This is a genomic window from Streptomyces bauhiniae (genome assembly GCF_004784475.1).
Taxonomy (GTDB): Bacteria; Actinomycetota; Actinomycetes; order Streptomycetales; family Streptomycetaceae; genus Streptomyces; species Streptomyces seoulensis.
The window spans coordinates 1-54,990 of sequence record NZ_SRRT01000014.1 but is presented as its reverse complement, the minus strand read 5'-3'; the positions used below and the strand labels follow the sequence as shown (position 1 = coordinate 54,990).

The window sequence follows — 54,990 nt, the reverse complement described above, 5'->3', positions numbered from 1 at the left end:
TATCAGATCTTTTTCCGATCCGATTTCCTCGGTGCTTTCCAGGTTTTCGCTTTCGCGTTTCCCTTTCCGGCGGTTCCGACTCTATCAGATCCTTTCGGCGTCTGATTCCCAGTCAGAGGGGGTTGTCCTCCCGGCCCGCTGGGCCGTTCCGACGTCTCAAACCTTAGCGGATCATCCCCGGCAGTTCCTAATCGGGTCGCCGGCTCCCATTCGAATTGAATTCGGACGCGCCGAAAGCAATCCCAGGGGGATGGTCGTACTGGAGGTTGAGTGCCGCTGTTGCGGCGAGGTGCCGCCGCGGAACCGTTACGGCTCCGGGGCAGACCAAGAACTCTACGGATCGGCCATGGGGGTGTCAACCCGTCCTGTCAAGATTTTTTCGAGCGGGTGTTCCCCCGGCGGCACGACTGGGACCCCTCGACCGGTGTCGAGGGGCCCCAGTGCAGGTCAGCGCGTTGTGGATCAGACCTCGACGACGACCGGGAGGATCATCGGGCGCCGGCGGTAGGTGTCCGAGACCCACTTGCCGAGCGTCCGCCGGATGAGCTGCTGGAGCTGGTGGGGCTCCACCACGCCGTCCTGGGCGGACCGCTCCAGCGACTCCGTGATCTTCGGGAGGACCTCCGCGAAGGCACCGTCGTCGATGCCGGAGCCACGGGCCTGGATGTGCGGGCCACCGGTGATCTTGCCGGTGGACGCGTCCATCACCACGAAGACCGAGATGATGCCCTCGTCGCCGAGGATCTTGCGGTCCTTCAGCGCGGGCTCGCGCACATCGCCGACCGAGAGGCCGTCGACGTAGACGTAACCGGCCTGGACCTTGCCCGCGATCTTCGCCTTGCCCTCGACCAGGTCGACGACGACGCCGTCCTCGGCGATGACGATCCGGTCGTGCGGGACGCCGGTCGCGGCGCCCAGCTCGGCGTTGGCGCGCAGGTGGCGCCACTCGCCGTGGACCGGCATGAGGTTCTTCGGGCGGCAGATGTTGTAGAAGTACAGCAGCTCGCCCGCGGACGCGTGGCCCGAGACGTGCACCTTGGCGTTGCCCTTGTGCACGACGTTGGCGCCCCAGCGGGTCAGGCCGTTGATCACGCGGTAGACCGCGTTCTCGTTGCCCGGGATGAGGGACGAGGCCAGGATGACCGTGTCGCCCTCGACGATGCGGATCTGGTGGTCCCGGTTGGCCATGCGGGACAGGGCCGCCATCGGCTCGCCCTGGGAGCCCGTGCAGACCAGGACGACCTTGTCGGCCGGCAGGTCGTCGAGCTGCTTGACGTCGACGACCAGGCCCGGCGGGACCTTCAGGTAGCCGAGGTCGCGCGCGATGCCCATGTTGCGGACCATGGAGCGGCCGACGAAGGCGACCTTGCGGCCGTACTTCTGGGCGGTGTCCAGGATCTGCTGGATGCGGTGCACATGGCTGGCGAAGCTCGCCACGATGATGCGGCTGTGCGCGCCCTGGAAGACGTTGTCCAGCACGTTGGAGATGTCGCGCTCGGGCGGGACGAAGCCGGGTACCTCGGCGTTCGTGGAGTCCGAGAGGAGGAGGTCGATGCCCTCCTCGCTCAGGCGCGCGAAGGCGTGCAGGTCGGTGAGCCGGCCGTCCAGCGGGAGCTGGTCCATCTTGAAGTCGCCGGTGTGCACGACCATGCCGGCCGGGGTGCGGATGGCGACCGCGAGGGCGTCCGGGATGGAGTGGTTGACCGCGACGAACTCGAGGTCGAAGGGGCCGACCCGCTCACGGTCGCCCGCCTCCACCTCCAGGGTGTACGGGCGGATGCGGTGCTCCTGGAGCTTGGCCTCGATCAGCGCGAGGGTCAGCTTGGAGCCGATCAGCGGGATGTCGGGCTTCTCGCGCAGCAGGTAGGGGACCGCGCCGATGTGGTCCTCGTGGCCGTGCGTGAGGACGATGCCCTCGATGTCGTCGAGGCGGTCCCGGATGGACGAGAAGTCCGGCAGGATCAGGTCGATTCCGGGCTGCTCCTCCTCGGGGAAGAGCACGCCGCAGTCGACGATCAGCAGCCGGCCGTCGTACTCGAAGACCGTCATGTTCCGGCCGATCTCACCGAGACCGCCGAGGGGGGTGACGCGCAGGCCGCCCTTGGCGAGCGGCGGCGGCGGGGCCAGTTCAGGGTGCGGATGACTCAAAAGACTCTCCTGACCACACGCGCCACGTACCGGTGGGCACGTGGCGCGCGTGACGTTCAGTGCGTGCGGTTGTCATAAGGGGGGCGGGACGCCGGTGCGCCCGCTGTGCTGTTGTGTACTGCGGTTGTGTGGCTCGGATGGTGCTGAAGTCTGTTGTCAGAGCTGTACCCCGCCGGCCGCAAGATCGATCTTGAGCTGGGCGGTCTCCTCCGGGGAGCACTCGACCATGGGGGCGCGCAGCGGACCGGCGGGCAGGCCCAGCAGGGCGAGCGCGGCCTTGGTGGTCATGACGCCCTGGGTGCGGAAGACGCCGGTGTACACCGGGAGCAGCTTCTGGTGGATCTCGGCGGCCTTGACGACGTCGCCCGAGGTGTACGCGTCCACGAGGGCGCGCAGGTCGGGGGCGACGAGGTGGCCGACGACGGAGACGAAGCCGACGGCGCCGACGGAGAGCAGGGGGAGGTTCAGCATGTCGTCGCCGGAGTACCAGGCGAGGCCGGAGCGGGCGATGGCCCAGCTCGCGCGGCCGAGGTCGCCCTTGGCGTCCTTGTTGGCGACGATCCGGGGGTGCTCCGCGAGGCGGACCAGGGTCTCGGTGCTGATCGGGACGCCGCTGCGGCCGGGGATGTCGTAGAGCATCACCGGGAGGCCGGTGTTGTCGGCGACGGCCGTGAAGTGGCGGTACAGACCCTCCTGCGGGGGCTTGTTGTAGTACGGCGTGACGACCAGCAGGCCGTGTGCGCCGTCGCGTTCGGCCTGGCGGGCCAGTTCGAGGGTGTGGTGGGTGTCGTTGGTGCCGACTCCGGCCACGACGCGGGCGCGGTCGCCGACCGCTTCCACGACGGCTCGTACGAGGTCCGATTTCTCCGCGTCGCTGGTGGTGGGTGACTCGCCGGTGGTGCCATTGACGATCAGGCCGTCGTTGCCTGCGTCCACCAGGTGGGCGGCGAGCCGCTGCGCGCCGTCGAGGTCGAGTGCGCCGTCCGCCGTGAAGGGCGTGACCATGGCGGTGAGGACCCGCCCGAAGGGGGTCTGCGGAGTCGAGGTCGGAGCCATGGGTGACACGCTACTCGGTACTCGATCCATGGTCTGCCCGTGGGGTGTCGGGAAAGTCAGGACAAACGCCGGTCACACTCTGGCCAACAAGGAGCCCGGCACTGCCTGCTCGGGGGTTCAAGCAGTGCCGGGTCCGTTTGATCAGGCTAGATGAACTTCTCTAAATGCCGCAATACGGACACTTCGGGAGGCTGATCCGTACATCCGTTCCGCGCGGGGGAACAGGGTTACGGGGCGACGCGGCCGTTGGCGTTGAAGGCGGCGTAGGTGAGTGGCATCAGACGGGCCCACTCGGCCTCCATCTTCTCGCCCACCATCTCGATCTCCCGCTGCGGGAAGGACGGCACCTTGGCCAGCTCGTGCTGGGTGCGCAGGCCCAGGAAGTGCATCAGGGAGCGCGCGTTGCAGGTGGCGTACATCGAGGAGTACAGGCCGACCGGGAGGGCCGCGCGGGCGACCTCGCGGGCGACGCCCTCGGCGAGGAGCTTCTGGTAGGCGGCGTACGCCTGCTCGTAGGACTCCGTCAGGGTGTCGCGCACCGCGTCGTACTGGGCGGGGCTGCCCTCGACGAAGACGTACTTGCCCGGGCGGCCCTCCTGGACCAGCTTGCGGGAGGTGTCGGGGACGTAGAAGACCGGCTGCAGCTCCCGGTAGCGGCCCGATTCCTCGTTGTAGGACCAGCCGACGCGGTGCCGCATGAACTCGCGGAAGACGAAGATCGGGGCGCTGATGAGGAAGGTCATCGAGTTGTGCTCGAAGGGGCTGCCGTGCCGGTCCCGCACCAGGTAGTTGATGAGGCCCTTGGAGCGCTCGGGGTCCTTCTGGAGCTCGTCCAGGGACTGCTCGCCCAGGGTGGAGACACGGGCGGCGAAGAGGACGTCGCTGTCGGAGGCGCTGGATTTCACCAGCTCGACGGTGACGTCGCTACGGAGCGTGAGCGGCTCGGGGGTGGTCACAAAGGTCCTTCCATCACTTCTGCGGTTTGCAGCCACCATACGGGGCACGCGCACCGGTCAGAGCAACACCTCACCTCAAAAATCGCATCCAGCGGTTTTCCGGACATGGGCACCTTTTGGGTCACTCCGTCGTCTGAAGAGGTGAGGTCGGTAGACCCCCGGAAGGAGACCCACCCCAGATGTTCCGTCGTCGTGAGCCCGTACCCTTCGCCTTCGTCGCCGAGGCCGACAGGTTCCGCGGCAATGTCACTCCCCCGCCCCCCGAGCGCGCGTCCCGCGCGGAGCGGGCCGGGCGGTCGCTGCTCGTGCTGACGCTGGTCGCCGGGATAGTGGGCGCGCTCATAGTGGGCATGCCCGCGCTGTCCACTCCGCCCGCGCCGCCGGCCGGTCAGTCGCAGGCGGCGCCGGGTCACTGACCCTTGTGGCCTCCCACGGCTGGTGAGCCCCGCCACAGGCGGATAGCCTCACCGGGCACAAGCCCGTGCGAGGACCTTGCGAGGAACAGCCGTGCCCCTGCCCTTCCTTACGGCCGACCGCACTTTCGAGGCGGCCGACGACAGCTCGCTGCCCTATGACGACCGGGACCGCTGGCGGCGCCCGTACCGTCCCGGCCCGTGGCGGGTGGGCGGGGCGGCGCTGGGGCTGCTGTTCTCCTCGTTCGTGCTGTTCGGGGCCGTGCTCACCGCCCTGACCGGCACCACGACCTCAGCCGGGGTCACCTTCGTGCTCGCCGGGGCGATCGTCGTCGGCGCGCTGCGGGTGCTGCGCATGGGCGTCTGGGTCAGCCCGCGCGGCCTGCGCCAGGTCTACTTCCTCGTGACGCGCACGGTGCCCTGGGAGCGAGTGGTCTCACTGCGGACGGCACAGCAGCCGGTGCGCTGGCTGGGCCTGCCCCGCACGGTGCAAGGGCAGGCGCTGACGCTGGTCCGCAACGACCGCGCGCCCGACGACACTCCCCCGCTGCTGACCACGCACTCGCTGGACTTCCTGAACCGCCCCGCCGGCTTCGACCGGGCCTCGGACACGATCGAGGCATGGGCCGCGGAGTACCGGCGGGGCTGAGGGGTCAGGCCGGGAGGTGGCGGCCGTCGTGCAGGGCGATGGCGCGCTGCATCGTCCTGCGGGCGCGCGGGGTGTCGCGGGCGTCGTGGTAGGCGACGGCGAGCCGGAACCAGCTCCGCCAGTCGTCCGGGGCGGCCTCGGTCTCGGCCTTGCGCCGGGCGAACACCTCGTCGGCCGAGTCGCGGTCGATCCGGCCGTCCGGGGTGCGGCGCAGCTCGTCGACGGGCAGGCCGCCCTCGGCCTCCAGTTCGGCGGCGAGCTGGTTGGCCCGGCGGACGAACTGGGTGTTCTTCCAGAGGAACCAGACGCCGATGACCGGCAGGATCAGCACGGCCACGCCGAAGGTGACGGTGAGGAGCGTGCCGGACTGGATGAGCATCACGCCCCGGCTGCCGACCAGGACGAAGTAGAAGACCAGGACGGCGGCCGTGACGAGGTAAGTGATCTTCGCGCGCATGAGGTGGGGGTACTCAGCCCAGGTCCAGGAAGTGTTCGAGGCCGAAGGTGAGGCCCGGAGCGGACCCCACCCGGCGCACACCGAGCAGGATGCCCGGCATGAAGCTGCTGTGGTGCAGCGAGTCGTGGCGGAGGGTGAGGGTCTCACCCTCGCCGCCCAGCAGGACCTCCTGGTGGGCCAGGAGGCCGCGCAGCCGGACCGCGTGCACGGGCACCCCGTCCACGTCCGCGCCCCGGGCCCCGTCCAGCGCGGTGACCGTGGCGTCCGGGGCCTCGGCGGTGCCGGCCTTGCGGCGGGCCTCGGCGATGAGCTGGGCGGTGCGAGTGGCGGTGCCGGAGGGAGCGTCCACCTTGTTGGGGTGGTGCAGCTCGACGACCTCCACCGACTCGAAGTAAGGCGCGGCGATCTGCGCGAACTTCATGGTGAGGACGGCGCCGATGGAGAAGTTCGGGGCGATGAGCACGCCCGTCTCCGGGGACTGGTCGAGCCACCCCCTTAGCTGCGCGAGGCGTTCGTCGGTCCAGCCGGTGGTGCCGACGACCGCGTGGATGCCGTGGCGCACACAGAAGTCGAGGTTGCCCATGACCGAGGCCGGGGTGGTGAGGTCGACGGCGACCTGGGCGCCGGCGTCCACCAGCGTCTCCAGCTTGTCGCCCCGGCCGAGGGACGCGACCAGCTCCATGTCCTCGGCGGCCTCGACGGCCCGTACCGCCTCGGACCCGATACGGCCGCCTCCGCCGAGGACCGCCACGCGCAGCTTGCTCATCTCTTCGTTTCCTTACCGCAGTTGAGGGACCGGTGGTCAGGCGACCGCGTCGTCGAGCCGGGCGGCCTGCTTGTCCTTCAGCGGGCCTATGACCGACAGCGACGGGCGCTGTCCCAGGATGTCGCGGGCGACGGAACGGACCTCGTCCGGGGTCACCGCGGCGATCCGGGCCAGCATGTCGTCCACCGACATGTGGTCGCCCCAGCACAGCTCGCTCTTGCCGATACGGTTCATCAGCGCGCCGGTGTCCTCCAGGCCGAGGACGGTGCCGCCCTTCATCTGGCCGATGGCCCGGTTGACCTCGTCGTCGCTGAGGCCGTTCGCGGCGACCTGGTCCAGCTCGTCCCGGCAGATCTTCAGCACGTCGTGCACCTGGCTCGGGCGGCAGCCCGCGTACACCCCGAACAGGCCGCAGTCGGCGAAGGCCGAGGTGTAGGAGTACACGCTGTAGGCCAGGCCGCGCTTCTCCCGGACCTCCTGGAAGAGCCGGGAGGACATACCGCCACCGAGGGCGGTGTTGAGCACGCCCATGGCCCAGCGGCGGTCGTCGGTGCGGGCGAGGCCGGGCATGCCGAGGATGACATGGGCCTGCTCGGTCTTGCGGCCGACCAGTTCGACGCGGCCCGCGGTGCGGATGGTGCGGCTGCCCTCGCGCGGGGCGATGGGCTGGGCACCGTTGTCCCGCAGGGCGCCCGACTTCTCGAAGGCGGCGCGGACCTGGCGGACGACCGTGGCGTGGTCGATGTTGCCGGCGGCCGCGACCACGAGGTGGGTCGGGTCGTAGTGCTTCTTGTAGAAGCGGCGGATGCGGTCGGCGGTGAGGGCGTTGACGGTGTCGACCGTGCCGAGGACCGGGCGGCCGAGCGCGTTGTCGCCGAACATGGTGTGCGCGAACAGGTCGTGCACGCAGTCACCGGCGTCGTCCTCGGTCATGGCGATCTCTTCGAGGATGGCGCCGCGTTCGACGTCGACGTCCTCCTCGCGGATCAGCGAGCCGGTCAGCATGTCGCACACCACGTCGATGGCGAGCGGCAGGTCGGTGTCGAGCACGCGTGCGTAGTAGCACGTGTACTCCTTGGCCGTGAACGCGTTCATCTCGCCGCCGACGGCGTCGACCGCGGCGGAGATGTCGAGGGCGGAGCGCTTGTCGGTGCCCTTGAAGAGCAGGTGCTCCAGGTAGTGCGTGGCGCCGTTCAGCGCGGGGGTCTCGTCGCGGGAGCCGACGTGCGCCCAGATGCCGAAGGTGGCCGAGCGCACGGAGGGCAGCGTCTCGGTGACGATGCGCAGGCCGCCGGGGAGGGTGGTCCGGCGGACGGTGCCGATGCCGTCCCGGCCCTTGATGAGGGTTTGGGTACGGGCGACGGCCCGCGCCTCCGAGGAGGTGCGGGCCGTCGCCTTGAAGCTACGGGACGTCACTGGTCGGCGTCGTCCTTCTTGTCGTCCGAGCCGTCCTCGCCCTCGATCACGGGGATGAGGGAGAGCTTGCCGCGGGAGTCGATCTCGGCGATCTCGACCTGGACCTTCTGGCCCACACCGAGGACGTCCTCGACGTTCTCCACGCGCTTGCCGCCGGCGAGCTTGCGGATCTGCGAGATGTGCAGCAGACCGTCCTTGCCGGGGAGCAGGGAGACGAACGCGCCGAAGGTGGTGGTCTTCACGACCGTACCCAGGTAGCGCTCGCCGACCTCGGGCATCGTCGGGTTGGCGATGCCGTTGATCGTGGCGCGGGCGGCCTCGGCGGAGGGGCCGTCGGCGGCACCGATGTAGATGGTGCCGTCGTCCTCGATCGTGATCTCGGCGCCGGTGTCCTCCTGGATCTGGTTGATCATCTTGCCCTTCGGGCCGATGACCTCACCGATCTTGTCGACCGGGATCTTGACGGTGATGATCCGCGGGGCGTGCGGGGACATCTCGTCGGGCCGGTCGATGGCCTCCATCATCACGTCGAGGATGTGGAGACGGGCGTCACGGGCCTGCTTGAGGGCCGCGGCCAGGACGGACGCCGGGATGCCGTCCAGCTTGGTGTCGAGCTGGAGGGCGGTCACGAAGTCCTTGGTACCGGCGACCTTGAAGTCCATGTCGCCGAAGGCGTCCTCCGCACCGAGGATGTCGGTGAGGGTGACGTAGTGCGTCTCGCCGTCGGCCTGCTCGGAGATCAGGCCCATGGCGATACCGGCGACGGGGGCCTTGAGGGGCACACCGGCGTTCAGCATCGACATGGTGGAGGCGCAGACCGAGCCCATGGACGTCGAACCGTTGGAGCCGAGGGCCTCGGACACCTGGCGGATCGCGTAGGGGAACTCCTCGCGCGTCGGCAGCACCGGCACGAGGGCGCGCTCGGCGAGGGCGCCGTGGCCGATCTCGCGGCGCTTCGGGGAGCCGACGCGGCCGGTCTCGCCGACGGAGTACGGCGGGAAGTTGTAGTTGTGCATGTAGCGCTTGCGCGTCACCGGGGAGAGGGTGTCGAGCTGCTGCTCCATGCGGAGCATGTTCAGGGTGGTGATGCCCAGGATCTGGGTCTCGCCACGCTCGAACAGCGCCGAGCCGTGCACGCGCGGGATGGCCTCGACCTCGGCGGCGAGCGTACGGATGTCCGTGACGCCGCGGCCGTCGATGCGCTTCTTCTCCTTGATCACACGCTCGCGGACCAACTGCTTGGTCAGCGCGCGGTAAGCGGCGGAGATCTCCTTCTCGCGGCCCTCGAACTCCGGCAGGAGCTTCTCGGCGGCCAGACCCTTGACGCGGTCCAGCTCGGCCTCGCGCTCCTGCTTGCCGGCGATGGTGAGCGCCTGGGCCAGCTCGGGCTGCACGGCCTTCTTCAGGGCCTGGTACACGTCGTCCTGGTAGTCCAGGAAGATCGGGAACTCGCCCTCGGGCTTGGCGGCCTTGGAGGCGAGGTCGGCCTGCGCGCGGCACAGGACCTTGATGAAGGGCTTGGCGGCCTCGAGGCCGGCGGCCACGACCTCCTCGGTGGGCGCCTCGGCGCCGCCCTCGACCAGCTTGATCGTCTGGTCGGTGGCCTCGGCCTCGACCATCATGATCGCGACATCGCCGTCCTCCAGGACGCGGCCGGCGACCACCATGTCGAAGACGGCGTCCTCGAGCTCGGTGTGCGTCGGGAACGCGACCCACTGGCCGCGGATCAGCGCGACGCGGACGCCGCCGATCGGGCCGGAGAAGGGCAGGCCGGCGAGCTGCGTCGACGCGGACGCGGCGTTGATCGCCACGACGTCGTACAGGTGGTCCGGGTTGAGCGCCATGATCGTGGCGACGACCTGGATCTCGTTGCGCAGGCCCTTCTTGAAGGACGGGCGCAGCGGGCGGTCGATCAGGCGGCAGGTGAGGATCGCGTCCTCGGAGGGGCGGCCCTCGCGGCGGAAGAAGCTGCCGGGGATCTTGCCGGCGGCGTACATGCGCTCTTCGACGTCCACCGTGAGGGGGAAGAAGTCGAGCTGGTCCTTGGGGGCCTTGGAGGCGGTGGTGGCCGACATCACCATGGTGTCGTCGTCCAGGTACGCCACGGCGGAGCCGGCGGCCTGCTTGGCCAGGCGGCCCGTCTCGAAGCGGATGGTGCGGGTGCCGAAGGAACCGTTGTCGATGACGGCCTCGGCGTAGTGGGTCTCGTTCTCCACTAGCGTTCTCTCCTCGTCTTCGTCCCGCTCGCCCGTGTGGCGTGGGGACGGTGGTGGGAGAAGCGCTCCGTCTGGTGCGGGCCGGTCTTCGATCGAAGCACCCAGGGGCTCTCTTCCCCCCTGGGGGCCACTACCGAGGACCGGCGGCGGCGCGGTGCGCGTCTCCTCGTTCTGTGTCGTACGTGATGCGTTGTGCCAACACCCTACAAAGGGGGAGTGACAGTCCGCACGTTTCCGCACCTGCGGCGGGTACGGGCGGTGGGCCCGTACAGCACAAAAGGAGCGGTTCCCGACAGGCTCGGGAACCGCTCCCTCATGGCGACTTACTTGGCGCCGGCCGCACCGCGGCGGATGCCGAGGCGGTCGACCAGGGCGCGGAAGCGCTGGATGTCCTTCTTGGCCAGGTACTGCAGCAGGCGGCGGCGCTGGCCGACCAGGATCAGCAGACCACGGCGGGAGTGGTGGTCGTGCTTGTGGGCCTTGAGGTGCTCGGTCAGGTCGGAGATCCGGCGCGACAGCATGGCGACCTGGACCTCGGGGGAGCCGGTGTCGCCCTCCTTCTGGCCGAACTCGGCGATGATCTGCTTCTTCGTAGCGGCGTCGAGAGACACTCGTACTCCTCATGGTGGTTGCCACCGAGTGCCCCCGGTCTGAATCTCGGGGGAGCTTCCGTTACTCGGGAGGCGGGGACTCGCTGAGCGCGGCCTCCAGAGCGGTGCTCCGGGGGTGCGTACACGAACGGCCGTCACTCAGGGTACCAGGGCCGTCCGGGGCCTCTTCACGGCGCCTAACCCACCATCGCGCGTACGTCCGCGAGGACGCCGAGGGTGGCGAGGCACAGGGGGGCCAGGGCGAGCAGGACGGCGCCCTCGGCGAGGTCGAGGAAGCGGCCCCAGAAGGGGGACAGGCCCTTGCTGGGGACGATCAGGCCGATCGCGGTGATCAGTACCGCGCCCGCGGCGACGGCCGCCGTCAGCCAGGCGGTGCGCAGGTCGAGGGCGCCCCGGTCCTGGTGGAGCACGAAGTCGGTGAGGGCCGCGTGGGGCGGGTTCAGGGCGAGGCCGAGCAGCAGCAGCGCGACGGCGGCGAGGCCGGCGACCAGGACGCAGGAGACCTGGGCGGTGTAGCGGAACAGCCGCGCGCGGATCAGCATGGCGAGGCCGGTGGTGAGCGCGAGGAGCTGGCCCCAGACGTTGTCGCAGAACCCGAGGACGGCGGCGGAGGCGACGACCAGGGCCGCGGTGCCGCCGACCAGGCCGAGCAGCATCTCGTGGCCGCGCCGGGCCTGGGCGGCCACGAGGTCGGCGTCCAGCGGTTCGGCGTCGGCGCCCTGCGCGGCGTCCGGGTCGAAGGCGTCGTCGGTGGCGGAGTGCGGCGAGGCGTAGCCGATGGGCAGCCGGGCGAAGCGGGCTGAGAGGCCCGGCAGGAAGGCGACCAGGCCGATGGCGACGGGGGCGCACACGGCGGCGGTCGCGGTGGCGGAGGCGTCGGCGAGCAGCGCCACGAAGGTCGCGACGGTGCCGACGGTCGCCAGGAAGGAGGCGGCGACGAAGGGGGCGTCCCCGCCGGGCGTGAGCGCCACCAGGACGACCGAGGCGATGAGGACGGCCACGCAGCCGAGCATGAACTGGAGCTTGCCCGGACCCTGGGCCGCCGGTGCGCCGATGATCCCGGAGCCGGCGATCATCAGCAGCGGCAGCGCGCCGAGTCCCACGGCGACGGCCGCGCCCCGGTCGCCGTACACCCGCGCGCGGACTCCGGCGAAGGCGGTGAGGAGCACGCCGAGGCCGCCGGCGATGACGCCGGGCAGGCCGTGCATGTCGTGGCGGACCGGGTCGGCGTACCAGAGGACGAAGCCGGTCAGCAGGATCAGCAGGGCGCCGCCCGCGAGTCCGGCGACGCGCAGCAGGTCCTCGCTCCACAGGTGCCGGTCGCGGACGACGGCGGAGGCGACGGCGTCGGAGACGTCGTCGTAGACGGCGGGCGGCAGGGACTCGGCGAAGGGGCGCAGGCTGAGCACCTCGCCGTCCAGGACGCCCTCGTCGGCGAGGGTGCGGGCGCTGTCGAGCACGCGGCCGTCGCGGCGGACCAGGTGGTAGCCGGCCGGGGTGCCGACCTCCTGGGTCTGGCCGGTCAGCCGCAGTATCTCCGGGTAGATGTCGGCCACGGCGATGTCCACCGGAAGCGCCACGTCGATGCGGCTGTCGGGTGCCACGACCGTGACCCTGCTGAATCCCGTCGCCGCTGTCGTAGTCACCTTCACAGACCCCCTGTTCGCGGATGCGCACGCTGCGGGCGTCACCCTACCGGGGCCCGGTGTCAGTGGTGACCAGTAGGATCGCCGGCAAGCGGAGGACGACCGTCGCCACGGGGGTGCCGGTGATCAACCGATCGTCCGCGCAGGAGGATTGACGCTCCGGTGAGCCAGCTCGTCATCAAGCGCCCGCCTCGTGCGCTGCCGCCCGAAGTGTCCTCTGAAGAGGTGCAATTGGAGGCTCCTCCCGAGCTGCCGCGCGGGCAGCAGGAGGGCATGCTGATGCAGGTCCTGCCGACCCTCGGCATGGGCTCCTCCGTGGTGTTCTACTTCGCATCCCCGAACGCCCATCCGTTCATGCGGATCATGGGTGTGGTCATGCTCGTGTCCACGGCGGCGATGGTCGTCTCGCAGATCGTCCGGCACCGTCGCGGTACGCAAGGGCAAATGGCCGACGTCCGCCGTGACTACCTCCGCTACCTGGCCCAGACGCGGCGCACGGTACGCAAGACCGCCCTGCGTCAGCGGGACGCGCAGCTCTATCTGCACCCCGCCCCCGAGCAGTTGTGGTCGCTGGTCGCCGAGGGCAGCCGGGTGTGGGAGCGGCGGGTGGCGGACGAGGACTTCGGGCAGGTCCGGATCGGCCTGGGCCCGCAGCAGTTGGCCACTCCCCTGATGGCGCCCCAGACCGCGCCGGTCGACGAGCTGGAGCCGCTGTGCGCGGGCGCCATGCAGCGTTTCCTGTCGGTGCACGGCCAGTTGGACGGCCTCCCGGTGGCGCTGTCGCTGCGCGCCTTCTACCACGTGACGGTCTCCGGCGACCCGGAGCGCGCCCAGTCCGCCGCGCGCGCCCTGGTGGCGCAGGCGACGACCCTGCACTCCCCCGACGACCTCGTCGTGGCCGTGGTGGCCTCGCGGGGCGCGGCGGAGCGCTGGGACTGGACGAAGTGGCTGCCGCACTGCCAGTTGCCGGGCCAGTTCGACGGCGCGGGCACCCGCAGGCTGTTCAGCGACGACCTCGGTGAGCTGGAGCAGTTGCTGGCCGGGCGGCTGGAGGAGCGGCCCCGGTTCAGCCGGGGCGGGCAGCCGCTGCTGGACCAGCCGCACATCCTGGTGGTCCTCGACGGCGGCATCGTGCCGCCGTCGTCGGTGTTCGCGGCCGCCGAGGGCCTCCAGGGCGTGACCATCGTGGAGGTCGTCCCCGGCGAGCTGGACACCCCGCGCGGTGACCTATCCATCGTGGTGCGCCCGGAGCGGCTGCGGCTGGACTCCGGTGGCGACGTGGCCTTCGAGGGCACGCCCGACGGGCTGTCACTGCCCGGCGCCGAGGCGCTGGCCCGGCAGCTCGCCCCCTTGCGGATGGGCGGCGGGGACGACGACGAACCGCTGCTGTCCAACCTGGACTTCACCGATCTGCTCGGCCTCGGGGACGCCGCCTCGGTGGACGTGCGGCGCACCTGGCGGCCGCGCTCGATGTCGGAGCGGCTGCGGGTGCCGATCGGCGTCGGCGAGGACGGCCAGCCGGTGATGCTGGACCTGAAGGAGGCCGCGCAGGACGGCATGGGCCCGCACGGCCTGTGCGTGGGCGCGACCGGCTCCGGCAAGTCGGAGCTGCTGCGCACCCTGGTGCTGGGCCTCGCGGTCACGCACTCCTCGGAGACGCTGAACTTCGTCCTCGCGGACTTCAAGGGCGGCGCGACCTTCGCGGGCATGTCCCAGATGCCGCACGTCGCGGCCGTCATCACCAACCTCTCCGACGACCTCACCCTGGTCGACCGCATGGGCGACGCGATCCGGGGTGAACTCCAGCGCCGTCAGGAGCTGTTGCGGGCGGCGGGCAACTACGCCAACATCCACGACTACGAGAAGGCGCGCGCGGCCGGTGCCCCGCTGGAGCCGCTGGCCTCGCTCGTCCTGGTGATCGACGAGTTCAGCGAACTCCTCACCGCCAAGCCCGACTTCATCGACATGTTCATCCAGATCGGCCGCATCGGCCGCTCCCTGGGCGTGCATCTGCTGCTGGCCTCGCAGCGGTTGGAGGAGGGGCGGCTGCGCGGTCTGGACACGTATCTGTCGTACCGGGTCGGTCTGCGGACGTTCTCCGCGGCCGAGTCGCGGGCGGCGCTCGGGGTGCCGGACGCGTACCACCTGCCCTCGGTGCCCGGTTCCGGTTATCTGAAGTTCGGCACGGACGAGATGACGCGCTTCAAGGCGGCGTACGTCTCGGGCACGTACCGCGCGGGCGGCGCCGAGGTCACCCAGGGCAGCGCGCCGGTGGAGCGCCGTCCGGCGCGGTTCACGGCGCTTCCGGTGCCGATGGCGTACGCGGCGCCCGATCCGGCCGAGGAGCGGGCGCGGGCCGCGCGCGCGGAGGACGACGCGCTGGCGGACACGGTGCTGGACGTGGTCGTGCAGCGCCTCGACGGCCAGGGAGTGCCCGCGCACCAGGTGTGGCTGCCCCCGCTGGACGAGGCGCCCGCGCTGGACCACCTGCTGCCCGCGCTGTCGGTCTCGCCCGAGCGGGGTCTGCACGCGCCGGAGTACCCGCGCGCGGGCGCGCTGACCGTGCCGCTGGGCCTCATCGACAAGCCCTTCGAGCAGAAGCGCGAGGTGCTGTACCGGGACTTCTCCGGAGCGGCCGGCCACATGATGGTCGTCGGCGGCCCGCAGTCCGGAAAGTCGACGCTGCTGCGCTCGCTGGTCGCGTCGTTCGCGCTGACCCACACCCCGCTGGAGACACAGTTCTACTGCCTGGACTTCGGCGGTGGCGGCCTCTCCTCCCTGGCCGACCTCCCGCACGTGGGCGGGGTCGCGTCCCGGCTGGACCCGGAGCGGGTGCGCCGTACGGTCGCGGAGGTCGCGGGCATCCTCAACCGCCGCGAGCAGTTCTTCCGCACGAACGGCATCGACTCCGTGGCCACCTACCGCAGGCGCCGCGCGGCGGGCGAACTGCCGGGCGAGGCATGGGGGGACGTGTTCCTGGTCATCGACGGCTGGGGCAATTTCAAGACGGAGTACGAGGGCCTGGAGGGTGTCGTCAACGACATCGCGGGCCGGGGTCTGGGCTACGGCATCCATGTCGTCGTCTCCGCGTCGCGCTACATGGAGGTCCGCGCGGCCCTCAAGGACCAGATCCTCAGCCGGCTCGAACTGCGGCTGGGCGACCCGATGGACTCCGAGTTCGACCGCAAGGTCGCGGTGAACGTCCCGGCGGGCGTGCCCGGCCGGGGCCAGGTCGCTGAGAAGCTGCACTTCATGACCGCGCTCCCCCGCATCGACGGCTCCTCCTCGGCGGGCGATCTGTCCGAGGCGACGGCCGCGCTGGTGCAGCGGGTCAAGGCCGGCTGGGAGGGTCCCGCCGCCCCGACGGTGCGGCTGCTGCCGCGCAAGCTGCCGGCCGACCAGCTTCCCAAGGGCTTCGAGTTCCCGCAGGCGGGCATCGCGATCGGCATCGACGAGGCCAACCTGGAGCCGGTCTTCGTCGACCTGGACACCGACCCGTTCTTCCTGGTCTTCGGGGAGAGCGAGTCCGGCAAGACCAACCTGCTGCGGCTGATCGCCAAGCAGATCGCCGAGCGGTACACCCCGGCCGAGGCCCGCATCGTCGTCGGTGACTACCGGCGCACCATGCTGGAGGCGGTCGGGGAGGAACACCTGCTGGAGTACGCGCCGATGGCCTCGGCGATGCAGGTCCACATGGACGCGATCCGGCAGTTCATGGAGATGCGCGCGCCGAAGCCGGACATCACCCCGCAGCAGTTGCGCGACCGCAGTTGGTGGAGCGGGCCGCAGCTCTTCGTCATCATCGACGACTACGAGCTGGTGGCGACCAACTCCGGTAATCCGCTGAGTCAGTTGGTCGAGCATCTGCCGTTCGCGCGGGACGTGGGCGTGAAGTTCATCATCGCCCGCAGCCAGGCGGGTGCCTCGCGGGCCATGTACGAGTCGTTCATGCAGCGGGTGAAGGAGCTGGGCGCACAGGGCGTCGTTCTTTCGGGCGACCCCAGCGAGGGCGACATCCTCGGCACGGTACGGGCGCGTCCCATGCCGCCGGGGCGTGGCGTGTTCGTTTCCCGCAAGCGCGGAACGTCCCTTATTCAACTGGGGTTGCTTCCGCAACGCCATTAGAGTGATCGATGGAAACCACCCCCGTTCCTGCGTTCGAACGAGCGAAGGGGCGGGGATGACACGGGGAGAACGGGGAGGCGGCTGAGGTGAGTTCGGACGGGGGCGGCAAGGTTCCTGACACGGGGACCGACTTCGACACCCTGGCGGGGGTCAATCCGGCGATGGCGCTGGACATCCAGCACACCGCCATGAAGAGCTTCAAGAAGCGGGTCGACGCGCTGCTGGTCGAGCTGGACAAGTCGGAGGCGGCACCGGGCAAGGTCGGCGAGGACCGGCTGCCGCGGGCCCAGCTCGGGGCGTCCACCTTCAAGGAGGCGCAGTTCCTCCACGACTCGTACACCATCGTCCACGACGAGTTGGAGAACCTCTCCAAGGCCCTCAGCGCGCAGATAGAGAGCATGAGCCTCGCGGTCCACGCCTCCCGCGTGGGCTACGAGAACCTCGACGAGGACATCAAGGCGCGGATGCGGGCGGTGAACGCGGAGGCGGAGAAGTATTACGACGCGGCGCGGGATCCTTATGCGCGGGACGCGAAGGACTCGGCTGCGGCCGCTAAGGACGGAGAGCGGTTCAAGGAGGGATGGTCGTGAGCGAGCACGATGGGCAGTCTGAGCCCAAGCTCAGCACCACAAACTTCGAGTCCATGACGCACGAGCAGTTGGCGGCCATGCTGGACTCCGCGAGTCCGAGCTCCGCATCCCACCTCTCGAGCAAGCTCGGGAATGCGGCTTCGACAATCAGTCAGATCGGCGACGACCTGATGAAGTACGTCAAGGGCTTGGAATGGCAAGGCGAAGCCGGTGACGCCTTCCGGGACTGGGGTGGGCAGACCGCCAGTTCGACGCTGCGTCTTGGTGAGTACGCCCAGAGCGCATCCGACTTCATGGCCAGGGTGACGGTGGCTATCGGCGAGGCCAAGGCAGCGATGCCGGACACCTCGGAGTCGACTCAGGCGCGAACGGACCTGGCCACCGCGCACAAGACGATCAACGCCGCCAAACAGCCCGGTGCGCGGAATGACCCGGACGCCCGCAAGGCGGCTCAAACGGCGCAGACCGATGCGGCAGGAGCGGAACACCGTCTCGAATCGGCTCGTCAGGCCGCGATTCAGCAGATGCGGAAGCTCGCTCAGTCGTACGAATACGCCGCAGTGCAGGTGAACAGCGTGCCTCCGCCCACGTTCGCACCGCCGGCAGGAAGGGCAGCACCCGAAGAGTGGTGGCACTCGGACGACAAGGGATACCTGCCGGGCAGCGCCTCATACCCAAGTGGTGAACGCACCAGCGCTTCGGCTCACACTTCCGCGCAACGCACCCACAGCGTTGAGGCTCCCCCGTCCCATCGCGCCTCGGTCGCACCTGTCGTCGACGCCGTAGGCCACCCAAGCAGTCACCCGGGCAGCCGTCCCGAGCCTGTCTCCCTGGGCATCGACAGTGTCGACACCGTGCCGCGACCACAGACTTCGCCCGCACCGGCAACGGGCCCGACCGTACCGAACCGGGAAGTCTCCCTTCCCGGTCTGCCAGTTGGCGTGCCGCAGACCTTCGGGAGCGGGCGCGGCATCAACTCCGCCCTGTCGCCCCGCCTGCCTGGCGTCAGCCGCCTTCCGCAGGTGTCTGGCCTGGTCAACTCGTCCGGGAGCTTGCCCCGCATGCCCCGCGAACCGGGGATCATGGGAGGAAGGCCGGTCTCCAGCGCCGGTCGCTCCGCGAGTGGCATCCCGCGTGGAACGGTCATCGGTAACGAGAACGCCCAGGGCCGTACCCCGATGGGCCGGACCATGAGTCCGGGCTCGCCGGCCGGTGATGCTGCCCGCTCGGCCGGAGGACTTGGCCAGGGTCGCCGTCTTGCCTCCGAAACCGGCGGAGTCGTGGGGGGCCGCACTCAGCCGGGCCGCGCCGCAAGCCGACCCTTTACGAGTGGCGGCTCAGGGCTGGTCCGCCCCTCGGCCAAGGCGCCCCAGGAGGGATCCACCTCGCAGGTGGGTCGTACGAGCGCCTCAGGTCGCCCGGCCAACTCACGCAAGGGCGGGGAGGGCGGCGAGAAGCGGCCCGACTACCTGGTGGAAGACGAAGAGACCTGGACCAGGAACGACCGCCGGTCGCTCCCGCCGATCGTCGACTGAGGTCATGAAAGCTGAATCCCGAGGAAGGCACATGCACAGCAGAGGTCGACACAGCCTGCGGTTTTCATCCCTGGCGTCCGCCTTCCTCGGGCTGGCGCTCGTCACTGTCGCGGCCTCCCCGGCTCACGCACAGACCGTCCGGGCTCAGCAGTGGCATCTGGACGCGATGGACGCACCCGAGATGTGGAAGGTAAGCACGGGCGAGGGGATAACCGTTGCTGTCATCGACTCAGGGGTCGACGACTCCCTCGCGGACCTCAAGGGTCAGGTCCTCGACGGAAAGGACTTCTCCGAGCAGCACGGCGATGAACATACGGATATCGCGGGCCACGGCACCGACATGGCCGCACTCATAGCTGGGACAGGGAGACGAGGTCCGCAAAACGGATCGTATGGTCTGGCCCCAGGTGCCAAGATCCTGCCCATCCGGATGCGTTATTCCAGCGATCAGTTCGGTCAGGTGGACAGTCACAAGGAGTTCTCGCGAGCGCTGTCCGAATCCATTCGGTATGCCGCTGATTCCAAGGCGCAGATCATCAACATGTCCTTGGGCAGCGACAACTCTCCTGGTCGCCAGGACGTGGGAACCCCGGAGCTTGCCTCGGCAGTCAAGTACGCGCTCTCCAAGGGGAAGCTGCTCTTCGCGGCCGTCGGCAACAGCGGCAAGAAGGCCAATCGTCCTGAGTTCCCCGCATCCACGCCGGGCGTCGTGGGCGTCGCAGCCGCCGACAAAAGCGCCAAGGTCGGCGAATTCTCCCAATCTGGGCCAGAAGTCGACATGGTAGCTCCGGGCATCGACATGGTTCACGCATGCCTCGGAGGGTCCGAGATCTGCAAGTCTCAAGGCACCAGTGAGGCCACTGCCATCGCCTCGGCCTCCGCCGCCTTGATCTGGTCCAAGCACCGGGAATGGACCAACAACCAAGTACTTCGCGTCATGCTGAACACGCTTGGCAAGCCGGCAGACGGATCAAAGCGGAATGACCTCATCGGCTACGGCGGTATCCGTACGCGGGCCGCACTACTGGATCCCGGTGACCCCGGCCCGGCCGACGTCTACCCCCTCCCCGACCTGGCCGCAGCCGCCGCCAAGTCCCCCTCCTCCAAGGCGCCGAAACCCACGGCGCCCGCTAAGCAAGAGAAGGCGGCGCCGAAATCGAGTGAGGGCGGAAATGCCCATCTCTGGGCCGGCGTAGGCATAGCGGCCGCGCTGCTCATCGGTGCGGTGGTCGCCGTCGGTGTGCTGCGCTCCCGGCGCCGGACGCCCGTGGCACCGCCGCCGCCCGCCTATCCCCCGTACGTCCCCGCCCCGGCGGACCCACGCCACAGCACGGAGCACAACCCGTGAGCGAGCCGGTGTCAACAACCCCCTCGCTCATCCCGTCCGCGGAAAGAGAAGACGTCCATGTCGTTCGATGAGATGTGGGGCCACGCACGGACCACTGCTGCCGCCCGACAGCACAGCAGCACGCAGTTGAACCATGTCCCCGCAGATGCGGGCGGGGACGCCTCCGGGAAGAAGCTGGTTGTCACATCCAGCCTGCTCAACAATCGGGCCAAGAACGCGGACTCTGTACGCAGGGATTTCACCGAAGCGGACGATTCGGCCATGAAGGATACCCGCGAGGTGGGTCCATCCCTTAAGGGGTTCGCGTGCGGAGCATCTTTTTCCACTTTTATGGGGCGTTGGCGTGAGCAGATGAAATATGTTCAGGGGCTGCTCGAGAAAGATGTCGCAGGCTCTCTGCGCGCCAGTGCGCAAGATTATGCCGCGCGCGAGCAGAAAGAGAAGAATCGGCACGCCAGTGAGCGCGTGACTCTCCGATAGAAGGCTGGAATGGTGCTGGATTTCAAGACGCTCCTCGAGGCAGATCTCACGGAGCTGTCGGAAGTCGTGGCAAGCTGGAAGAAGGCTCCAGAGAAGTTCCGGCACTCTCGAGCTAGTTTCCGTAGCACCGTCGAAAAGGACCTCCAAGGGTCGGACTGGGACGGTGAGGCGGCCAGCGCAGCGGTTGAAAAGTTCGGATTCGTGGGCAAGCAAATGGACGCTGCTGCCGATGAGGCTGAAGACCTCTACAAGCTGCTGGACGATGCCTACGAGATTTTCACTTCCTCGCAGTCCAAGCTGCGGAGCATGAAGCACGACATCGAAGCGGACAAATACCTTTCCATCAAACCTGACGGAGAAGTATATTTCGACCCTCCGGAGGGAACCGAAAACGCTGCTTTTATCAACAAGGGGTACCAGGAGACCATCCATGCGTACCGAGCCAGCATCCGCAGCCACCTCTCGGCCGCACAAGAAGCTGACACGACCCTTGCTTGGGCGCTGAGCCAGGACCATAACGGGCGAGGGAAGGGATTTGACTCCTCGTCATACCACAGCATCGCCGATGCCAAGAAAGGACGAGAACAGGCAGATCGCGACCTCGAAGAACTAGAGAAGCTCACCGGCCGTAACAGCAAGCTGGCCCTGGCCGGCGCTAATGATCAACTTGACCCTGAAATGTTGCGCCGGGTCAACGCTCTCCTTCGCAGTCACGAAGGTGATCCCCAATTCGCTGAACGCTTTGCCACACATATGGGCGGGAAGGGGACGATTGAGCTATGGACTCGCATCGCTGATCGGCAACAATTCGGTGATGCACAAACGAAGGCGTCTGCCGAGATCCAAAAGTCCCTGGGATACACACTGGCTACAGCCTCGCACTCGCACAGCAAGGCGATGGACGAGTGGAAGAAGGAAGTTGTTTCACTTGGAGGCACTCAGGTCGAATATCCCGACCTGAAGAGCGTCACCCCCTACAAGGGGCCGTACGGGTTCCAGGTCATGAGTAGCCTCATGCGGTACGGAGACTACGACGCAAAGTTTCTGAACGACTACGGTCATGGAATCATTGATTTCGAGAAATCCCACAAGGGGGAGAAGCCTGCTGAACTTTGGCGAGCCGAGGGGGATGAGTTCCCGTACCTGAATTTTGGCTCCGGAAACGACTACGGCCAAGATCCGATGGCCGGATACATGGAGGCTCTGGGGCATAACCCGCAGGCATCCCAAGATTTCTTCTACTCCAAGGAGTGGGCTGCGGGAAAGAACGACGTTGATCCCGACCTCCAATATCTCCTCAAGGGTCGGGAGTGGTTCAACGCAAATTCCAGTGCTGATGGCGATCGCGGCTTTGGATATGACGAACTGGGCCATGCCCTCCAGTCCGCCACGCTCGGGGTGCCCTACGATCAAATGAACGGAGAAGTGAACAGGGACAATAAAACAGCCAACATCATGGAACAAGTCGTGACTACAGTCATGCAGGACCCTCATTACATCAAGGACCGGCCCGGTATGGGCGACAGCCTAGGAATCATGGGGTCGGCCTACATCGACGATCTCAACTGGTCTCTTTCCAACTTTGGCGATCAGTCTGAGTATCGCCCGCTCAGCGATGCTGCGTTCAATCATCGCGGGGAGGGACATCTGAATCTCACTCACCAGTCAGCGCTCAGCTTCCTCAGCACTCTTGGGCAGCACAAGGTCTCCTACGACATTCTTTCGTCGGCACAGCAAGAGTTCACCATCGGTGGCCTGAAGGCACATCCGCATCCGGGCAACGAACTGGCTGCTATTTTGGGGACTGGCGCCAAGGTGTCCGGTGCACTTGACCAAGCTCGGGTCACGGGAATCAACGACACGTTTACCGACAAGAGCGACGACTACAGTGATGCGCTCAGTGACGCAGCCGAGTGGAAGAAATACAGCGCGAGCCAATCCATCAACACAGGTGTTTCGCTTGCAACCCTCCCCTTGGAAACGGCTGGACGGGCCGTTTCCTTCGTTGTGCCGTCGCTGGTGGAAGGGATTGGGGGTGCTTTGGAAACACATGCGAGCGTGGCGATCGACCAGGAAGTGCGCCGCCAGGAGGACACGTACAACGACAACCTCGATCGGCAAGAGGTGCGAACAAAGCAAGACTTCACAGAGAAGGCGCAATACCGCGCTATGACGCCTCTCTCCGTGTACCTGAGCACGCATCCCGATTTGAAGAATTCAGACTGGTATCTCGCTACCAAGGACCGCATGGAGCAGGGGTACAACTTTGGGCTGGGCGAGGGCGACGAGACGGATACGGACTGACGCATGCCGAAGCGACACAGTACCCTCCCCCACAAAGTGCTTCTTGTCGCACTCGGGGGTGCGCTCTTCCCGCTTGCCGGGTGTAGCGGCAGTGCGGACGAGACGCCACGAGAAAATTACCTGACTTCCCATGAGGTTTGTGGGGGTCTATCCGACTCGGCGGCTAAGACTCTGAGGGCTGTCGCTGGAACCGACAGTTTCTCCAGCGAGCCCAAGCGGGGCAGTTCGGCTCTGCCCTCTGGCATCGCGGAAGAAGTCAAGAAGAGCAACGGCGAGAAGGAGCACCTATTGTGCTCCATTGAACCTGAGAAGGTGAAAAACAGGCAACGTATTGGTTTGTACGCCAGAGTACTTAACGCACTACCTGACGCGCCGGATGAGCGCCTCCGAGGAAACATGTCCTTCAAAGTCGGGTTGCGAGGCGAAGCGTCATCCTTGGGTGCCCAGTTGTACTTCGTGTGTGCTCAAGAGGGCGTGGGCCCGGACCGCGCGCCGGTCATCAAGACGGAGTTTCGCTATGCGCCGGCAAGCCGTGGTGAGGTCTCATACAAGGGGAACATGCAGTTGCTCAACGAGGTCTCCTACCGGCTTGCGAAGCAGCTTTCTTGCCAGCAGAGCTCAGACTTGAACATGAAACAAGTAACTGAATGAGCGCGGTTCCTGCAGTGGCCAGTAGCGCGACCTGAAGGCAGGACCGTTTTTCATGCCCAGGCAATTCACAGCAGCACATCTCGCCGCCGCGGCGGCACTGGCTCTGGTGGTCGCTGGCACCGCCGGCTACTTTCTGGCTCCTGACGGGACCGAGCAGAGGATCTCGGCGGACGGCACGTGTCCGGAGGTCGGTAGAGGCGTGGCCTCGCCCTTCTCTGCCGCCGTCTATCTGCCGTGCAAGCCCGTCGGTTCCAAGCTGACCGTCAAGCCCAACCTCAGTGTTGAAGTCACGAAGCTCGACCGAGGAGGCGACGCGGACACCAACCGGTCCGATGCCGCCCAGGTGGCCCGCGCGCTCGCCACCCATGCGCAGTCGGGAGCCCATTGCGAGGACGCGGAGCGCTTGGGGCCCGTCAAGTGGACGTAGAGTTGCGTGTCTTCCGCTCCGTAGCCCTGGCTGTCGCTCTGGCGGCGACGATCGCGTCATGCGGCGCCGGTGGCGAGGACGCGGGAGTCCGGGCCGACGAGGTGTGCGGACGGTTTGCCCGAACGCCTGCCGTGGCATCGGCGCTGGCGAAGCTGGCCGGTACCGAGCGCTTCAACGAAGACTTGTCCGAACCGAAGGAAGCGGTCGCGACACTGCGCGCCGCGGACGGCAAGTTCAGCCCTGACGACGACTGGGCGGAAGTACCCGAATGTCTTCTGAGGGCGCCCGAGGGCGGTGATCCGCTCGTCACTCTGTACTTCAGGGAGGCCCTGGTCATCCTGAAGCCGCAGCCCGAGTACTTCAAGGATTACACGTATTACCGGACCGGAGCCTCGGCGGCGTCCTTGCACCGGGTGGTCTCCATCTATTTCCGTTGCCGGATGACGAAGCCCGCGAAGAGCGTCATCATCAACGCGCGTCTGGAACGGGAGAGCAAGGTCAAGCTGTCGGGCAAGAGTGAGGTCGACGCCCAGATGCTGGTGGCGAACACTGCCGCGCTGAAGATGGCCCGGCAGCTCGGCTGCCAGGGGACCGATCTCTCCCCGAGTCCGCCACGAGCGGTCTCAGGGCTCTACGGTCCACGCTGAGCCTGCCTCTTTCGGGTGATACTCCGAAGGGGCGCCACGCGGCTTGCGTGGCGCCCCCTCAAAGACTCAAGCTCAGCCCATCAGCATCCGGAACCGGGCCGCGTTCCCCTGGTCCGTGTCCTGGTAGCCGACGACGGAGTCGTCGAGGAGCTTGGCGATGCGGGCGAGTTTGTGGGTCATCTGGTCCATCTGCTCGCTGCTGTCGCGCTGGATGTCGGCGTAGGCGATCTTCGCCTCGCCCTCCCAGGTCTCGGCGACGGCCTTCACGCGGCGCATGAGGGTCTCGAGCTGTTCGGACAGGTTCTTGGCCGTGTTGCGGACGTCGCTGGCGGCCTGGGTGACGGTGTCGTAATTGACTGCGGTGCGGTCTGCTGAGTGGGTCATGATGCGTTACTCCCTCGTGGATGCGGCGGAAATCAGGCGAGGTCCGTGATGCGGCTCTTGACCTCGTAGGAGTTGTCGACCTTGCGGATGTCGGAGATCCGCTCCTGCTCCTGGTCGGTGAAGCCGCCGACGCTCGCCCGCATCGCCTCCTCCAGGTCGACGAGGTCGTCCTGGAGCTTCTTGAGGTTCTTGTTCACACCCTGCTGGACGGTGTCGAACTCCTTGCCCGCCGCGCCCTTCCAGCCGGCCTGGATCATGTCGACGACCCGGTTGAGGGACGTCACGCGCTCGCTCACCGTGTGGTGGAAGTCCCGGATGTCGTTCGCGAGTCCGGTGAGCGCGTGTGCGCTGAGGTCAACGCCCGAAGCCATACGTTCTTGCCCTCCTCTTGCTGCGACGGTGACCTTCACCACCGCGACGGGTCCGCCGGAACCGATGTCCCGGCCCTCCTGGCGGGCAAGCCCTGCTGCGTGTTCACGCGCCGCGTGGCCGCAGCGTCGCACCGCCCCCGTGCGGTACCACAGTCGTGGCACCCGGAGCCACTCTAGTCATTCCGAGTGGCCCTTCCAACTGCAAAGTCAACATACGGGAGTTCCGGCTACGGGTACCGTGACGGCTACTGTCGGCACAGAGCGTTCAAACGTGGGAAAGGGGTCGCCTCGTCATGACGGAGACGGCTGAGGAGATGAAGGCGCGCAAGGATCGTGAGCGCGACGAGCTGTACGCCCTCGACATCTCCGGTGTCACCTGGCACTGCGCGCCCGGCGCCGAGGAGCACGAGGAGCGGGTAGAGATCGCCCATCTCCCCGACGGCGCCGTGGCCATGCGGTCCTCGCTCGAACCCGAGACCGTACTGCGCTACACCGCCGCCGAGTGGCACGCCTTCGTACTCGGCGCCCGCGACGGGGAGTTCGACCTGACGCCCACCGAGCGCAACGGCGGCCTCATCGCCATCGAGGAGGCCGAGAAGGAGCGGAACGCCGCTTCCGAGTAGGGGCCCAAGAAGAGCGAGAAGGCCGGGAGGGTTCCAGTGGGGCCCTCCCGGCCTTCTCGCGTCCTCTTCAGTGCTTCAGCGGGACCACGTTCTGGAAGGGCCGTCCCTCGGACTTGCCCGCCATGGTGCCCTTTTGGATGTCGAAGGCGACGACACGGTTGGCGGGCTCGTCGATCTCGTCGCTCTCCTTGGACATGACGTAGAGCCAGTCCCGGCCGACGACCAGGCCGGGGCACTTGTCGAGCACGCCGAAGAACGGACCACGACCGCCGCCGCTCCGCCCAGCAGGCGTCTGCGGTGTCTGGCCCGGGTCCGGTCCGCCGACCGGGCGGACCCGGTGCAGACGGACGGAGGCGGGCCGAAGCTCACGCTGCGGGGTCCTTTCGGCGGCGGCGCAGGTCGCGCGTGACGATGGCCGTGCCCGCGATGACGGCGACGAGGACGACGGCGATGCCGAGCGCGTAGGTCGCGTAGCGCCGGTCGCGCTCCTCGGGGGACTCGGCGAGCGAGAAGGGCGCCACGTCGGGCACGGGCGCCTTGGACAGGCCGGGGTCGGGCGTCGGGCTGGCCGGTGCGGCGGCGAGGTCGGAGTCCTGGACGGCGCGAACGGGGTCGACCACGCCCCAGCCGACGAAGTTGTCGTGGCCGTTGACCGAACGTTCGGCGGTCTGCTCGATGCGGGTGACGATCTGGGCCGGGCTCCAGTCGCGGTGCTTCTCCTTGAGGAGGGCCGCGACGCCCGCGACGAAGGGCGCGGAGAAGCTGGTGCCGTTGTCGGTGCACTGGCCGCCGCCGGGGACGGTGGACAGGATGTCCACGCCGGGCGCGGCCACGCCCACGAAGGAGCCCGCCTGGGAGAAGGGGGCGCGTTCGTTGTTGCGGTCCGAGGAGGCGACGGCGAGGACGCCGGGGAAGGCGGCCGGGTAGGTGTTCTTGACCTTGCCGTCCAGGCCGTCGTTGCCCGCGGAGGCGACCACCACGACCCCGTGCGCGAGGGCCCGGCGTACGGCCCCGGCGAGGGCTGAGGTGCCGGAGAGCGGCTTGGTGGTGTCCTGGGAGATGTTGATGACCCCGGCGCCCTTGGCCACGGCGTGGTCGATCGCCTTGGCCATCGAGTCGGAGTCGCCGCTGTTCTGCGCGTCGTTCTGCCGGATCGGGATGATGGTGGCGTTGGGGGCGAGCCCGACGAACCCGGTGCCCGCGCGGGGGCGGGCCGCGATGATCCCGGCGACCTTGGTGCCGTGGCCGACCTGGTCGTCGGTGGGGTCGGCGCCCTTGCCCTTGGTCAGGAAGTCGCGGCCGAGCCCCTTGTCGACGGCCGGGGTGAGCTGGGGGTTCTTGGTGTCGACGCCGGTGTCGATGACGGCCACCCGGACGCCCTTGCCCTTGTCGGTGCCGCGCCACAGCTCGTCCAGCAGCACGCGCTGGAGGGACCAGGGGGTGCCCTTGACGGTCTTGGCGGGGAAGGTGCATTCGCCGCTGCCGTCCAGGTGGAGGGCGGGCGCGGGCGGGGCGGTGCCGAGGGTGGTCAGCAGTACGGCGGCGGTCAGCAGGGTTGCCTTCGCGGGCAGCACTCCTACGGCGCTCCTCATCGTGTTGTCGTCGCGTGGGAGGTGCGCGCTCACGAACCCTGCGGCTGGCGGGCGCCGTTGGTGTCGAGGCGGGGTCCCTTGGCGAGCAGTTCGGACCAGTCGGCGGGCACCTTGGCGGGGCGGACGTTCTCGTAGCCGAGCTTGACCTGGGCCTCGCTGGGCTCGGGGGTGCCGTCGGAGGACTTCTTGGCCTGGGTGCCGATGTCGGAGGTGCGGCTGTCGCTGTCGCCGTTGTTCTGGACGGCGTAGCGCAGGCCGGTGTCGGTGACCAGGAAGAGGCCGCCCGCGGTGGTCGCGGTGCCCTGGCTCTGGGTGTAGAGCAGGCCGGTGCCGGGGGTGACGTAGGTGCTGGTGCCGTCGGCGGTGATCTCGGCGGGGTAGTCCTTGCCGGCCCAGGTGCTCAGGGTGGTGGTGTTGTCTCCGGAGACGTCGCGGAGCACGCTGCACACGGTGTCGCGCCCGGAGGCGGAGTCGACGGCGTTGACCTGACTCGCCCGCTGCTGGGGCCAGTTGGCGGGCTGCTCCGCGAACGGGGCGGGGTCGGCGGTGAAGTCCTGGAGGCCGACGGTGCGGGCCTGGCCGTTCATGTTGAGCTTGCCGGTCTGGGGCGAGGTGATGAGCAGCCAGGCGGTGAAGTCGCTGACGGGCTGCACCTTGCCGGGCAGCACGACGTAGTACTTGGTGCCCTCGCCGGTCTCGGTCCGCAGCACCATGCCGACCTTGTTCTCCTCGGGGGAGAGCTGGCCGGGCACACCGGCGGGGGCGCCGACGTTCGCGGGGAGCCGGGGGAAGCGGATGGGGGCGCCCTGGTGGAGGGTGGCGAGCCATTCCTTGGTGACCGTCTGGGGCTGCCGGGTGCCGACGAGGGCGTTGGTCAGCGGGTCGTTCCCGGTGCCGGTGAGGGCGTACGCGGTGCCGTGGGCGTCGACGAGGTAGCGGGCGCCGGTGCGGGTCTTGACGTAGAGGACGTCGCCGCCGGTGAGGCGGCCGGCGCCGTCCGTCCTGGGGGCGTCGCGCGCGGCGAGGACGAAGGTGGCCTGCTGGACCGTCTCGCCCTTGCCGCCGGGCTGTTCGCACACGGCCCAGCGCTTGGCGGTGCCCGCGTCGTCGGCGGCGGGGAGCCGGTCGGGGGCGTAGGGGATGCCGAGGATGGGGCCGCGCGACAGCTTGCCGGAGTCGAGGATCTTGTCGCTGACCTGGATGACCTGGTAGCCGGCGTCGTTCATCAGCAGGCGGGCGGAGGCGAGGTTGAGCACCGGGTGCAGGCGGGTGGTTTTGCCCGTCTTGAGGACGACGTACCGGGTGGTGGACTGCTTGCCGACGATGACGCGGGTGCCGGGCTCGTCCCAGCCGGAGGGGGCGCTGGGCTGGAACATGCCCCAGGCGCCGAACACGGCCAGCGTCAACGCGCCCGCGACCAGGGTCGGTACGACGGCACGCAGCGGCTTGGGGGCGCCCTCCTCGGTCCCGGACGGCGACGGCTGGAGGAAGGCCGCGAGGGTGCGCCTCTTCGCAAACGTGTAGGCGTTGAGTTCATCCCGCCGTGATGCCATAAGTGCCTGCTTCTCCCCGTTGTCGCAGTGGCGGGCACCGGTCCCGCGCCGCGATGTCAGACCGGCCCTCTACTATGCATGGTGGCCGCCGGTGCTGGTGGAGCGGGTAGGGTACCGGGGCCTTCGAGGGGCCCGAATGGGATGCCGGGACCTGTGAGTTGTGAGTGATACGGGGGGATTCGGTGATGGCTTCCGTTACGCGGTCGCGCTTGCGGGGCCGGGCGCGGGCCGAGGAGCCTCGCGCGCCCGAGCCGGAGCCGGGGGGCGCTCAGGCGGAGTCGGGGACTCCGCCCGCTTCCGGCGGAACCCACTTCCGTACGACGAGCGGGCAGGTCGGATCGTTTCGCCTGCAACGGCTCGTACTGCTGGAGCTGGCCGTCGCCGTCCTGGTCGTCGGCTGGGTGATCTCGCCGTTCGCGCTGATGCCCGCGGGACTGGTCGCGCTGGCGCTGGTGCTGCTCGCGGTGGTGCGCCGCCGGGGGCGCACACTGCCCGAATGGCTGATCACCGCACGGGCGTTGAGGGCGCGTCAACAGCGCGCCAGGAACACCCCCGTCCCGCCGGGCACCGAGCCCGCACTGGTGCCCGCGCTCGAGTGCGAGCCCGCGCTGCGGACCTACTCGTACGGGGGACGCGACCGGCGCCCGGTCGGCATGGTGGGTGACGGCACGTTCCTCACCGCCGTGCTCCAGGTGGAGGCCGACGCGACGGCACTGCGCGCCGACCGCAACCGCCAGCCGCTCCCCCTCGCCCTGGTGCGGGACGCCCTGGAGGTCGACGGCATCCGGCTGGAGTCCGCCCAGGTGGTGCTGCACACCCAGCCCGCGCCCGCACTGCACCTCCCCCAGCAGTCCGTGGCCGTCGCCAACTACCTGCCGCTGCAGGAGCAGACGGGCGCTCCGGCCGTCCGGATCACCTGGATCGCGCTGAAACTCGACCCCGAGCTGTGCGCGGAGGCCGTGGCCGCGCGCGGGGGCGGGCTCGCGGGGGCGCAGAAGTGCGTGGCGCGGGTCGCGGACCATCTGGCGAGCCGGCTGACGGGCGCGGGCATGCGGGCGACCATCCTCGACGAGGAGGAGCTGATCGGCGCGCTCGCCACCTCCGCCTCCGCCAACCCGCTGGTCACGGCCGAGGCCGGGCGCGGTGAGCGGCGCGAGCGGCGCACCGAGGAGTCCGGGCGCGGCTGGCGCTGCGACAACCGGCGGCACACCACGTACTGGATACGGCGCTGGCCCCGACTGGGCGGTGAACGGGGCGAGACGCTGCCGCAGTTCGTCGCGCTGGTGACGGCGACCCCGGCGCTGGCCACCACGTTCAGTCTCACCCTCGCGCGCGCGGAGCGGCAGGAGGTCGCACTGACCGGTCACCTGCGGGTGACGGGACGCAGCGACGACGAACTCGTGGCCGCGCGCCGCTCGCTGGAGGGCGCGGCCCGGCACGCCGGGGCGGGTCTCGCCCGGCTGGACCGTGAGCAACTGCCGGGCATGCTGGCCACGTTGCCGCTGGGAGGCGCGCGATGACGAGCACACAGGCGACGGAGGCGCCCGCGCGCGCGGGGTCGGGGCTGCGCCGGGCCGGGGAGCGGCTGCGGCAGGGCTTCGGGCTGCTCGGCCCCCGGCACGGCCGGCACCTGCTGCCCGCCGCCGAACTGGACGCGCTGGCGCTGCCCATCGGGGACGACGGCGTGGTGGCCGGCGTGGACACCGAGGGGCGCCCGGCCGTACTGGGCGTCAACCGGCCGACCCCGTACGACGTGGTGCTGATCGGCGGCCTGTGGACGGCGCAGGTGCTGGCGCTGCGCACGGCGGCCACGGGCGCGCGGGTCGCGGTGGAGACCGGCCGGCCGCAGGCGTGGATGCAGATGGTGCACGCCATGGGCGGCGGGCAGAACGGCCTCTCGGTGTACGAGGTGGGCCGGGTGCCTCCGCAGGGCGCGTCCGCGGGCACGCCGGTGCTGGTGGTGCGGGACTGCGGGATGCGGCCGCCGCGGGGGCGGGTGGCGGCGGGGCCCTGGCAGTCGGTGGTGACGCTGCTGCCGTATCTCTCCCCGGTCGCGCCCCGGTTGCTGCGCCAGGCGCGGCTCACCGGCATCCAGCGGGTCTCGCCGGACGAGGCGGCCGAGCTGGGGCGCACGATGGGGCTGTCGCGTACCGAGGTCGAGTCGCTGCCGGGGCTGCCCGACGGGGTCACCCTGTGGTGCACCGACCGGGACCGGCAGTACGTGCTGACGCAGCCCACCGACGCCGAGATCGGACTGCTGGGCAACCCGCGCCGGATGGACTGAACCGACCTTTTCCGTCCGCTTTGTTCGCGTTGTGAGCGTTCCGGGTGTGAACCGGGCCTGCCGGGGTGGGGCTCGTGGTGATTAGGCTGGGAGCGGGCGCGATGCCGAAACCTGTGGACGGGCGCCGTCCCTGGGGGGAGCACCGGTGGACCGGACCGTCGTACGGCCCGGTCGGCCCGGCACGCGATGAAAGTGCTCGACCACACCAGGAGGAACTGTGAGCAGCGATCGGGACGGTATGCGCGGGGGCTGGGCCACACCCGACGACGACCAGCCCGACGCGGAGTCGGCCGTCGAGAACACGGGCGAGTTCACGATCGACTACGCGCCGCCCGCCTGGTACACGCAGAACGCGTCAGCCTCCGGCGGTTCGGCGGGTGGGGGTACGCACGGTTCCGGTGAGCCTGCTCCGGTGCCGCCGTTCCCGTCGACGCCGCCCGGTGCGCCGTACGCCCCTTCCGCGCCCTCCGCTCCGCCCGCGCCGCCGGTCGGCAGTCCGGTGCCGGTGCCGCAGCTTCCGACGGGGTTCGAGGCGCAGGGGGCCGATGACGCGTCGGCGCCCGTGCCGGAACCCGAGCCGGAGAACGGGGACTTGGAGTCCGGGGCGACCATGCGCTTCTCCGCCGCCGCGCTGAAGCGGGAGATCGCGGAGCGGGAGGCGGCCGAGGACGCGGCGGACAGCGGCGAGGAGGACGCCGGGGGCGCGGCCGGTGCGGACGCGGCCGGTGCGGACGCGCAGGGTGCGGCCAGTGCGGACGCAGCCGGTGCGGACGCGGATGTTGCCGCTGCCCCCGCCGAGGACCGCGACGACGAGCCGAGCGCCACCGCTGAGACCGAGGACGAGGACGTCCCGGCCGAGGCGGAGTCCGCTCAGGACGAGCCCACCGAGGACGAGCCCGAGCAGGAGGCCGAGGCCCCGGAGGCCGACGCCGAGCGCGAGGACGCCCCGGCCACAGAGCCCGCCGCCGAGACCCCCGCCGCCTGGACTCCCCCGCCCGCCCCGCAGCAGGGCGTCCCCCCGTTGCCCCCGTCGTACCAGCCCGCCGCGCCCGCCCCGGCGGCACAGTGGCCCGCGCAGGCCGGTCCCATGCCGGGCCAGCCGCCGCACGCGCCCGCGCCCCCGCAGCAGCCGCCCGCCCCGCCGCAGCCCGCCCCGGCCGCGTGGGACCAGTCGGCCCCCAACCAGCCGACCCCGCCTCCCGGTTACGGCTTCCCGCCCCAGCAGCAGAACGCTCCCCAGCAGCCGCCCGCACCGGGCCACGGCTTCCCCGCACAGCCCAACCCCGCTGCGCCGCAGCCCGGTTACGGCTTCCCGCAACAGCAGCAGCCGACGGCACCCACCCCGCCGCCCGGCCCCGCCGCCCCGCGCCAGCAGACCGTCTCCCCGCAGCCCACGAACCCCCCTGCGGCGCCCGCTGGTTACGGCTTCCCACAGCCCCCGGCCGCCTCTACTCCACCCCCCGGCCACGGCTTCCCGCAGGGGCCCGAGGGGCAGCCCCCGACCGCCCCGGCCTCGCCGCCCGGCGTCGCCGCCCCGCGCCAGCAGACCGACGCCCCTCAGCCGCCCAACTCCGCTGCCTCCGCGCCCGGTTACGGCTTCCCGCAGCCCCCGACCGCCCCGGCCTCTCCCCCAGGCCCCACCTTCCCGCGCCAGCAGACCAACTCCCCCCAGCCGCCCAACACCGCTGCCTCCGCGCCCGGTTACGGCTTCCCCCAGCAGCCCCCCGCCGCCCCGGCCTCTCCCCCAGGCCCCACCTTCCCGCGCCAGCAGACCGACTCCCCCCAGCCGCCCAGCCCGCCCGCCGGTTACGGCTTCCCGCAGCCACCGGCCACCCCCACCCCGCCCCCCGGCTACGCCTTCCCCCAGCAGCAGACCGACTCCCCGCAGCCCAACTCCCCTGCACCGCAGCCCGGTTACGGCTTCCCGCAAGGCCCCGAGGGTCAGCCGCCCGTAGACCCCCGGGCCGGTGCCGCGTGGCCGCAGCCCGTGCAGCACGACCAGCGGCAGCCCACGCATCCCGGTGCCGCGCCGCTCGGTTACACCGCGGCCGTGGAGCTGTCCTCCGACCGTCTGCTGAACAACAAGCGGCAGAAGACGCGCAGCGGGCGTCCTGCGGCGGCCGCGTCCCGGTTCAAGCTGGGCGGCAAGAAGGAGGAGGCGGAGCGGCAGCGCAAGCTGGAGCTGATCCGTACCCCGGTGCTGTCCTGCTACCGGATAGCGGTGATCAGCCTCAAGGGCGGCGTCGGCAAGACGACCACGACGACCGCGCTGGGTTCCACCCTGGCCTCGGAGCGCCAGGACAAGATCCTCGCCATCGACGCCAACCCGGACGCGGGCACGCTGGGCCGCCGGGTGCGCCGGGAGACCGGCGCGACCATCCGTGACCTGGTGCAGGCGATCCCGCATCTGCACTCGTACATGGACATCCGCCGGTTCACCTCGCAGGCGCCGTCCGGCCTGGAGATCATCGCCAACGACGTGGACCCGGCCGTGTCGACCACGTTCAACGACGAGGACTACCGGCGCGCGATAGACGTGCTCGGCCGCCAGTACCCGGTCATCCTGACCGACTCCGGCACCGGTCTGCTCTACAGCGCGATGCGCGGGGTGCTGGACCTCGCCGACCAGCTCATCATCATCTCCACGCCCTCGGTGGACGGCGCGAGCAGCGCCAGCACCACGCTGGACTGGCTGTCCGCGCACGGCTACGCCGACCTGGTCTCCCGCTCGATCACGGTCATCTCCGGGGTCCGCGAGACCGGCAAGATGATCAAGGTCGACGACATAGTGTCGCACTTCGAGACGCGCTGCCGGGGCGTGGTCGTGGTGCCGTTCGACGAGCATCTGTCGGCCGGTGCCGAGGTCAACCTCGACATGATGCGCCCCAAGGTGCGCGAGGCGTACTTCACGCTCGCGGCGATGGTCGCCGAGGACTTCGTACGGCACCAGCAGGCGCACGGGCTGTGGACCAGGGACGGCAACCCGCCGCCGGTCGCCGCGCCGCCGATGCCGGGACAGCAGGCTCCCGGCCAGCCCTACCCGCCTCAGCAGCCCCAGCCGTTCGTGCCCGGCCAGCAGCAGTACCCGTACCCGCCGCAGCAACCGCAGCCGGGCCAGCCGTACCCCCCGCAGCCCGGCCCGCAGCAGTACCCGTATCCCGGCCCGCCCCAGGCGCCCCCGCAGCAGTAACCCCACCTAACGAAGGGCGGCCGGTGCTCAGCGCACCGGCCGCCCTTTCACATCGAGAAGCGCTACGCGTCCGCGGCCACGATCTCCCGGCACCGCTCCACGTCGGCGCCCATCTGCACCAGCAGGTCGTCCAGCGAGTCGAACTTCGCCTGGCCGCGCACATAGGCGAGGAACTCCACGGCGACGTGCATCCCGTACAGGTCGAGGCCGACGCGGTCGATGGCGTACGCCTCCACCGTTCGCTCGGTGCCGTCGAACTGCGGGTTGGTGCCGACCGAGATCGCGGCGGGCATCGTCTCGCCCTGGGCGTACAGGTACCCGGCGTAGACGCCGTCGGCGGGGATGGCGGTGTGCGGCAGGGTCTCCACGTTGGCGGTGGGGAAGCCGAGTTCGCGGCCGCGCTGGGCGCCCCGGACGACCACGCCCTCCACCCGGTGCGGGCGGCCCAGGATCTCGCGGGCCCCGGCGACATCGCCCTCGGCGATCAGGTTGCGGGTCAGGGTGGAGGAGAACGGCTTGCCGCCGCCCGCCGCGCCGGTGACGTACAGGTCGACGATCTCCACCTCGAAGTCGTAGACCCGGCCCTGCTCGGCGAGGAAGTCCACGGTGCCGGCCGCGCGGTGGCCGAAGCGGAAGTTCGGGCCCTCCACGACGGCCTTGGCGTGCAGCTTGTCGACCAGCACCTTGACGACGAAGTCGGCCGGGGAGAGCTGGGAGAACTCGGTGGTGAAGGGCAGCACGAGCACCGCGTCGACCCCGAGGTCCGCCATCAGTTCGCAGCGGCGCGGGTGCGGGGCGAGCAGCGGGGGGTGGCTGCCGGGCCGTACGACCTCGCTGGGGTGCGGGTCGAAGGTGACCACGACGGCCGGGACGCCCAGCTTGCGGGCGCGGTCGACGGCGTGCTCGATGATCAACTGGTGGCCGCGGTGGACCCCGTCGTAGGACCCGATGGTGACGACGCTGCGCCCCCAGTCCTGAGGGATGTCCTCCAAGCCACGCCAGCGCTGCACTGTGACCGCTCCTCGAACCCGTGTCCGTGTCTGACTCTTGTGCAGGTCCAAGAGTGCCATGCCGGGTCACCGGGCTCCGCATCGGTACGCCCCCTGTGACCGGGCGCACGCCGAAAACCCCTGTTCACGCGGGTACGGGCGTCCCGGCGCGCTCCTCGATCGCGCGCCGGACACCGGGGCCGACGACGGCGGCCCACTCCTCCGGCGCCTCCGCAAGCCAGCGGGCGAGCCGGGCGCCGAACCCGGGCAGCTCCCGGACCAGGCCGGTGAGCCGGTGCTCGCCGCCCCCGGCGGTACGGCCGAGGAGCCGGGCGGTGCGGTGGACGAGCCCGCGGGCCTCCGCCACGACCGGGTCCGCGCCGTCGCCGTCCAGGAGGGTGGCGGCCGCGCGCAGGACCGCGACCAGAACGTCCGGGTCCCGTTCGTGAGCGAGCAGCAGGTCCAGGAGTTCGCGGCGCAGCGGGGTGGTGGCCGGGGTGCCGGGGGCGACGAGGACGGCGGCCAGGGCGGCGCGGGGCGCCTCGAAGCCCTTGCCGAGCAACCCGGTGAGCAGCGGCAGCAGCTCGGTGCGGGCGGTGGGGCCGAGGCCGAGGCGGCGGTCGACGTACTCGGCGACGCACGGGGCGGCCTCCGCGCGGGGCGCGACCGTCTCCCGGACCAGGGCGGCGATACGGCGGGCGAGCGCCGGGTCGGTGACGTCGGCGAGGGCGCGCAGGGTGACGGCGGGGTCGGGGGCGGCGCGCAGCCGGGCGCGGAAGGCGTCGAGCACGGTGTCGGGGTGGGTGGCCAGGGCGGGGAGGAGCGCGCTGGGCGGCAGGCCGCGGTCGCCGGCCGTGAAGTGGCGCAGCGCCCGCGGGAGGTGCTGGTCGCGGCTGACCGGGTCGACGGTCAGCAGGGCGAGCGCGCCGCCGTGCAGGGCACGGTCGGCGGGGCGGGCCAGCAGGGCGTGGGCGGCGCGGCGCAGCAGGGTGTGGTCGGCGGAGGTGCCGGTGTGGGGCGCGGTGCGGCGGGCGAGGACCAGTGCGGTGGCCCGGCGGCCGGGGTCCTCGTCGCGGGCCCAGCGGTCGACGGCGCGGCAGGCGGCGGAGGGCTCGTCCTCGGCGAGGACGGCGAGGAGCTCGACGGCTCTGCGGTGGCCGCTGTCGATCAGGGCCTCGGTGAGGTGGTCGAGCGCGCCGTAGCGGTGGGTGTGCAGCAGGGCCTGGGCGGCGGTGGCCACGGTGGCGTGCGGGGTGGCGGGCAGCGGGCGCTCGTCCTCGAACCAGCGGGTGAGGTACGGCTGTCCGGCGGCCGGGTCGGCGGCGAGCAGCCGGGCCGCCGCGTCCAGGTACCGCTCCCCCGCCCCCTCGGCCACCGCCGGATCGGCCGGCACCAGCCGCCGCAGCAGGGCGAACCGCTCGGCGTCGGGCAGTGCGAGCGCGGTCCAGAAGGTGGGCCCGAACTCCCCGGGCACCGCCTGCCCCGCGCGCCGCCAGGCCACGAGCCGGTCGGCCAGGAAGCGCAGCTCCTCCCGATAGGGCAGCGCGTCCGGGGCGCGCAGCAGGGTCCGGGAGAGCAGCCGGGCGGCCCACCAGGAACCGGGGTCCAGATCGAGGGCGTCGGCCAGCTCCCGCAGCCGGAAGGCGAGTTGACGGGGTCCACGACGGCGTCCGAGGAGCAGCAGGGCCTGGACGACGGGCCCGATCCGGTGGTGCGGCACCGGCATCACCCCGGCCGGGCGCTCGGCGCGCGGGCGGTGGACCAGGACGTGCAGCGCCTCGTCCAGGTCGAGATGTGTGCCCTGCACCCAGTCCGCGAACTCCTCGTGCGCGAACCGGTATCCGCCCCCGGAACGGACCAGCAGCCCCTCGTCCAGCACGGCCGACGCCCACCCGGTGCCCCCGCCGAGCCGGGCCGGAGCACGCCCGTGCGGAAAGACGGCCGCGAAGCTCTCCCGGTCCAGCAGGCCCAGCCCGTGCCCGAGCGCCCGCCGGGCGGCCTCGTGCACCTGCCCGGCGACCCGGGTGGCGAGGCGCCGTACGGCACTGTCATCGAGCCCATTGGCGGCGGCGATGCGCTCGGCGACGCGGAGGCACGTCAGGTCGAGGTGGGCGGCGAAGACGTCGTGCCGGTCCAGCGGGCGCGGGGGCGGGTCGGCCGGGAGCACGGACAGCAGGCGGGGGGTGAGCGTAGGCCGGGTGTCGGCGTCGGTGAGGGCTCCGTCGGGGACGACGTGCGGGCGCACGGGCGCGTCGGCCGGAAGCTCGGACCGGAGCCGCAGCGCGAGCGGGTGCCGGGCGTCGGCATCGGGGACGCCGTGCCGGTCCGGCGCCCGCACGGGCGCGTGGGCCGGGAGCGCGGCCCGCACCTCGGACAGCAGCCGTAGGGCCAGCGGATGTCGGGCGTCGGCGTCGGTGAGGGCGCCGTCGGGGACGCCGTACCGGGAGCGGGCGGTACGGGCCTCCTGGCGGGTGAGCGCGGTCAGGCGCAGGCGCGCGGGGAACTGCTCGGCGGCGGTCTCCCAGAACTCCTCCCCGCAGGCCAGCACCAGCCGGGCGCCGGTGGCGCGCAGCCACTCGGCGGTCCCCGTGGCCCACTCGGGCAGCAGGGCGGGCGGCATCTCCTCGGGGGCGTCGAGACAGATCAGCAGCGGGCGCCCCTCGCGGGCGGCGAGCGCGGCCAGCGGTTCGGGGTCGAGGTCGCCGAGGTCGGCGGTGCGGGCCGGTCCCGAGGCGGCGGCCATGGGCGCGGCCCGCTCCAGCGCGCGGCGGACGGCGTCGGCCACGGAGTCGTCGGTGCCCCGCAGGTCGGCCCCGCGCAGCCACAGCGTGGGAGCCGGGGCGTCGCCCCGCCGGCGCCGGGCCGCGAGCGCCGCCAGCTCGGTCGTACGGCCGCTGCCGGGGTCGCCGGTGAGCGCGAGCACGGGGTGCGGCCCCGCCATGAAGTCGGCCAACTCCCTTGCCACCGAGGCACGTTCGACGATCCCGGTCAGTCCGGTGAGGGTGCCGGGCGGGCCGTCCTGGCTGACGGAGGCGGCGCAGAGCTGGAGGACACCGGCGAGGTTGAGGTCGGTGCCGTAGGCCGGGACGGTGGCCGCGTTGCGGGCGAGCAGCGCGGTGAGCGCGGGGTCCGTCTCGCCGCCGGGGCGTACGGGGGCGGCGAAGCCGGAGTCCCGGCCGGCGGCGCGCAGGGAGGCGCCGAGGACGCCGAGGACCGCACCGGTACGGGCGTCGAGCACGGGCCCGCCGGTCGTGCCCCCGCCGGGTCGGAGCGCGTCGCGGGCGGCGGTGCCGAGCGCGAGTTCCAGCGCGTCGTCCAGCACCCGGCTGCGGCCGCCGGCCGGGTAGGCGGCGGGCGCGGCGGTGAGCACGCGCGCCTCGCGCCGGCCGCCCGCGATGATCCGTACGTAGGTGCCCGCCTCGATACGGTCGCGCACGGTCAGCGGCAGCGGGGCGACGCCCAGGTTCTCGGTGCGGACGAGCGCGAGCCCGTGGCGCGGCAGCGGGACGACGGCCTCGGCGTCGACCACGCGGGTGCGGTCGTCGGCCGCGCGCAGGAGGAGCCGGTCCAGGCCGTCGACGGCCTCGTGGCTGGTGAGCAGGGTGCCGTGGTGGTCGGCGAGGAAGCCGACGCCGCGCAGGCGCCCGGAGAGGTCGCGGATCTGCACCAGGGCGTCCGCGAAGTCGCCCACGCCGCCGCTCCCCGTTCGCGGCCCCTCTCCCGCCATGGTCCTGCCTCCCCAGCCGTGCACCCGCGTCTCACCTCGACGGTAGGCGCGCGATGATCACCGGAACAGGGCGTGGAGAGAAAGCGCCCCCTTCCGCTCCCCCGGTTCACTCCGAGCGCCCGGCCGGACGGGTGAATACGCGGTGCGGAGTGGATAGAGGTCAGGGGTGGGGGAACCGAGGGGGGACCGTGGAGCGGCGGATGTGGCACGTACCCCGTGACCGCCGCTCCACGGGCAAAAGACCCGCTCAGCCGAAGACGGCGAGGCTCTTGGCCTTGCCCTTCTGTTCCTCGACCAGCGCGAGGAAGCGGCCCTCGGGGTCGAACACCGCGACGGGACCGGCGCCCGCGTACACGTCGGGCATCTCCAGCCGGACACCGTTGAGCAGCAGCCTGCCGCGCTTGGTGTCCACGTCCCAGCGCGGGAACGCGGCGGACGCGGCCTCCGCGACCGGCATCACGGTCAGCTCGGCCTGGAGCTGGTCCAGGGTCCGCGCGGAGTCGAGCTTGTACGGGCCGACCCGCGTCCGGCGCAGCGCCGTGAGGTGGCCGCCGACGCCCAGGTCGGCGCCCAGGTCGCGGGCGAGGGCGCGGATGTAGGTGCCGGAGGAGCACACCACGGAGACGACCAGGTCGAGTACGGGGGTGCCATCCTCGGCGACCGCGTCGCGGACGTCGTACACCGTGAAGGAGGAGACGGTCACCGGGCGGGCCGGGATCTCGAAGTCCTCGCCCTCACGGGCCCGCTTGTAGGAGCGGACGCCGTCGATCTTGATGGCGCTGACCTTGGACGGCACCTGCATGATGTCGCCGCTGAGCTTGGCGATCCCGGCGTCGATCGCCTCGCGGGTCACCTTGGAGGCGTCCGTGGACGAGGAGATCTCGCCCTCGGCGTCGTCGGTGAGGGTGTTCTGGCCGAGCCGGACGGTGCCCAGGTACTCCTTCTCGGTCAGGGCGAGGTGCCCGAGGAGCTTGGTGGCGCGCTCCAGACCGAGGACGAGGACACCGGTGGCCATGGGGTCGAGCGTGCCGGCGTGGCCGACGCGGCGGGTCCGGGCGATCCCGCGCATCTTGGCGACCACGTCGTGCGAGGTGAAGCCCGACGGCTTGTCCACGATGACAAGGCCGTCGGGCGGGGTGGGCTTGGTCATTCTGCGGCGTCGTCCGTCTCGTCGTCGGACTCCGGCTTGCGGTACGGGTCCGCGCCACCGGCGTACGCGGCGCCCGAGGACGCCTCGCGCACCTGGGCGTCGGACTGCCGGGCCCGGTCGAGGAGGTCCTCGATGTTGCGGGCGGTGTCCGGCAGGGCGTCCGCGACGAAGGTCAGCGTCGGCGTGAACTTCACCCCGGCCGCGCGGCCGACCTCGGAGCGCAGGATGCCCTTGGCGCTCTCCAGGCCGGCGGCCACGGCCGCCCGCTCCTCGTCGTCGCCGTAGACCGTGTAGAAGACGGTCGCCTCCCGCAGGTCACCCGTGACCCGCGTGTCCGTGATGGTGACGTGCGAGCCGAGCCGCGGGTCCTTGATCCCACGCTGCAGCTTCTGGGCCACCACCTCACGGATGAGGTCCGCCAGCCTTTTCGCCCGAGCGTTGTCGGCCACTGGTCCGTCTCCCGTTCTTTCTTCTTCTTCGCGTTCTTCGCGTTTCTTCGGTCAGTCGTCGTCGCCGTGGAAGCGCCGTCGTACGGACAGCAGCTCCACTTCCGGGCGGGCGGCGACCAGCCGTTCGCACTGGTCCAGTACGTCGGTGAGGTGCGCGGCGTCGCCGGACACCGTGGCGAGGCCGATGAGGGCTCGCCGGTGCAGGTCCATGTGGTCCACCTCGGCCGCGCTCACGGAGTACTTCCGCTGGAGTTCGGCGACGATCGGGCGGACGACGGAGCGCTTCTCCTTCAGCGAGTGGACGTCGCCTAGGAGGAGGTCGAAGGACAGAGTCCCCACGTACATGTGAAACCGGTTAACCCGCCGGCCCGGGATCGGTGGTTCTAGCACCGTACCGCTTACCCGCCGGTGGCTCGACAGGGTTTCCGCGCCGCCTGGGGGCTCCGCCCCCAGACCCCCGTTTCCCACCCACCCACCCGTCTCGGTCGGCTTTATAGCCAACAGTTTCGGGTGGCGGGTGGGCATAGGCCGGGGGTCTGGGGGCGGAGCCCCCAGGACGGCGCGTCGGCCGACGGAACCCGGAAGGTCCCCTCGGCCGACGCACAGCGCAGCGTTACGCTCGCGGCTTCTCGCGCATCTCGTACGTCGCGATGACGTCGTCGACCTTGATGTCGTTGAAGTTTCCGAGGTTGATACCACCCTCGAAGCCTTCGCGGATCTCGGTGACGTCGTCCTTGAAGCGACGCAGACCGGAGATGTTGAGGTTCTCGGCGATGACCTTGCCGTCGCGGAGGAGGCGCGCCTTGGTGTTGCGCTTGACCTCGCCCGACCGGACCAGGACACCGGCGATGTTGCCCAGCTTGGACGACTTGAAGACCTCGCGGATCTCCGCCGTGCCGAGCTCGACCTCCTCGTACTCCGGCTTGAGCATGCCCTTGAGGGCCGCCTCGATCTCCTCGATGGCCTGGTAGATCACCGAGTAGTACCGGACGTCGACACCCTCGCGCTCCGCCATCTGCGCCGCGCGGCCCGCAGCGCGGACGTTGAAGCCGATGACGATGGCGTCGGAGCCGGTCGCCAGGTTGATGTCGGACTCGGTGACCGCACCCACACCGCGGTGCAGGATGCGGATGTCGACCTCTTCGCCGACGTCGAGCTGGAGCAGCGAGGACTCGAGAGCCTCCACCGAACCGGACGCGTCGCCCTTGATGATGAGGTTGAGTTCCTGCACCAGACCGGCCTTGAGGGCCTCGTCCAGGTTCTCCAGGGAGAACCGGACACCGCGCCGGGCGAAGTTGGCGTTGCGCTCGCGCGCCGCCCGCTTCTCCGCGATCTGACGGGCCGTACGGTCCTCGTCGACGACCAGGAAGTTGTCGCCGGCGCCCGGGACGTTGGTGAGACCGAGGACGAGGACCGGGGTCGAGGGACCCGCCTCTTCCACGTTCTCGCCCTTGTCGTCGAGCATCGCGCGGACACGGCCGTACGCGTCGCCGACCACCATGGTGTCGCCGACCCGCAGGGTGCCTCGCTGGACCAGGACGGTCGCGACGGCGCCGCGGCCACGGTCGAGGTGGGACTCGATCGCGATGCCCTGCGCGTCCTGCTCCGGGTTGGCCCGCAGGTCGAGCGAGGCGTCCGCGGTCAGGACCACGGCCTCCAGCAGGCTCTCGATGTTGAGGCCCTGCTTGGCGGAGATGTCGACGAACATGGTGTCGCCGCCGTACTCCTCGGCCACCAGACCGTACTCGGTGAGCTGACCGCGCACCTTGGTCGGGTCGGCACCCTCGACGTCGATCTTGTTGACCGCGACCACGATCGGCACGTCGGCCGCCTTGGCGTGGTTCAGCGCCTCGACCGTCTGCGGCATGACGCCGTCGTTGGCCGCGACGACCAGGATCGCGATGTCGGTCGACTTCGCACCACGGGCACGCATGGCGGTGAACGCCTCGTGACCCGGGGTGTCGATGAAGGTGATCTTGCGCTCTTCGTCGTTGACCTCGGTCGTGACCTGGTACGCACCGATGTGCTGCGTGATACCGCCGGCCTCGCCCGCGACGACGTTCGTCTTGCGGATGGTGTCCAGCAGTCGGGTCTTACCGTGGTCGACGTGACCCATGACGGTCACGACCGGCGGACGCGCGACGAGGAACTCCTCGCCACCCTCGTCCTCGCCGAACTCGATGTCGAAGGACTCGAGCAGCTCGCGGTCCTCCTCCTCCGGGCTGACGATCTCGATGACGTAGTTCATCTCGCCGGCCAGGAGCTGCAGCGTCTCGTCCGAGACGGACTGCGTGGCGGTGACCATCTCGCCGAGGTTCATCATCACGGCGACGAGCGACGCCGGGTTGGCGTTGATCTTCTCCGCGAAGTCGGTGAGGGACGCACCGCGCGACAGGCGGACGGTCTGTCCGTTGCCGCGAGGCAGCATCACGCCGCCGACCGACGGGGCCTGCATGGCCTCGTACTCCTGGCGCCTCTGCCGCTTCGACTTGCGACCGCGACGCGCGGGACCGCCGGGACGGCCGAAGGCGCCCTGCGTGCCACCACGGCCACCCGGACCACCGGGACGACCGCCGAAGCCGGGACGGCCACCGCCGCCACCGCCGGGACGGCCGGCGAAGCCGCCGCCACCGCCACCGGGACCACCGGGACGGCCGGCGAAGCCGCCGCCGCCACCGCCACCCGGACGACCGGCGAAGCCGCCGCCGCCCGGACGACCGCCGCCGCCACCGGGACGACCGCCGGCACCGGGACCGCGGCCACCGGGGCCACCGCCGCCGGGACGCGGGCCCGCGGCGGGACGCTGCGGCATCATGCCGGGGTTGGGACGCGGACCGGCCGGGCCGGGACGCGGGCCGCCCTGCGGGCGGGGCATGCCGGCGGGCGACGGACCGGGACGGCCCGGAGCCTGCGGACGGGGACCGCCGCCCTGAGCGCCCGGACCCTGCGGACGGGGACCGGCGCCGGGGGCACCGGGACCGCCGGCGGGGCGGGGGCCGCCCTGCGGACGGGGCGCCTGCGGGCGCGCCATGCCGGTGGAGCCACCGGACGTGAAGGGGTTGTTGCCCGGGCGGGGACCCGCCGGACGGGCGCCGGGACGCTGGCCCTGGCCACCGGGGCGCGGGGCGCCCTGGCCGGGACGGCCCGACTGGCCCTGACCCTGACCGCCCTGGCCGGGAGCGGCCGGACGGGCGCCACCGGGCTTGGGGGCGCCGGGACGGGCACCGCCGGAACGCGGGGCCTGCGTGGCGGGACCCTGCGCGGCGGGGGCCTGCGGAGCCTGGGCGGCCGGCGGAGCGGTGAACTCCGGGGCGGCCGGGGCCGGGCGCGGCGCGGGCTTGGGACCCGGCACCGGACGCGGGCCGGAGGCGGCCGGCGCGGGAGCCGCCGGGGCAGCGGGCTGCTGCGCGGCGGGCTTGGGGGCGCCCGGCTTCGGGGCAGCCGGACGAGCCGACGGCGCCGGGGAGGGCGCGCCGGGCTTGGGGGTTGCCTTGCGCGGGGCGGGCTTGCCGGCGGACTTGCCGTTGCCACCGCCCTGGAAGGCGTCGGTCAGCTTGCGTACGACAGGCGCTTCGATCGTCGAAGACGCCGAACGGACGAATTCACCGAGTTCTTGGAGCTTGGCCATGACGACCTTGCTCTCGACACCGAACTCCTTGGCGAGTTCGTATACCCGGACCTTAGCCACTTCGCTCCTTTGAGGTCCGGGTGATGCCGGACCGTCGCTAGTTCATGGGCGTACTCATCGCGTACTCATCGAGTGCTCATCGCAATCTCGACCTGCTTTCGACTCGCGAGGTACCAGGCCGCCACGGTGTTCCGGGCGGCGCTTCTTACGGTGTTGCCTGCTCGGCAACTGTTGTCTGCTCGACGTATCGGCGCAACGCGTTTGTGTCGAGCGCTCGCGGGGCGCGCAGTGCCCGCGTGAACGCCCGGCGGCGAACCGCCTGGTCCAGACAGACCGGTGCCGGGTGTACATAAGCACCCCGGCCGGGCAGCGTACCGCGAGGATCGGGGACGCAGGCGTCCTCGATCATCACGATCCGCAGTAGATCGTTCTTGGCCGCCCGCTTCCGGCACCCCACACAGGTGCGTTCAGGGCATGCTCGGGTGTGCGTCCGGCCAGACACGGTTAAGTCTACCTCCCCGTACCGACCTCACCCCTTTGGGGCAGAGATCGAACAGTTGCAGTGTGGTGAACGGTCACGATCGGTCGGCACCAGTCGGCGCGCTAGTCGGTGACCTGCTCGGTGTCCGGCCGGATGTCGATGCGCCAGCCGGTGAGACGGGCGGCGAGCCGGGCGTTCTGGCCCTCCTTGCCGATCGCCAGCGAGAGCTGGTAGTCCGGCACGGTGACCCGGGCGGAGCGGGCGGCGAGGTCCACGACCTCCACCTTGCTCACCCGGGCGGGTGACAGGGCGTTCGCCACCATCTCGGCCGGGTCGTCCGACCAGTCGACGATGTCGATCTTCTCGCCGTTCAGCTCGCCCATCACGTTGCGCACCCGGCCGCCCATCGGGCCGATGCAGGCGCCCTTGGCGTTCAGGCCCGAACGGGTGGACCGTACGGCGATCTTGGTGCGGTGGCCGGCCTCGCGGGCGATGGCGGCGATCTCCACGGAGCCGTCCGCGATCTCCGGCACCTCCAGGGAGAACAGCTTCTTCACCAGGTTGGGGTGGGTGCGCGAGAGGGTGACCGAGGGGCCGCGCACACCCTTGGCGACGCGGACCACGTAGGACCGCAGCCGCATGCCGTGCTGGTAGGTCTCGCCGGGGACCTGCTCCTGCACCGGCAGGATGGCCTCCAGCTTGCCGATGTCGACCAGCACGTTCTTCGGGTCGCGGCCCTGCTGGACCACGCCGGTGACGATGTCGCCCTCACGGCCGGCGTACTCGCCGAGCGTGGCGTCGTCCTCCGCGTCGCGCAGCCGCTGCAGGATGACCTGCTTGGCGGTGGTGGCGGCGATCCGGCCGAAGCCGGAGGGGGTGTCGTCGAACTCGCGGCGCTCCTGCCCCTCCTCGACGTCCTCCGGGTCCTCCTTCGCCCACACGGTCACGTGACCGCTCTGGCGGTTCAGCTCCACGCGCGCGTGGCGGCGGCTGCCCTCGGTGCGGTGGTACGCGATGAGGAGGGCCGACTCGATCGCCTCGACCAGCAGGTCGAAGGAGATCTCCTTCTCCCTGACCAAGCCCCGCAGGGCGCTCATGTCGATGTCCACGGCTACGCCTCCTCCTCTTCCTTCATGTCCTTCTTGTCCTTGCGGTTGAACTCGACCTGCACCCGCGCCTTGGCGATCTCCGGGAAGGCGAGCCGGCGGTGGGTGGCCTTGCGGCCCTTCACCCCGGGGACCTCCAGGTCCACGCCCTCGTCGTCCGTGTCGAGGATGCGCGCGACCACTTCGCCGCCGTCGGCCAGCTGGAACTTGACCAGCCGGTCCACGGCGCGCCGGTAGTGGCGGGGTTCGGTCAGGAGGCGCTCGGCGCCCGGGGTGCCGACCTCCAGGTCGTACGCCTCGTCGCCCATCGCGTCGGTCTCGTCGAGCTTCGCCGAGAGCGCGCGGCTCACATCGGCGATCCGGTCCAGGTCCGCTCCGGTGTCGGAGTCGACGACCACGCGCAGCACACGCTTGCGTCCGACGGAGTCGACGGCGATCTCCTCGAGATCCAGCCCCTGGGAGGTGACGAGCGGTTCGAGCAGCTCTCGCAGCCTCTCGCTCTGGGTGGTGCTCATCCGGGTGACTCCTCGGCCGCGTGTGCTGTTGTGGGATGGTCGCGTGTCTGGTCAAAGGGTATCCGGTCGCGATGGGTGTTGCCGTCCACCCTCGGCGTCACCGCCCCTCCCGCGCGTCCGTCCGGTGGGCGGTGAGGGGTGAGGAACGGTGCCGGTGAGTGGTGCGGGGACGGGGCGCGGGTACGGTGATCACGGGCGGGCGGCCTGTTCGAAAAGGGCCCCGCTCTCCGGTGCCCTCCCCCGTGTCTCCGCTGCCTCTCCCCCGCCTCTCCCCGTACGAGTTCCCCGAGGACGTCTGCCGTGTCGTACTCCCCACCGCCGCGCGCCCGCTCGGGGCCGCGCAGAAGAACCCTGCTCGCCTCCCTGGCCGGTGCCACCGCCCTGCTGACGGGCTGCTCGGCCGGTTCGAACCCCGCCGAGCGCGCGGCCTCGGCGGCCACTCGCGCCCGCGCGCGTGCGGCGCGGGACAGCGCCGATCTGCTGGCGCGCTACGACGCGGTGCTCGACGCGCACCCGGCGCTCGCCGACCGGCTGTCCCCGCTGCGGGCCGCGGTGGCCGCGCACCGGGACGCCTTCGGCGGCACGCCCGCCAAGGACAGCAAGGCTCAGAGGTCACCCTCCCCCGTCCCCACCGCGTCCGCGGACCGCAAAGAGGCGCTGACCTCGCTGGCGTCCGCCGAGCGGACCGTGGCGGACCGGCGCGCGGCGGCGCTGCTGGAGGTGCCGGGCGAGCTGGCCCGGCTGATGGCATCGGTGTCGGCGGCCGGGTCCGCGCACGCGTATCTGCTGACGGAGGCGGCGAAGTGAGCGATGGCGAGAAGACGAAGCAGGCCGAACTGACCGCTCTCCAGGCCGCGTTGGCGGCGGAGCACGCGGCGGTGTACGGCTACGGGGTCGTCGGCGGCCGGATCGGCGCGCCCCGGCAGGGCGAGGCCCGCTCCGCGTACGACGCCCACCGCGCGGCCCGCGACACCCTGGCCCGCTCGGTCCGCGACCTGGGCGGCGACCCGGTGGCGGCGAGCCCCGCGTACGCCCTCCCCTTCTCGGTGGCCGACTCCTCGGCCGCCCTGCGCCTGGCCGCGCAACTGGAGGAACGTCTCGCCGCCGTCTACGCCGACCTGGTCCGCGCCACCACGGGCCCCCGCCGCACCACAGCCACCGCATCCCTACGCGAGTCAGCAGTACGCGCGGTCCGCTGGTCGGGCCACACCCCCACCTTCCCGGGCCTCGCCGAACGCACCGACGACACGACAGGCCACGCCGGCGCGGGTGACACCGCACCTTCCGCGTCTCCCACGGCCTGAAGCGGGTACCTGGAAGGCGTAGCCTTCCCTGGGCCTTCGGTTGTAAGGGACAGGGGGCGGACGCAGGAGAAGGGGAACGACTCGCGCATGGCTTTGGAACCGCCCCGGCGACTGGTCCGGGCGAGCCGGGAGACCGCGCCGCCCGGTGATGAGTGGCTGGCGGGGCTGCCGGAGGCGGCTGAACGGGCGGTTGCCGAGCGTGAGTTGACCGTGGACCGGGTGCAGGTGCCGGGTGGCCGGAGCAGCCTGGTGCTGCTGGTGCGGCGCGCGGACGACAGCCCCGCTGTGCTGAAGCTGGCGCCCGCGCGGGCCCGGCCGGAGAGCGAGCGGGCCGCGCTGGCGCACTGGGGCGGCCTGGGTGCCGTACAGCTCTTGGACGGTGGGCCCGAGGACGTGGCGGAGGGCGCGCTGCTGCTGGAGCGGCTGCACCCGGACGTGTCGGTGCGCTCGCTGCCGGAGGCGAAGGCGCTGCTGGAGGCGGCCGGGACGCTGCGCCGCCTGTGGGTGGACCCGCCGGCCGGCGAGGGCGCGCACCGGTTCGAGACGGTGGCGGAGCGTACGGGGCGGCAGGCCGAGGCGATGGCCGCGAGCGCCGAGAAGGACCCCGACTCGGCGCCCCTGGTGGACGCGGCGCTCGCGGTGCGCGAGGAGCTGCTGGCCGACGCGCCGGACCACCGGCTGCTGCACGGCACGTTCCGGCAGAGCAAGGTGCTCGGCGGGGAGCGGCTGCCGTGGCTGGCGGTGGGCCCGGACCCGGTGGTCGGCGAGTCCGCGTTCGACCTGGCGCGGCTGGTGCGGGACCGGGTGGAGGACCTGATCGCGGTGCCGTCCGGCGCCTCGGTGACCCGGCGCCGGATCAAGCGCCTCGCGGAGTCCCTGGAAATCGACCAGGAGCGGCTGCGCGGCTGGACCCTGTTCCGTGCCGTGGAGTCCGGGGTACGAGCCCGCCGAGTGGGCCGGGAACAGGACGCGGACCTGCTGCTCGAATTCGCCACCTGGCTCTAGCGGACAGCAAAGAAGGCCCGGCCAAGCGGCCGGGCCTTCTCATGCATCCGCTCAGGCGGTGAGGCGGGCGATGGCCTCCTCGACCGTCAGCTCCTCGCGCTCACCGGTCTTGCGGTCCTTCAGCTCCAGCACACCGTCCGCCGAGCGGCGCCCGGCGACCAGGATCTGCGGCACGCCGATCAGCTCGGCGTCGGTGAACTTCACGCCCGGCGAGACCCCGGCCCGGTCGTCGACCAGGACGCGGACGCCCGCGGCGGACAGCTTCTCGGCGACGTCGAGGGCCAGCTCCGTCTGGAGCGCCTTGCCCGCGGCGACCACGTGCACGTCGGCCGGGGCGATCTCCTTGGGCCAGCACAGCCCGTGCTCGTCGGCGGTCTGCTCGGCGAGGGCGGCGACGGCGCGGGAGACACCGATGCCGTAGGAGCCCATGGTGACGCGGACGGGCTTGCCGTTCTGGCCGAGCACGTCGAGCTTGAGGGCGTCGGCGTACTTGCGGCCGAGCTGGAAGATGTGGCCGATCTCGATGGCCCGGTCCAGCTTCAGCCCCGCGCCGCACTTGGGGCAGGGGTCGCCCTCCTGGACCACGACGACGTCGACGTACTCGTCCACCTCGAAGTCATGCCCGGCGACGACGTTCTTCGCGTGCGTGTGCTCCTTGTTCGCGCCGGTGATCCAGCCGGTGCCGGGGGCGACGCGGGGGTCGGCGATGTACTTGACCTTCTCGCCCAGGCCCTGCGGGCCGACGTAGCCGCGCACCAGGTCGGGGCGGCCGACGAAGTCCTCGGCGGTGACCAGCTCGACGGCGGCCGGGGCGAAGTGCTCCTCGACCTTGCCCAGGTCGACCTCGCGGTCCCCGGGCACGCCCACGGCGACGATCTCGCCGTCCACCTTGACCAGCAGGTTCTTCAGCGTGGCGGAGGCGGGGACGCCGAGGGAGGCGGCGAGGGTCTCGATGGTCGGGGTGTCCGGGGTGGGGATCTCCTCCAGCGCGGGCACGGCCGAGCCGTCGACGGCGGCCAGCTCGTAGTGCACGGCCTCGGTGTTGGCGGCGAAGTCGCAGTTGGGGCAGTCGGCGAAGGTGTCCTCGCCGGCCTCGGCGGGGGCGAGGAACTCCTCGGACTGTGAGCCGCCCATGGCACCGGCGGTGGCCGCGACGATGCGGTAGTCGAGGCCGAGGCGCTCGTAGATCCGCTGGTAGGCGGCGCGGTGCAGGGCGTAGGAGGAGGCCAGGCCCTCGTCCTCGGTGTCGAAGGAGTACGAGTCCTTCATCAGGAACTCGCGGCCGCGCAGGATGCCCGCGCGGGGACGCGCCTCGTCCCGGAACTTGGACTGGATCTGGTACAGGATCACCGGCAGGTCCTTGTAGGAGGACGCCTGGTCCTTCACCAGCAGGGTGAAGATCTCCTCGTGGGTCGGGCCGAGGAGGTAGTCGCCGCCCTTGCGGTCCTGGAGGCGGAACAGCTCGGCGCCGTACTCGTCCCAGCGGCCGGTGGCCTCGTAGGGCTCGCGCGGCAGCAGGACGGGGAGGACGACCTCCTGGGCGCCGATGGCGTCCATCTCCTCGCGCACGATCCGCTCGACGTTGGCGAGGACCTTGGTGCCCAGGGGCAGCCAGGACCAGATGCCGGCGGCGGTGCGGCGGACGTAACCGGCGCGGACGAGGAGCTTGTGGCTGAGGACCTCGGCGTCCGCCGGGTCGTCGCGCAGCGTCTTCGCCAACAACTTGGACATGCGCTGGACCGGTACGTTCGCCATTGTTCTCGTACTCCTGCCGGAAATGTAGGTGATGGCTAGGAGGTTAGCCGGGGCTCCCGCGCGGGTGGAAATCGGTTAACGGCGGCGCAGCGGGAGGGGCGCGCCCATCACCGCGTACGGCTTGGGGGCGCTCGGGAAGTGGACCTGGCGGGCCAGGTCGGTGTAGCCGAGGGCGTGGTAGAGGCCGCGGGCGGGGCTGTCGGTGTCGATGGCGGAGAGGATCGAGCGGGGTTCGTCGGCGCTGTCGGTGATGCGGGTGATCAGGCGGCGGCCGATGCCCCGGTTCTGGTGCCCGGGGTGGACGTGCAGCTCGGTGATGACGAAGGACTCGTCCAGCCAGCCGTCGTTGCCCTCGGCGCGCAGGTACGGCTCCACGATGGTGGACCACCAGTGGGCGCGGGAGTTGGGCATCCCGTACACGAACCCGATCAGCGCGCCCCGGCTGGTGGCGCCGAGGGCGCGGGCGCCGGGCATGCGCATGTGGCGCTGGACGATCTGGCGGCGTACGGCGATCTCGTCGGCGCCGAGGCCGAAGGCGAGGGCCTGGACGGCGAGGGCCTCGTCGACGTGGGCTTCGAGGTCCAGGGTGCCGATCACGAGGTCCATGCCGGGAGCGTACAGGGACGGCCCGGGATGCCCGTCAGAAGAGGATGCTCATGAACTCGCCGACCTCTTCGAACCCCACCCGGCGGTAGGTGGCGCGGGCGGCGGTGTTGAAGTCGTTGACGTAGAGGCTGGCGATGGGCGCGATGTCGGCGAGCGCGTAGCGCAGTACGGCGGCCATGCCGGGGGCGGCGAGGCCCTTGCCCCGGTACTCGGGGGCGACCCAGACGCCCTGGATCTGGCACGCCTGGGCGGTGGCGGCGCCGATCTCGGCCTTGAAGACCACGTTGCCGCTGCCGTCGATGCGGGCGAAGGAGCGACCGGAGCCGACGAGTTCCGCGACGCGGGCCTGGTAGAGCAGGCCGCCGTCGCCGGCCATCGGGGAGACGCCGACCTCCTCGGTGAACATGGCCACGCACGCGGGCATGATCGTGTCCATCTCGTCCTTGCGGACGCGCCGGACGTAGGGGTCCGGCTGGATGTCCTCGGGCATGTGGTCAGTGATCATGAGGGGCTGGCGGGCGCGGACCTCGCGGGCGGGGCCCCAGTGCGGTTCCAGCAGGCGCCACAGCTCGGAGGTGGGCCCGGCGGGGCCGACGATGGAGGAGCAGCGGCGCCCGGCCCGGCGGGCGCGGTCCGCGAAGGCGCGGACGGCACGGGGGGTGGCACAGACGGGGACGAGGTTGGCGCCCGCGTAGCACAGCGACGTGAGCATGCCGTCCTCGTACCAGCCCCACATCTCGCCGCCGAGGCGCCACGGGTCGAGACCGGCCACCTTGACCCGGGCGGTCACGAAGGCGTTGGCGACGGGCTCGCGGTCGAGAACCGCGAGCGCTGCGTCGAGGTCGCTCGGTTCGAGCACCCGTGAGGTGGTCTGGGTCAACACGTGCGGGGGCCTCACCCTGGGGTCTGCGCTGGTCCTGGCACTATAGCCGCGCGACCCTCCGGGGGCTTGCCCGCCGTACCCCTCTCACCCCCGCACGAGCCCCAGAAACGCGCGCCACGCGGTGGCCGGCACGGAGAGGGTGGGGGCGGTGAGGGGGTTCTGCTTGGAGTCGCGGACGTGGATGGTGGCGGGGCAGGCGGCGACCTCTACGCATTGGCCTCCGGCCCCGCTGCTGTGACTGGACCGGTGCCAGGGGAGGGCGGCTTCGAGGCATTCACCGCCGTCGCCACTGCTGTAGCTGCTCTTGAACCACGTCAGCTCGGACAGCTTCTCGACGTTCATGCCTGGACGAGCCCCAGGAACGCGTGCCACGCCGTGGTCGGTACGGAGAGGGTGGGGGCGGTGACCGGGTTCTGCTTGGAGTCGCGCACGTGGATGGTGGCGGGGCAAGCGGCGACCTCGACACACTGGCCGCCGTCGCCCTGACTGTAGCTGGACTTGTGCCAGGGGAGGGCGACTTCGAGGCATTCGCCGCCTTGGCCGGTGCTGTAGCTGCTCTTGAACCACGTCAGGTCTGACGGCTTCTCAACAGTCATGTCTCACAGCCTCCCCCGCCGCAATCCCTGTCAAGCCTGGACAAGCCCCAGGAACGCGTGCCACGCCGTGGTTGGCACGGAGAGGGTGGGGGCGGTGGCGGGGTTCTGCTTGGAGTCGCGGACGTGGATGGTGGCGGGACAGGCGGCGACCTCTACGCACTGACCGCCATCGCCGTCGCTGTAACTGGACTTGCGCCACGGTAGGGCGACTTCGAGGCACTCCCCGCCGCCGCCGCTGCTGTAGCTGCTCTTGAACCACGTCAGGTTGGACGGCTTCTCGACGTTCATGTCTCTCCCAGCAACTTCTCTACTAATGCCAGCGACTTGCGCGGTCTCAGGGCCTGGGCACGCAGGAGACTGTAGCGCTCCTCCATCTCCCTGACCGTCTGAGTATCGGAGTAGAGGCGGCTCCCCTTGTGCGCGTCCGCGTAGCCGATCCTGCGCCCCTTCGCCGTGTCGATCAAGGTGAAGGTACCAAATAGGGCAGCGTGCTCTTCGCACTCGTTCGGCATGACCTGGATCTCCACGTTACGCCGCTGTCCGATGAGCAGGATCTGCTCCAACTGCCCACGCATGACCGCCGGTCCGCCCCACCCCTTGTGCAGAAGAGCTTCCTCCATCACGAAGCTCATGGTGGGCGCAGACTTGCGCTGGAAAATCTCCTGCCGAGCCAGTCGCGCAGCGACGCGCTGCTCGATGGTCGCCTCGTCCAGCAGGGGCCGTCGCATGGTGAACACCGTCCGCGCGTAGTCCTCCGTCTGCAACAGGCCGTTAATCAGTAGTGCGTCATACACATGCCACCCGACGGCTTCCTTCTCGAGCCTCGCCGCATCCCGGAAGAAGGCCGGATACTGCGCCTTCTCCATGTCCTCGATGAAGTCGGCCAGCATCCCGCCCGCGTCCAGCACCTCATCCGCCCGCCCGATGAACTTCGCGTTCGGGATGCGCCTGCCGACCTCGTACGACGTGATCGTGGCAGCCGAGTACCCCGTACGACGGCCCAACTCGGCCCGATCCACCCCCGCTTGGACACGCAACCGCTTCAGCAACCGTCCGAAGACGAGCGGAATGCCCGAGCCCGGCGCTTCCTGGTCCTCCTGTGATTCCTCGCTCATGCATACCCCCAATGCCCATACGCCACCCTCGGTCACGGCGCGCTCGTGTACAGCCGCACCCCGCCCGTGTACAACGCCTGGTGGTCCGGGTGCGGCCGCTGTTCAACGCTACTGAGCGTGCGGGACCGTAACGGCGTGAAATCAGAAATCTCCACCCAGGAATTCGCGATGCGCTTCACCGCGACCCCGAGGGGCGCACGGCTCGCCCGGCGGCTGGTCTCGCTCCGGCTGGACGAATGGGGGCATCCCTACGACGGCCGGCTCAACGAAGCCGTCACGCTGATCGCGGCCGAGCTGGCCGCCAACGCCGTACGGCACGGCCGCGTACCCGGCCGGGACTTCCATCTGCGGCTCGCCGGGGAGGACGGCGCCGTACGCGTGGAGGTCTCGGACACGCTGACCGAGCGGCTGCCCGAGATCCGGGTGCCGTGCGGCGAGTCCGGGCGGGGGCTGATCCTGGTCGAGGCGCTCGCGGACAAGTGGGGCGTGGCGCCGAGGCAGCCCGGCAAGACGGTGTGGGCGGAGGTACGGCAAAGTCCCGCCACCGAAGGATGACGGGACTCGGATGCCGGGGTGGGTCAGCCCGCGACCGCCACCGTCGGCTCGCCCGAGGTGATGCCATCGGCCTCCATCTGCTCGGCCAGCTTCATGGCCTCCTCGATGAGGGTCTCCACGATCTTCGACTCGGGGACGGTCTTGATGACCTCGCCCTTGACGAAGATCTGGCCCTTGCCGTTGCCCGAGGCGACGCCGAGGTCGGCCTCGCGGGCCTCGCCGGGGCCGTTGACGACACAGCCCATGACGGCGACACGGAGCGGGACCTCCATGCCGGTCAGGCCCGCGGTGACCTCTTCGGCCAGCTTGTAGACGTCGACCTGGGCGCGGCCGCAGGACGGGCAGGAGACGATCTCCAGGCCGCGCTGCTTGAGGTTCAGCGACTCCAGGATCTGGTTGCCGACCTTGACCTCCTCCACCGGCGGGGCCGACAGGGAGACGCGGATGGTGTCACCGATGCCCTCGGAGAGCAGCGCGCCGAAGGCGACGGCGGACTTGATCGTGCCCTGGAACGCCGGGCCCGCCTCGGTCACACCCAGGTGGAGCGGGTAGTCGCACTGCGCGGCGAGCTGGCGGTACGCCTCGATCATCACGACCGGGTCGTTGTGCTTCACCGAGATCTTGATGTCCCGGAAATCGTGCTCCTCGAACAGCGACGCCTCCCACAGCGCCGACTCCACCAGCGCCT

Annotated in this window: 50 protein-coding genes; 19 read left to right on the top strand and 31 right to left on the bottom strand. The window is 70.6% G+C overall.

The features are described from left to right. Nucleotides 1–462: 462 nt before the first annotated feature. The 3 genes from E5083_RS30870 to thyX all read right to left on the bottom strand — a co-directional run bounded on the left by E5083_RS30870 (nt 463) and on the right by thyX (nt 4,199). A complete protein-coding gene (locus E5083_RS30870) occupies nt 463–2,148 on the bottom strand; it encodes a ribonuclease J (protein WP_031183467.1) in 1,686 nt (561 codons plus the stop codon). Between the two features lie 156 nt (nt 2,149–2,304). Next, a complete protein-coding gene (gene dapA / locus E5083_RS30865; protein ID WP_135788982.1) occupies nt 2,305–3,204 on the bottom strand; it encodes a 4-hydroxy-tetrahydrodipicolinate synthase in 900 nt (299 codons plus the stop codon). Nucleotides 3,205–3,431: 227 nt separating this feature from the next. Then, a complete protein-coding gene (thyX, locus tag E5083_RS30860) occupies nt 3,432–4,199 on the bottom strand; it encodes an FAD-dependent thymidylate synthase (RefSeq protein ID WP_051720629.1) in 768 nt (255 codons plus the stop codon). A 140-nt stretch (nt 4,200–4,339) separates the two neighbouring features. Between thyX and E5083_RS30855 the strand changes: the two genes are divergently transcribed. Continuing rightward, nucleotides 4,340–4,576, top strand: coding sequence for a hypothetical protein (locus tag E5083_RS30855; protein WP_135788981.1), 237 nt, complete (start codon nt 4,340–4,342; stop codon nt 4,574–4,576). Between the two features lie 91 nt (nt 4,577–4,667). Then, nucleotides 4,668–5,222 carry a hypothetical protein gene (locus tag E5083_RS30850; protein WP_135788980.1) on the top strand — a complete coding sequence of 185 codons (555 nt, stop codon included), beginning with the start codon at nt 4,668–4,670 and terminating at the stop codon, nt 5,220–5,222. 4 nt (nt 5,223–5,226) lie between these two features. On the opposite strand, the gene E5083_RS30845 is transcribed toward E5083_RS30850, so the two are convergent. From E5083_RS30845 to eccD, 6 genes are all read right to left on the bottom strand, one after another. After that, complete coding sequence (locus E5083_RS30845; protein WP_135788979.1) at nt 5,227–5,679, bottom strand: tetratricopeptide repeat protein; 453 nt, start codon at nt 5,677–5,679, stop codon at nt 5,227–5,229. Nucleotides 5,680–5,692: 13 nt separating this feature from the next. Further along, nucleotides 5,693–6,445, bottom strand: coding sequence for a 4-hydroxy-tetrahydrodipicolinate reductase (gene dapB, locus E5083_RS30840; RefSeq protein WP_135788978.1), 753 nt, complete (start codon nt 6,443–6,445; stop codon nt 5,693–5,695). A gap of 36 nt (nt 6,446–6,481) precedes the next feature. Next, nucleotides 6,482–7,861 carry a M16 family metallopeptidase gene (locus E5083_RS30835; protein ID WP_135788977.1) on the bottom strand — a complete coding sequence of 460 codons (1,380 nt, stop codon included), beginning with the start codon at nt 7,859–7,861 and terminating at the stop codon, nt 6,482–6,484. Continuing rightward, nucleotides 7,858–10,077, bottom strand: coding sequence for a polyribonucleotide nucleotidyltransferase (locus E5083_RS30830; protein WP_031183474.1), 2,220 nt, complete (start codon nt 10,075–10,077; stop codon nt 7,858–7,860). Before E5083_RS30830 ends, E5083_RS30835 begins: the two co-directional genes overlap by 4 nt. A 323-nt stretch (nt 10,078–10,400) precedes the next feature. After that, complete coding sequence (gene rpsO / locus E5083_RS30825) at nt 10,401–10,688, bottom strand: 30S ribosomal protein S15 (protein ID WP_030816847.1); 288 nt, start codon at nt 10,686–10,688, stop codon at nt 10,401–10,403. Nucleotides 10,689–10,864: 176 nt separating this feature from the next. Beyond that, the gene (eccD, locus tag E5083_RS30820) at nt 10,865–12,334 is read right to left on the bottom strand and encodes a type VII secretion integral membrane protein EccD (RefSeq protein WP_167513682.1); all 1,470 of its coding nucleotides are present in this window, start codon (nt 12,332–12,334) and stop codon (nt 10,865–10,867) included. 162 nt (nt 12,335–12,496) lie between these two features. Between eccD and eccCa the strand changes: the two genes are divergently transcribed. The 9 genes from eccCa to E5083_RS30775 all read left to right on the top strand — a co-directional run bounded on the left by eccCa (nt 12,497) and on the right by E5083_RS30775 (nt 24,441). Next, on the top strand, nt 12,497–16,459 hold the full coding sequence (gene eccCa / locus E5083_RS30815) for a type VII secretion protein EccCa (RefSeq protein WP_135788975.1): 3,963 nt from the start codon (nt 12,497–12,499) through the stop codon (nt 16,457–16,459). Between the two features lie 86 nt (nt 16,460–16,545). Beyond that, nucleotides 16,546–17,049 (top strand): hypothetical protein, encoded by a 504-nt coding sequence (locus tag E5083_RS30810; protein WP_135788974.1) that lies wholly within the window; start codon nt 16,546–16,548, stop codon nt 17,047–17,049. Continuing rightward, entirely contained in the window at nt 17,046–18,584 is a 1,539-nt protein-coding gene (locus tag E5083_RS30805; RefSeq protein ID WP_244317717.1) for a hypothetical protein, read from the top strand. Before E5083_RS30810 ends, E5083_RS30805 begins: the two co-directional genes overlap by 4 nt. A 31-nt stretch (nt 18,585–18,615) precedes the next feature. Beyond that, nucleotides 18,616–19,932 carry a type VII secretion-associated serine protease mycosin gene (gene mycP / locus E5083_RS30800; protein WP_135788972.1) on the top strand — a complete coding sequence of 439 codons (1,317 nt, stop codon included), beginning with the start codon at nt 18,616–18,618 and terminating at the stop codon, nt 19,930–19,932. A 57-nt stretch (nt 19,933–19,989) separates the two neighbouring features. Then, nucleotides 19,990–20,412: a hypothetical protein gene (locus tag E5083_RS30795; RefSeq protein WP_135788971.1), complete on the top strand. Its 423-nt coding sequence runs from the start codon at nt 19,990–19,992 to the stop codon at nt 20,410–20,412. Between the two features lie 9 nt (nt 20,413–20,421). Further along, nucleotides 20,422–22,716, top strand: coding sequence for a hypothetical protein (locus E5083_RS30790; protein WP_135788970.1), 2,295 nt, complete (start codon nt 20,422–20,424; stop codon nt 22,714–22,716). 396 nt (nt 22,717–23,112) lie between these two features. Next, on the top strand, nt 23,113–23,367 hold the full coding sequence (locus tag E5083_RS30785) for a hypothetical protein (protein ID WP_135788969.1): 255 nt from the start codon (nt 23,113–23,115) through the stop codon (nt 23,365–23,367). A gap of 52 nt (nt 23,368–23,419) precedes the next feature. After that, nucleotides 23,420–23,794 (top strand): hypothetical protein, encoded by a 375-nt coding sequence (locus tag E5083_RS30780; protein WP_135788968.1) that lies wholly within the window; start codon nt 23,420–23,422, stop codon nt 23,792–23,794. After that, nucleotides 23,785–24,441, top strand: a complete 657-nt coding sequence (locus E5083_RS30775) for a hypothetical protein (protein ID WP_135788967.1) — start codon at nt 23,785–23,787, stop codon at nt 24,439–24,441. The genes E5083_RS30780 and E5083_RS30775 overlap by 10 nt, the downstream gene beginning before the upstream one ends. A 72-nt stretch (nt 24,442–24,513) precedes the next feature. Here E5083_RS30775 and E5083_RS30770 read toward each other — a convergent pair whose 3' ends face one another. Together E5083_RS30770 and E5083_RS30765 are read right to left on the bottom strand one after the other, a co-directional pair. After that, on the bottom strand, nt 24,514–24,825 hold the full coding sequence (locus E5083_RS30770) for a WXG100 family type VII secretion target (RefSeq protein ID WP_135788966.1): 312 nt from the start codon (nt 24,823–24,825) through the stop codon (nt 24,514–24,516). Between the two features lie 32 nt (nt 24,826–24,857). Further along, on the bottom strand, nt 24,858–25,196 hold the full coding sequence (locus tag E5083_RS30765; RefSeq protein WP_135788965.1) for a WXG100 family type VII secretion target: 339 nt from the start codon (nt 25,194–25,196) through the stop codon (nt 24,858–24,860). 293 nt (nt 25,197–25,489) lie between these two features. Between E5083_RS30765 and E5083_RS30760 the strand changes: the two genes are divergently transcribed. Beyond that, nucleotides 25,490–25,819: a DUF397 domain-containing protein gene (locus E5083_RS30760; protein ID WP_135788964.1), complete on the top strand. Its 330-nt coding sequence runs from the start codon at nt 25,490–25,492 to the stop codon at nt 25,817–25,819. 67 nt (nt 25,820–25,886) lie between these two features. Here E5083_RS30760 and E5083_RS30755 read toward each other — a convergent pair whose 3' ends face one another. From E5083_RS30755 to eccB, 3 genes are all read right to left on the bottom strand, one after another. Beyond that, nucleotides 25,887–26,066 (bottom strand): hypothetical protein, encoded by a 180-nt coding sequence (locus tag E5083_RS30755; protein WP_135788963.1) that lies wholly within the window; start codon nt 26,064–26,066, stop codon nt 25,887–25,889. A gap of 118 nt (nt 26,067–26,184) precedes the next feature. Then, complete coding sequence (gene mycP, locus E5083_RS30750; protein ID WP_135788962.1) at nt 26,185–27,411, bottom strand: type VII secretion-associated serine protease mycosin; 1,227 nt, start codon at nt 27,409–27,411, stop codon at nt 26,185–26,187. A gap of 29 nt (nt 27,412–27,440) precedes the next feature. Then, nucleotides 27,441–28,964: a type VII secretion protein EccB gene (eccB, locus tag E5083_RS30745; protein ID WP_135788961.1), complete on the bottom strand. Its 1,524-nt coding sequence runs from the start codon at nt 28,962–28,964 to the stop codon at nt 27,441–27,443. Between the two features lie 185 nt (nt 28,965–29,149). Between eccB and eccE the strand changes: the two genes are divergently transcribed. From eccE to E5083_RS30730, 3 genes are all read left to right on the top strand, one after another. Beyond that, nucleotides 29,150–30,484 carry a type VII secretion protein EccE gene (gene eccE / locus E5083_RS30740; protein WP_135788960.1) on the top strand — a complete coding sequence of 445 codons (1,335 nt, stop codon included), beginning with the start codon at nt 29,150–29,152 and terminating at the stop codon, nt 30,482–30,484. Continuing rightward, nucleotides 30,481–31,248: a hypothetical protein gene (locus tag E5083_RS30735; protein WP_135788959.1), complete on the top strand. Its 768-nt coding sequence runs from the start codon at nt 30,481–30,483 to the stop codon at nt 31,246–31,248. Before eccE ends, E5083_RS30735 begins: the two co-directional genes overlap by 4 nt. A gap of 217 nt (nt 31,249–31,465) precedes the next feature. Next, nucleotides 31,466–34,438, top strand: coding sequence for an SCO5717 family growth-regulating ATPase (locus E5083_RS30730; protein WP_135788958.1), 2,973 nt, complete (start codon nt 31,466–31,468; stop codon nt 34,436–34,438). A 62-nt stretch (nt 34,439–34,500) separates the two neighbouring features. Here E5083_RS30730 and E5083_RS30725 read toward each other — a convergent pair whose 3' ends face one another. The 9 genes from E5083_RS30725 to rimP form a co-directional block, all read right to left on the bottom strand. Continuing rightward, nucleotides 34,501–35,448 carry a bifunctional riboflavin kinase/FAD synthetase gene (locus tag E5083_RS30725; RefSeq protein ID WP_135788957.1) on the bottom strand — a complete coding sequence of 316 codons (948 nt, stop codon included), beginning with the start codon at nt 35,446–35,448 and terminating at the stop codon, nt 34,501–34,503. Between the two features lie 124 nt (nt 35,449–35,572). After that, nucleotides 35,573–39,154, bottom strand: coding sequence for a trypsin-like peptidase domain-containing protein (locus E5083_RS30720; RefSeq protein ID WP_135788956.1), 3,582 nt, complete (start codon nt 39,152–39,154; stop codon nt 35,573–35,575). 247 nt (nt 39,155–39,401) lie between these two features. Then, a complete protein-coding gene (gene truB / locus E5083_RS30715) occupies nt 39,402–40,304 on the bottom strand; it encodes a tRNA pseudouridine(55) synthase TruB (RefSeq protein WP_135788955.1) in 903 nt (300 codons plus the stop codon). Next, a complete protein-coding gene (rbfA, locus tag E5083_RS30710) occupies nt 40,301–40,753 on the bottom strand; it encodes a 30S ribosome-binding factor RbfA (protein ID WP_031183495.1) in 453 nt (150 codons plus the stop codon). The genes truB and rbfA overlap by 4 nt, the downstream gene beginning before the upstream one ends. A 51-nt stretch (nt 40,754–40,804) precedes the next feature. Further along, on the bottom strand, nt 40,805–41,098 hold the full coding sequence (locus tag E5083_RS30705) for a DUF503 domain-containing protein (RefSeq protein ID WP_030817206.1): 294 nt from the start codon (nt 41,096–41,098) through the stop codon (nt 40,805–40,807). Between the two features lie 268 nt (nt 41,099–41,366). Beyond that, entirely contained in the window at nt 41,367–44,441 is a 3,075-nt protein-coding gene (gene infB / locus E5083_RS30700; RefSeq protein WP_135788954.1) for a translation initiation factor IF-2, read from the bottom strand. A gap of 145 nt (nt 44,442–44,586) precedes the next feature. Beyond that, nucleotides 44,587–44,883 carry a YlxR family protein gene (locus E5083_RS30695; RefSeq protein ID WP_078858668.1) on the bottom strand — a complete coding sequence of 99 codons (297 nt, stop codon included), beginning with the start codon at nt 44,881–44,883 and terminating at the stop codon, nt 44,587–44,589. Nucleotides 44,884–44,984: 101 nt separating this feature from the next. After that, entirely contained in the window at nt 44,985–45,971 is a 987-nt protein-coding gene (gene nusA, locus E5083_RS30690; RefSeq protein ID WP_086694547.1) for a transcription termination factor NusA, read from the bottom strand. 2 nt (nt 45,972–45,973) lie between these two features. Continuing rightward, nucleotides 45,974–46,483 carry a ribosome maturation factor RimP gene (gene rimP, locus E5083_RS30685; protein WP_135788953.1) on the bottom strand — a complete coding sequence of 170 codons (510 nt, stop codon included), beginning with the start codon at nt 46,481–46,483 and terminating at the stop codon, nt 45,974–45,976. 300 nt (nt 46,484–46,783) lie between these two features. Here rimP and E5083_RS30680 point away from each other — a divergent pair, with 300 nt between their 5' ends. The 3 genes from E5083_RS30680 (at nt 46,784) to E5083_RS30670 (ending at nt 48,792) form a co-directional block, all read left to right on the top strand. Continuing rightward, a complete protein-coding gene (locus E5083_RS30680; RefSeq protein ID WP_135788952.1) occupies nt 46,784–47,290 on the top strand; it encodes a hypothetical protein in 507 nt (168 codons plus the stop codon). Continuing rightward, nucleotides 47,287–47,787 carry a ferritin-like domain-containing protein gene (locus tag E5083_RS30675; protein WP_135788951.1) on the top strand — a complete coding sequence of 167 codons (501 nt, stop codon included), beginning with the start codon at nt 47,287–47,289 and terminating at the stop codon, nt 47,785–47,787. The genes E5083_RS30680 and E5083_RS30675 overlap by 4 nt, the downstream gene beginning before the upstream one ends. Nucleotides 47,788–47,874: 87 nt before the next feature. Next, entirely contained in the window at nt 47,875–48,792 is a 918-nt protein-coding gene (locus E5083_RS30670) for an aminoglycoside phosphotransferase family protein (RefSeq protein ID WP_135788950.1), read from the top strand. A gap of 51 nt (nt 48,793–48,843) precedes the next feature. Here E5083_RS30670 and E5083_RS30665 read toward each other — a convergent pair whose 3' ends face one another. The 7 genes from E5083_RS30665 to E5083_RS30635 all read right to left on the bottom strand — a co-directional run bounded on the left by E5083_RS30665 (nt 48,844) and on the right by E5083_RS30635 (nt 53,747). Then, complete coding sequence (locus tag E5083_RS30665; protein ID WP_135788949.1) at nt 48,844–50,547, bottom strand: proline--tRNA ligase; 1,704 nt, start codon at nt 50,545–50,547, stop codon at nt 48,844–48,846. Between the two features lie 75 nt (nt 50,548–50,622). Next, the gene (locus E5083_RS30660) at nt 50,623–51,153 is read right to left on the bottom strand and encodes a GNAT family N-acetyltransferase (protein ID WP_135788948.1); all 531 of its coding nucleotides are present in this window, start codon (nt 51,151–51,153) and stop codon (nt 50,623–50,625) included. Nucleotides 51,154–51,187: 34 nt separating this feature from the next. Continuing rightward, nucleotides 51,188–52,036 (bottom strand): GNAT family N-acetyltransferase, encoded by an 849-nt coding sequence (locus E5083_RS30655; RefSeq protein ID WP_135788947.1) that lies wholly within the window; start codon nt 52,034–52,036, stop codon nt 51,188–51,190. A gap of 84 nt (nt 52,037–52,120) precedes the next feature. Next, complete coding sequence (locus E5083_RS30650; RefSeq protein WP_135788946.1) at nt 52,121–52,378, bottom strand: DUF397 domain-containing protein; 258 nt, start codon at nt 52,376–52,378, stop codon at nt 52,121–52,123. Beyond that, nucleotides 52,375–52,632 (bottom strand): DUF397 domain-containing protein, encoded by a 258-nt coding sequence (locus E5083_RS30645; protein ID WP_135788945.1) that lies wholly within the window; start codon nt 52,630–52,632, stop codon nt 52,375–52,377. Before E5083_RS30645 ends, E5083_RS30650 begins: the two co-directional genes overlap by 4 nt. Before the next feature lie 30 nt (nt 52,633–52,662). After that, complete coding sequence (locus tag E5083_RS30640) at nt 52,663–52,920, bottom strand: DUF397 domain-containing protein (protein ID WP_135788944.1); 258 nt, start codon at nt 52,918–52,920, stop codon at nt 52,663–52,665. Continuing rightward, nucleotides 52,917–53,747, bottom strand: a complete 831-nt coding sequence (locus E5083_RS30635) for a helix-turn-helix domain-containing protein (protein ID WP_135788943.1) — start codon at nt 53,745–53,747, stop codon at nt 52,917–52,919. Before E5083_RS30635 ends, E5083_RS30640 begins: the two co-directional genes overlap by 4 nt. A gap of 135 nt (nt 53,748–53,882) precedes the next feature. Here E5083_RS30635 and E5083_RS30630 point away from each other — a divergent pair, with 135 nt between their 5' ends. Continuing rightward, on the top strand, nt 53,883–54,302 hold the full coding sequence (locus E5083_RS30630; RefSeq protein ID WP_279632526.1) for an ATP-binding protein: 420 nt from the start codon (nt 53,883–53,885) through the stop codon (nt 54,300–54,302). Between the two features lie 23 nt (nt 54,303–54,325). Here the strand turns inward: E5083_RS30630 and E5083_RS30625 are convergent. Then, on the bottom strand, nt 54,326–54,990 hold a 665-nt coding region (locus E5083_RS30625; protein ID WP_167513681.1), incomplete at its 5' end, for a flavodoxin-dependent (E)-4-hydroxy-3-methylbut-2-enyl-diphosphate synthase.

Bases quoted from the DNA above. Each gene is read 5' to 3' on its own strand.
- dapA (WP_135788982.1), bottom strand. From the start codon at position 3,204: ATGGCTCCGACCTCGACTCCGCAGACCCCCTTCGGGCGGGTCCTCACC.
- thyX (WP_051720629.1), bottom strand. From the start codon at position 4,199: ATGGTGGCTGCAAACCGCAGAAGTGATGGAAGGACCTTTGTGACCACC.
- E5083_RS30855 (WP_135788981.1), top strand. From the start codon at position 4,340: ATGTTCCGTCGTCGTGAGCCCGTACCCTTCGCCTTCGTCGCCGAGGCC.
- E5083_RS30845 (WP_135788979.1), bottom strand. From the start codon at position 5,679: ATGCGCGCGAAGATCACTTACCTCGTCACGGCCGCCGTCCTGGTCTTC.
- dapB (WP_135788978.1), bottom strand. From the start codon at position 6,445: ATGAGCAAGCTGCGCGTGGCGGTCCTCGGCGGAGGCGGCCGTATCGGG.
- mycP (WP_135788972.1), top strand. From the start codon at position 18,616: ATGCACAGCAGAGGTCGACACAGCCTGCGGTTTTCATCCCTGGCGTCC.
- E5083_RS30795 (WP_135788971.1), top strand. From the start codon at position 19,990: ATGTCGTTCGATGAGATGTGGGGCCACGCACGGACCACTGCTGCCGCC.
- E5083_RS30790 (WP_135788970.1), top strand. From the start codon at position 20,422: ATGGTGCTGGATTTCAAGACGCTCCTCGAGGCAGATCTCACGGAGCTG.
- E5083_RS30785 (WP_135788969.1), top strand. From the start codon at position 23,113: ATGTCCTTCAAAGTCGGGTTGCGAGGCGAAGCGTCATCCTTGGGTGCC.
- E5083_RS30780 (WP_135788968.1), top strand. From the start codon at position 23,420: ATGCCCAGGCAATTCACAGCAGCACATCTCGCCGCCGCGGCGGCACTG.
- E5083_RS30770 (WP_135788966.1), bottom strand. From the start codon at position 24,825: ATGACCCACTCAGCAGACCGCACCGCAGTCAATTACGACACCGTCACC.
- E5083_RS30765 (WP_135788965.1), bottom strand. From the start codon at position 25,196: ATGGCTTCGGGCGTTGACCTCAGCGCACACGCGCTCACCGGACTCGCG.
- E5083_RS30760 (WP_135788964.1), top strand. From the start codon at position 25,490: ATGACGGAGACGGCTGAGGAGATGAAGGCGCGCAAGGATCGTGAGCGC.
- mycP (WP_135788962.1), bottom strand. From the start codon at position 27,411: ATGAGGAGCGCCGTAGGAGTGCTGCCCGCGAAGGCAACCCTGCTGACC.
- eccB (WP_135788961.1), bottom strand. From the start codon at position 28,964: ATGGCATCACGGCGGGATGAACTCAACGCCTACACGTTTGCGAAGAGG.
- eccE (WP_135788960.1), top strand. From the start codon at position 29,150: ATGGCTTCCGTTACGCGGTCGCGCTTGCGGGGCCGGGCGCGGGCCGAG.
- E5083_RS30735 (WP_135788959.1), top strand. From the start codon at position 30,481: ATGACGAGCACACAGGCGACGGAGGCGCCCGCGCGCGCGGGGTCGGGG.
- E5083_RS30720 (WP_135788956.1), bottom strand. From the start codon at position 39,154: ATGGCGGGAGAGGGGCCGCGAACGGGGAGCGGCGGCGTGGGCGACTTC.
- truB (WP_135788955.1), bottom strand. From the start codon at position 40,304: ATGACCAAGCCCACCCCGCCCGACGGCCTTGTCATCGTGGACAAGCCG.
- E5083_RS30705 (WP_030817206.1), bottom strand. From the start codon at position 41,098: ATGTACGTGGGGACTCTGTCCTTCGACCTCCTCCTAGGCGACGTCCAC.
- rimP (WP_135788953.1), bottom strand. From the start codon at position 46,483: ATGAGCACCACCCAGAGCGAGAGGCTGCGAGAGCTGCTCGAACCGCTC.
- E5083_RS30670 (WP_135788950.1), top strand. From the start codon at position 47,875: ATGGCTTTGGAACCGCCCCGGCGACTGGTCCGGGCGAGCCGGGAGACC.
- E5083_RS30665 (WP_135788949.1), bottom strand. From the start codon at position 50,547: ATGGCGAACGTACCGGTCCAGCGCATGTCCAAGTTGTTGGCGAAGACG.
- E5083_RS30660 (WP_135788948.1), bottom strand. From the start codon at position 51,153: ATGGACCTCGTGATCGGCACCCTGGACCTCGAAGCCCACGTCGACGAG.
- E5083_RS30650 (WP_135788946.1), bottom strand. From the start codon at position 52,378: ATGAACGTCGAGAAGCTGTCCGAGCTGACGTGGTTCAAGAGCAGCTAC.
- E5083_RS30645 (WP_135788945.1), bottom strand. From the start codon at position 52,632: ATGACTGTTGAGAAGCCGTCAGACCTGACGTGGTTCAAGAGCAGCTAC.
- E5083_RS30640 (WP_135788944.1), bottom strand. From the start codon at position 52,920: ATGAACGTCGAGAAGCCGTCCAACCTGACGTGGTTCAAGAGCAGCTAC.
- E5083_RS30635 (WP_135788943.1), bottom strand. From the start codon at position 53,747: ATGAGCGAGGAATCACAGGAGGACCAGGAAGCGCCGGGCTCGGGCATT.